This is a genomic window from Ruthenibacterium sp. (genome assembly GCF_017421385.1).
In the GTDB taxonomy this organism is placed as follows: Bacteria; Bacillota; Clostridia; order Oscillospirales; family Ruminococcaceae; genus Ruthenibacterium; species Ruthenibacterium lactatiformans.
Genome location: NZ_JAFOIN010000002.1, coordinates 1 through 45,821, shown reverse-complemented (window position 1 = coordinate 45,821; position 45,821 = coordinate 1). Strand labels below are relative to the sequence as shown.

The 45,821-nt window shown below is 59.7% G+C and carries 41 protein-coding genes and 1 other annotated feature; of the genes, 18 read left to right on the top strand and 23 right to left on the bottom strand.

Annotated features, from left to right (window positions below; translation table 11 throughout):
• Positions 1–51: 51 nt before the first annotated feature.
• A complete protein-coding gene (locus IIY41_RS00330; RefSeq protein WP_050004836.1) occupies positions 52–1,431 on the bottom strand; it encodes a vWA domain-containing protein in 1,380 nt (459 codons plus the stop codon).
• Between the two features lie 321 nt (positions 1,432–1,752).
• Between IIY41_RS00330 and IIY41_RS00325 the strand changes: the two genes are divergently transcribed.
• The 3 genes from IIY41_RS00325 (at position 1,753) to IIY41_RS00315 (ending at position 5,284) form a co-directional block, all read left to right on the top strand.
• Positions 1,753–2,208 (top strand): hypothetical protein, encoded by a 456-nt coding sequence (locus IIY41_RS00325; RefSeq protein ID WP_009322102.1) that lies wholly within the window; start codon positions 1,753–1,755, stop codon positions 2,206–2,208.
• A gap of 146 nt (positions 2,209–2,354) precedes the next feature.
• Positions 2,355–4,661: an AAA family ATPase gene (locus tag IIY41_RS00320; RefSeq protein ID WP_058723617.1), complete on the top strand. Its 2,307-nt coding sequence runs from the start codon at positions 2,355–2,357 to the stop codon at positions 4,659–4,661.
• Positions 4,662–4,807: 146 nt separating this feature from the next.
• Positions 4,808–5,284 carry a GNAT family N-acetyltransferase gene (locus IIY41_RS00315; RefSeq protein ID WP_058723618.1) on the top strand — a complete coding sequence of 159 codons (477 nt, stop codon included), beginning with the start codon at positions 4,808–4,810 and terminating at the stop codon, positions 5,282–5,284.
• A gap of 852 nt (positions 5,285–6,136) precedes the next feature.
• Here IIY41_RS00315 and lysS read toward each other — a convergent pair.
• The 3 genes from lysS to IIY41_RS00300 form a co-directional block, all read right to left on the bottom strand.
• Positions 6,137–7,702 (bottom strand): lysine--tRNA ligase, encoded by a 1,566-nt coding sequence (gene lysS / locus IIY41_RS00310; protein WP_069971815.1) that lies wholly within the window; start codon positions 7,700–7,702, stop codon positions 6,137–6,139.
• A gap of 109 nt (positions 7,703–7,811) precedes the next feature.
• Positions 7,812–8,294, bottom strand: coding sequence for a transcription elongation factor GreA (gene greA / locus IIY41_RS00305; RefSeq protein ID WP_009322098.1), 483 nt, complete (start codon positions 8,292–8,294; stop codon positions 7,812–7,814).
• 361 nt (positions 8,295–8,655) lie between these two features.
• The gene (locus IIY41_RS00300) at positions 8,656–10,734 is read right to left on the bottom strand and encodes an elongation factor G (RefSeq protein WP_287399106.1); all 2,079 of its coding nucleotides are present in this window, start codon (positions 10,732–10,734) and stop codon (positions 8,656–8,658) included.
• Between the two features lie 375 nt (positions 10,735–11,109).
• Here IIY41_RS00300 and IIY41_RS00295 point away from each other — a divergent pair, with 375 nt between their 5' ends.
• Positions 11,110–11,607, top strand: coding sequence for a pyridoxamine 5'-phosphate oxidase family protein (locus IIY41_RS00295; RefSeq protein ID WP_009322096.1), 498 nt, complete (start codon positions 11,110–11,112; stop codon positions 11,605–11,607).
• A 52-nt stretch (positions 11,608–11,659) separates the two neighbouring features.
• Here the strand turns inward: IIY41_RS00295 and ymfI are convergent, their stop codons facing one another.
• The 8 genes from ymfI to IIY41_RS00255 form a co-directional block, all read right to left on the bottom strand.
• A complete protein-coding gene (gene ymfI / locus IIY41_RS00290; RefSeq protein ID WP_009322095.1) occupies positions 11,660–12,394 on the bottom strand; it encodes an elongation factor P 5-aminopentanone reductase in 735 nt (244 codons plus the stop codon).
• Positions 12,373–12,864 (bottom strand): nucleoside deaminase, encoded by a 492-nt coding sequence (locus tag IIY41_RS00285; RefSeq protein ID WP_055079549.1) that lies wholly within the window; start codon positions 12,862–12,864, stop codon positions 12,373–12,375. Before IIY41_RS00285 ends, ymfI begins: the two co-directional genes overlap by 22 nt.
• A gap of 16 nt (positions 12,865–12,880) precedes the next feature.
• Positions 12,881–13,852 carry a CPBP family intramembrane glutamic endopeptidase gene (locus IIY41_RS00280; protein WP_009322093.1) on the bottom strand — a complete coding sequence of 324 codons (972 nt, stop codon included), beginning with the start codon at positions 13,850–13,852 and terminating at the stop codon, positions 12,881–12,883.
• A gap of 186 nt (positions 13,853–14,038) precedes the next feature.
• Entirely contained in the window at positions 14,039–15,316 is a 1,278-nt protein-coding gene (locus IIY41_RS00275) for a hypothetical protein (protein WP_287399103.1), read from the bottom strand.
• Between the two features lie 289 nt (positions 15,317–15,605).
• Complete coding sequence (locus IIY41_RS00270; RefSeq protein WP_119981022.1) at positions 15,606–17,534, bottom strand: bifunctional 4-hydroxy-3-methylbut-2-enyl diphosphate reductase/30S ribosomal protein S1; 1,929 nt, start codon at positions 17,532–17,534, stop codon at positions 15,606–15,608.
• Between the two features lie 56 nt (positions 17,535–17,590).
• Positions 17,591–18,211 carry a lysophospholipid acyltransferase family protein gene (locus IIY41_RS00265; RefSeq protein ID WP_009322090.1) on the bottom strand — a complete coding sequence of 207 codons (621 nt, stop codon included), beginning with the start codon at positions 18,209–18,211 and terminating at the stop codon, positions 17,591–17,593.
• 2 nt (positions 18,212–18,213) lie between these two features.
• Entirely contained in the window at positions 18,214–18,888 is a 675-nt protein-coding gene (cmk, locus tag IIY41_RS00260; protein ID WP_009322089.1) for a (d)CMP kinase, read from the bottom strand.
• A 75-nt stretch (positions 18,889–18,963) separates the two neighbouring features.
• Positions 18,964–20,181 (bottom strand): BaiN/RdsA family NAD(P)/FAD-dependent oxidoreductase, encoded by a 1,218-nt coding sequence (locus IIY41_RS00255; protein ID WP_287399100.1) that lies wholly within the window; start codon positions 20,179–20,181, stop codon positions 18,964–18,966.
• A 603-nt stretch (positions 20,182–20,784) separates the two neighbouring features.
• Between IIY41_RS00255 and IIY41_RS00250 the strand changes: the two genes are divergently transcribed.
• From IIY41_RS00250 to IIY41_RS00240, 3 genes are read left to right on the top strand one after another with little or no spacing between them, the layout of a single operon-like run.
• Complete coding sequence (locus tag IIY41_RS00250) at positions 20,785–22,488, top strand: hypothetical protein (RefSeq protein WP_009322087.1); 1,704 nt, start codon at positions 20,785–20,787, stop codon at positions 22,486–22,488.
• A gap of 18 nt (positions 22,489–22,506) precedes the next feature.
• On the top strand, positions 22,507–23,436 hold the full coding sequence (locus IIY41_RS00245; RefSeq protein ID WP_009322086.1) for a UbiA prenyltransferase family protein: 930 nt from the start codon (positions 22,507–22,509) through the stop codon (positions 23,434–23,436).
• A gap of 12 nt (positions 23,437–23,448) precedes the next feature.
• Positions 23,449–24,009, top strand: a complete 561-nt coding sequence (locus IIY41_RS00240; RefSeq protein ID WP_050004845.1) for a haloacid dehalogenase-like hydrolase — start codon at positions 23,449–23,451, stop codon at positions 24,007–24,009.
• 124 nt (positions 24,010–24,133) lie between these two features.
• Here IIY41_RS00240 and IIY41_RS00235 read toward each other — a convergent pair whose 3' ends face one another.
• Both IIY41_RS00235 and IIY41_RS00230 read right to left on the bottom strand, forming a co-directional pair.
• Entirely contained in the window at positions 24,134–25,648 is a 1,515-nt protein-coding gene (locus IIY41_RS00235) for a D-alanyl-D-alanine carboxypeptidase family protein (RefSeq protein WP_117472781.1), read from the bottom strand.
• 136 nt (positions 25,649–25,784) lie between these two features.
• The gene (locus tag IIY41_RS00230; RefSeq protein WP_287399095.1) at positions 25,785–26,603 is read right to left on the bottom strand and encodes a hypothetical protein; all 819 of its coding nucleotides are present in this window, start codon (positions 26,601–26,603) and stop codon (positions 25,785–25,787) included.
• A gap of 151 nt (positions 26,604–26,754) precedes the next feature.
• Here IIY41_RS00230 and murC point away from each other — a divergent pair, with 151 nt between their 5' ends.
• On the top strand, positions 26,755–28,131 hold the full coding sequence (gene murC / locus IIY41_RS00225) for a UDP-N-acetylmuramate--L-alanine ligase (RefSeq protein WP_205488566.1): 1,377 nt from the start codon (positions 26,755–26,757) through the stop codon (positions 28,129–28,131).
• Between the two features lie 295 nt (positions 28,132–28,426).
• Here murC and IIY41_RS00220 read toward each other — a convergent pair whose 3' ends face one another.
• The 4 genes from IIY41_RS00220 to acpS all read right to left on the bottom strand — a co-directional run bounded on the left by IIY41_RS00220 (position 28,427) and on the right by acpS (position 30,502).
• Positions 28,427–28,786, bottom strand: coding sequence for a type II toxin-antitoxin system PemK/MazF family toxin (locus IIY41_RS00220; protein ID WP_009322080.1), 360 nt, complete (start codon positions 28,784–28,786; stop codon positions 28,427–28,429).
• A gap of 118 nt (positions 28,787–28,904) precedes the next feature.
• Positions 28,905–29,564, bottom strand: a complete 660-nt coding sequence (locus IIY41_RS00215) for an HD domain-containing protein (RefSeq protein WP_009322079.1) — start codon at positions 29,562–29,564, stop codon at positions 28,905–28,907.
• The gene (locus IIY41_RS00210; protein ID WP_502709809.1) at positions 29,561–30,028 is read right to left on the bottom strand and encodes a GrpB family protein; all 468 of its coding nucleotides are present in this window, start codon (positions 30,026–30,028) and stop codon (positions 29,561–29,563) included. The genes IIY41_RS00215 and IIY41_RS00210 overlap by 4 nt, the downstream gene beginning before the upstream one ends.
• A gap of 54 nt (positions 30,029–30,082) precedes the next feature.
• Positions 30,083–30,502: a holo-ACP synthase gene (gene acpS / locus IIY41_RS00205; RefSeq protein WP_205486116.1), complete on the bottom strand. Its 420-nt coding sequence runs from the start codon at positions 30,500–30,502 to the stop codon at positions 30,083–30,085.
• A 321-nt stretch (positions 30,503–30,823) separates the two neighbouring features.
• Positions 30,824–31,075: a binding site (T-box leader), on the top strand.
• 67 nt (positions 31,076–31,142) lie between these two features.
• Between acpS and pheS the strand changes: the two genes are divergently transcribed.
• From pheS to IIY41_RS00185, 4 genes are all read left to right on the top strand, one after another.
• Complete coding sequence (gene pheS / locus IIY41_RS00200; protein WP_009322076.1) at positions 31,143–32,162, top strand: phenylalanine--tRNA ligase subunit alpha; 1,020 nt, start codon at positions 31,143–31,145, stop codon at positions 32,160–32,162.
• Positions 32,163–32,181: 19 nt separating this feature from the next.
• Positions 32,182–34,560 carry a phenylalanine--tRNA ligase subunit beta gene (gene pheT, locus IIY41_RS00195; RefSeq protein WP_287399092.1) on the top strand — a complete coding sequence of 793 codons (2,379 nt, stop codon included), beginning with the start codon at positions 32,182–32,184 and terminating at the stop codon, positions 34,558–34,560.
• Positions 34,561–34,742: 182 nt separating this feature from the next.
• A complete protein-coding gene (locus tag IIY41_RS00190; RefSeq protein ID WP_009322074.1) occupies positions 34,743–34,988 on the top strand; it encodes an IreB family regulatory phosphoprotein in 246 nt (81 codons plus the stop codon).
• Positions 34,989–35,009: 21 nt separating this feature from the next.
• A complete protein-coding gene (locus tag IIY41_RS00185; protein ID WP_009322073.1) occupies positions 35,010–35,315 on the top strand; it encodes a hypothetical protein in 306 nt (101 codons plus the stop codon).
• Between the two features lie 105 nt (positions 35,316–35,420).
• On the opposite strand, the gene IIY41_RS00180 is transcribed toward IIY41_RS00185, so the two are convergent.
• Positions 35,421–36,530, bottom strand: a complete 1,110-nt coding sequence (locus tag IIY41_RS00180; RefSeq protein WP_287399089.1) for an ABC transporter ATP-binding protein — start codon at positions 36,528–36,530, stop codon at positions 35,421–35,423.
• A gap of 135 nt (positions 36,531–36,665) precedes the next feature.
• Between IIY41_RS00180 and IIY41_RS00175 the strand changes: the two genes are divergently transcribed.
• The 3 genes from IIY41_RS00175 to hemW all read left to right on the top strand — a co-directional run bounded on the left by IIY41_RS00175 (position 36,666) and on the right by hemW (position 39,675).
• A complete protein-coding gene (locus tag IIY41_RS00175) occupies positions 36,666–37,469 on the top strand; it encodes a helix-turn-helix transcriptional regulator (RefSeq protein ID WP_055079539.1) in 804 nt (267 codons plus the stop codon).
• Between the two features lie 132 nt (positions 37,470–37,601).
• Positions 37,602–38,339 carry a glucosamine-6-phosphate deaminase gene (nagB, locus tag IIY41_RS00170; protein ID WP_055079538.1) on the top strand — a complete coding sequence of 246 codons (738 nt, stop codon included), beginning with the start codon at positions 37,602–37,604 and terminating at the stop codon, positions 38,337–38,339.
• Between the two features lie 250 nt (positions 38,340–38,589).
• Positions 38,590–39,675, top strand: a complete 1,086-nt coding sequence (hemW, locus tag IIY41_RS00165; RefSeq protein ID WP_287399085.1) for a radical SAM family heme chaperone HemW — start codon at positions 38,590–38,592, stop codon at positions 39,673–39,675.
• 235 nt (positions 39,676–39,910) lie between these two features.
• Here hemW and IIY41_RS00160 read toward each other — a convergent pair whose 3' ends face one another.
• Together IIY41_RS00160 and IIY41_RS00155 are read right to left on the bottom strand one after the other, a co-directional pair.
• Complete coding sequence (locus IIY41_RS00160) at positions 39,911–40,432, bottom strand: cob(I)yrinic acid a,c-diamide adenosyltransferase (protein ID WP_058723377.1); 522 nt, start codon at positions 40,430–40,432, stop codon at positions 39,911–39,913.
• Positions 40,429–41,073 (bottom strand): histidine phosphatase family protein, encoded by a 645-nt coding sequence (locus tag IIY41_RS00155; protein ID WP_009322067.1) that lies wholly within the window; start codon positions 41,071–41,073, stop codon positions 40,429–40,431. The genes IIY41_RS00160 and IIY41_RS00155 overlap by 4 nt, the downstream gene beginning before the upstream one ends.
• Positions 41,074–41,319: 246 nt before the next feature.
• Here IIY41_RS00155 and IIY41_RS00150 point away from each other — a divergent pair, with 246 nt between their 5' ends.
• Entirely contained in the window at positions 41,320–42,012 is a 693-nt protein-coding gene (locus tag IIY41_RS00150) for a helix-turn-helix domain-containing protein (protein ID WP_009322066.1), read from the top strand.
• Positions 42,013–42,146: 134 nt separating this feature from the next.
• Here IIY41_RS00150 and IIY41_RS00145 read toward each other — a convergent pair whose 3' ends face one another.
• Entirely contained in the window at positions 42,147–42,392 is a 246-nt protein-coding gene (locus IIY41_RS00145; RefSeq protein ID WP_009322065.1) for an AbrB/MazE/SpoVT family DNA-binding domain-containing protein, read from the bottom strand.
• A 142-nt stretch (positions 42,393–42,534) separates the two neighbouring features.
• Entirely contained in the window at positions 42,535–43,533 is a 999-nt protein-coding gene (trpS, locus tag IIY41_RS00140; protein WP_134107598.1) for a tryptophan--tRNA ligase, read from the bottom strand.
• A 363-nt stretch (positions 43,534–43,896) separates the two neighbouring features.
• On the opposite strand from trpS, the gene gltX reads away from it, so the two are divergent.
• Together gltX and IIY41_RS00130 are read left to right on the top strand one after the other, a co-directional pair.
• Complete coding sequence (gltX, locus tag IIY41_RS00135) at positions 43,897–45,351, top strand: glutamate--tRNA ligase (protein WP_009322063.1); 1,455 nt, start codon at positions 43,897–43,899, stop codon at positions 45,349–45,351.
• 265 nt (positions 45,352–45,616) lie between these two features.
• The coding region (locus IIY41_RS00130; protein ID WP_287399077.1) for a hypothetical protein at positions 45,617–45,821 on the top strand (205 nt) is incomplete at its 3' end.

Here is a 45,821-nt window from a genome sequence, read left to right as displayed (position 1 = left end):
GGCGCGGCCCGGCAGGGCCGCGCCGCTTCCGCGGAAAAGGGGGAACCGGGCTCACACCTTCCGGCCTACGGGGATGGTGCCGCAGCAGTTCCAGGTGTAGTCCATGGGGTGGGCGATGATACGCACACGGAAGGTGCGCCCTGTGCACATGCCGTTGTTGCAGCCGCATGCGTCCGGGTCTTCCGGCAGAACAAAGGGCACGCACATCACATGTACGTCGCGGCAGCCTGAGCCGGTGTGGGCGGGGATCGTCAGTACCTTGAAGCCGCGGGAAGCCTCGATGCCGTCATCCATCAGCTCTGTTACAATAATGCCGACGGAGGTGCGGCGGTGCGGGCAGATGTCGTGCAGTACGAAGTCCACCTGAAGGATACGGCCCAAATCCGTCATGATGATGTCCCCGGCATCGACGAATATGGAATCCTGACAGGGGTCGGCGTGGACGTCGATGGGTTCCGGACACTCCGGCACGATGATGGAACCGCAGTCTACCGTTACAAAGGGGGACGGGAATTCTACGACAGAGCCCTCATCGTCGGTGAGCTGGATGGAATCGTTCACTTCGATATGCCCGCCTGAGCCGGACATATGGCGCACCGTGAATATCAGCTCCGCAGTCTCCTCTTCACTGTCCGCCAGTTCGGAGATATACCAGTGGATGATCTGCGAACTCTCCAGCTCCGCTTCGCCGATGAGCGGCGGCTCGAAGCCGATGATGGCAAATTCTGTGCTGATGATATCCTCAATGTGAATATTCGTCGCGCCCGGCCCGGCGATGGTATCGGCCAGATCGTGGAATGCACGCTCCAATTCCTCTTCATTTGGGGTGGTAATGACGTGTTCGTCCACAGGTTCGCTGGCCCAGCTGCGCAGTGTTTCCTCGTTCAGGCCTGTGCGGCCCACCAGGCCGATGCAGTAGATCTCCACATCGTCGTCGCGCAGCGCGGCGGCTATCGGCGCCGGGTCCGGCCCGACAGTCGTCTCGCCGTCGGTGAAAATGACCAGCACTTTTTTGCGCATGGTAGCGCCGAACAGTGTTCCCGCCTGAGTGAACGCATCGGCGTGGTTGGTATTACCCTGCGCCTGCAGCGCGTCTACCGCCTGCTTCAGCACTTCCACATCCTCGGTGAGCGGCACGTCTATGCTTGCCGTGCCCGCAAAGCTTACGATGCCGATACGGTTGCCGTTGGCTAGCCTTCCCATGCGTCCGCCAGTGCGTTTCATGACGATGTCGATAAACTCCTTGGCCCCCGCTTTCAAATGCATCATCGGGGTGCCCGTCATGCTGCCGGAACGGTCCAAAACAAGCGCGATATCCACGGGATTGTTGACGACGTCCGGCTGCGCCGTAACGCTGAGCGTTACGTTCAGAATGCCGTCGCAGTCGATCCTCTCTTCGCTGAGGATTTTGTCTACATGTGTGATACCCATACTGATTTCCTTTCATCAGCGGCCGGGCCTGCACCCGCTCGCCGCGTTTTTTCGGGGCGCACCCGGCACGGCTTTTCCACCCGCGCCCCGTGTGCCCCATTGGCTTCTGCGCTATCGTATGCGTCCGATGGGGACGTTGTGCCGCCGGACAGGGATAGCGCATTCGGATGGGTTTCCCATTTTTCCCGCCGCAGTGGATTTTGCGGGCGCAAAACGCGCGCATCGTCGTTTTCCAGACGGGTTTATGATATAATAGACGCAGCAGCAAAAATTTCTGCCTGCTGCTGCGGCGCGCCGGGCAGGGCTTGTGAGGGAATGGGAATGCAGTTAAAAGATATTAAAAAAGAGGGGATTTTTACCACCTTATATTATGAGTTGACCTGGAAGATCGGCTGGGAGCAGCTGCTCTCCATTCTGGATGTTGTGATCCGCACCGATTTTCAAGAAAAGGGATTCCAATCCCTTGCGGTGGGTATGATCGCCGGAACAACTCCACAGGATGTCACCAGGGACGTTCTGGCAAACGGCGGCGACATCAGACGGTCTGCTTTTGCCAAAGGGGAATCCGGTTATGCAGTGTTGACCGGCTATTCGCATCTCATGAAAGTTACAATGCGGATCATCGTCTGGAACCAGAGCGACCGCTTTATACTTCAATTGGCCGACGACCGGGCAATCGACAAGGATGGCAAGCACTCCTATGATAAATATGCCGACAGCATTGAAATTCTGGCGCATATTGATTATGCTAAAAAACAGCCTGCGGCTGTTTTTTAGGACATGCGGGCCGTCCGGATAAGTTTTTGTTGCGGAGCAATAAAAACAGGGATAATGATAACGTCGCAGCCAACGCTTTGGGCGGAACAAGCCGTCAGCTGCTTTGAAAAGCCTGTTTGTGTGCATTGTATGGAAAGGGGAGCATCATGAAAAACGATATCGACGATCTGCTGAACAGCGTGTTCGGTTCGCGCACACTGCGCACCGGCGGGCAGGCGGCAGGCCGGGAGAAGCCGGAAACGCCACGTCTGACGCTGGAGCCTGAACCGAAACAGCCGTCCCCGCGCGGCCGGAGCCCTCAGCGCCGCACCGCGCCGGGACGGCCCGCGGCACCCTCCCGCGGCGCCTCGCGGGAGGACGCGCGCCCCAAGGCGGACGTACCAGTCATTGACTTTGACGCCATCGGAAAGCAGCCCCCCGGGACAGATCTCCACGCCGCGCCGGACTTTGCCGCCATAGAACGCCGGGCTGCAAACGCCGCGCGGGAGCTGCAGGCTCTGGAGCGCGCGGCTCCACGCACGGGTGCGGCGCTGGACGAGGCCATCGCGCGCCAGCGAAAGGAGATCGAGGCCCTGAACCGCAGCGCGCTGGAGGACATCCACCGCATCGGACGTGAGCTGGAGACTCCTGAAGTGCGCGGCCTTGCCGGCGGGTTCGCACAAGAGGCGGCCGCGGCTCCCCTGCCCAACCACGCCGCCCCGCGGGGCAAGGCGGGGCTGGAGGGCTTCGACGGGTTGGCCGAAGCGCTGGGCGGAACCGTACTGGGTCAGCCGGATTATCTTCAAAAGCTGGTCATCGCGCTCAAGCGGCCGTATGTGATGGGCCACGAGGGTGAAAGCGCGCGCAACGCTTTCCTCGTCACCGGTCCGGCGGACACAGGCAAGCACCTGAGTCTGTGTGCCGCCGCAGAGGAACTGGCCCGGCGCGGCGTGTTCGTCAGCGGGGATATCTCCTGGATGGATCTGTCGCTGTACCCAACCGCCGCAGAGGAAAAGCTTTTTTTGCAGGATCTGTATATGGCGCTGGCCGCCAAGGGCGACATCGTAGTGTTCGAACACTACGAGCGTTGCCAGCCTGCGTTCCTGACGGTCCTGTCCAATCTGGTGCAGCGGGGCAAAAGCCCGCTGGCCGGGCGCTACGTATTGCAGAACGGCCGTCTGGTGGACGCGGGCAACGCCCTTGTCACCGACGCCGTGGGCGCGCTCACGCCACGGGGCAAATACCTTGTGCTGCTCAGCGAGGCCCCCGTTGCCAAACTGGCGGACAGCTTCGGCGCGCCGTTTGTTTCGGCGCTGGGAGATATCTGTGAGACGGCCGCCCTCACGCCCGAAAGCTTGTCCGCTGTGGCGAAAGCGGAATTTGACAAGCTGGCTGCCCGCGCGCAAAAGGCGCTGGGCTTCACCGTCACAGCCGGGGATGCGGCACTGCTCCTCGCCGCCGAAAGCAGCGGACGCGCCAAGGGCGCGCAGGGCGTGCTGGCATTCTGGGACCGCGCCTACCGCGCGCTGGCCCAGTACCGGCTGGAACACGACGACGCACCCAAAGCCGCCGCGCTGGGCGCAGCGGACGGCCGCCTGACTGCAGACTTCGGCGCAGGCCCGGCGGATCTGCTCTCCCTGCTTCCTGAAGCTTACCAAGGCGAGGTGGAAGCTGTAAAGGCAGAATTGGACGGCATCGTAGGCCTTGCAGCCGTAAAGGAATACGTACTCAGTTTGGAGGACAATTTTGCCGTGCAGGCGCGGCGCAAAGCCGCCGGTCTCAAGACGGCCAGCGTTTCCATGCATATGATCTTCACCGGGAACCCCGGCACAGGCAAAACGACCATTGCCCGGCTGGTGAGCCGTTACCTGAAGGCCATCGGGGTACTGAGCGGCGGGCAGCTGGTGGAAGTGACACGCGCCGACCTTGTGGGCCGTTATGTGGGCCACACCGCACCGCTTACCACACAGGTGCTCAAATCCGCCGTGGGCGGCGTGCTGTTCATCGACGAAGCATACAGCCTGTACCGCGGAAAAGACGACAGCTTCGGGCTGGAGGCCATTGATACGCTGGTCAAAGGTATGGAGGACCACCGGGACGATCTCATCGTTATCCTGGCCGGCTATTCCAAAGAGATGGCCGAATTTTTGACGGCCAACAGCGGCCTGAAAAGCCGTTTTCCAAACATCATTGAATTCCCCGATTATACCGGCGAAGAGCTGCTGGCCATTGCAAAGCTGCAGGCGGGCGGCAAGGGGTATACGCTGGACGAGCGCTGCGACGCAAATCTGCTGGCCTATTTCAACGCCGTGCAGCTCACCCGCGCGCGGGACGCAGGCAACGGGCGGCTGGCCCGCAACAAAGTGGAGGAGGCCATCCTCAACCAGTCCCGCCGCCTTGTGGCCCAGCCCGAAGCAGACCTGTGCCTGCTGCTGCCCGAGGATTTCCAGTTGGACGATGTGGGCGGAGTATAAACAGCCTTCCGCAGGTCTGCCTGCGTTTTTATAGATATCTGACAAGCAAAGGAGATGTTCACTATGCGAAAATATCAGGCTCTTTTTTTCGCAATAAGACCAGGAGGGTCCTGCAATGCTGACCCTTCGCATCAAGGGAGGCTGTCATGATAAAATTGACGCAGATAGACGAAACAAATTTTCTGGAATGCTTTGCGCTACGGCTGGGCAATGGGCAGGAGCGCTTTGTCTCATCCCCCATCCGCAGTCTGGCACAGGCTTATGTGTACCGGGACCAGTGTATGCCCTTCGGCATTTACGCCGGGGACAAGATGATCGGATACGTCATGGTTATTTACGACCGTGAGGAACAGACCTACAATATCTGGCATTTCATGATCGACGCGGCGCACCAGCGAAAGGGGTACGGCAAAGCTGCTTTGGCGCAGGTGATCCGATATATCAAAACAAAGCCGTTTGGGCCGTCCGGCACGGTGCTGCTCACCTGCAGCCCGGAAAACCAGGCAGCGTACGCCCTGTATACAGATTTTGGCTTTTGCCCAACGGGACGGTGCGACGGAAAGGAACAGGAGCTTTGCCTGAAGCTCGCCCCGGCGCGGCCGAATACGGAGATAAAAGTATAATACGCCAACAGAAAACGCGCCCCGCAGGCCGGATATATTTCGGATGCGGGCGCGTTTTTATTGTAGAGAAACCACCGGTTTTGCATATGCGTGCAAAGCCCTGTATTACCGGCATGCGCGCCCGGTGGCACAAGTACGGTCCGCCAGCCGCAAAAATTTTACTGCCGGCTGCCCGCAAGCGGGCTTATTCCAGCATCGTCAGATGTTTTCCCGCTCTGTTTTCCTCCATCCGGTTTTGATGTGCTCCACGATTTTTACCGCATCCTTTCCTGCGATATTTTGGCGCAGCCGCAATGTGATATTTGCAAATCCAGCTCGTATGCGATAACGCATTTACATCATTCAGCTGAATCGGATAAGCAGAAGCAGGCGCTTTCGCACCGGCTCGCCTGTTATGGCCTGTGCTGCGGTATGAGCCAGCAGCTTGTCTGCAATCGGGTCTGGACTTGTAGCTTTCCTTCCTATTGTGTATCCTCCCTTTTTGCCTTAGACCGTACCAGAAGACTGCTGCAGAAATTAAAAAAGAGCACTTCTCAGATGAACTCTAAGAAGTGCTCTCATAGCATTGCTAAACCTGTAGCTTATTCGTTTGAACTCCGTCATTCTTCATAACGATGCATTATTCTTCAACAATTTGCTGTCAAAATGCTGTCATCCACAGTTTGACAGCACAGAGCTCCGCAGCATATAGGGCAACACCGCACAATTCACGGCTGATGCCTAAGCGTCGTCTCGCTTGCAGATTTTCCTACAACTGTCACAAAAATCTGTCGGCGCGGTTCGACACTTAGAATTGTGCGGTGTTGCCATAGTTGTTTTCCATTGCGAATTCAACTATAGATTATGGTTTTATCAGTCGATGGGTTTCATCGTGGGGAAAAGGATGACCTCGCGGATGGTGCTGGAATTCGTCAGCAGCATCACACAGCGGTCAATGCCCATACCCATGCCGCCCGTCGGGGGCATGCCGTATTCCAGAGCCGTCAGGAAATCCTCGTCCAGCATCTCGGCCTCGTCGTCGCCGCGCTCGCGCTGCTCCGCCTGCTTGACGAAGCGCTCGCGCTGGTCGATGGGGTCGTTCAGCTCGGAATAGGCATTTGCCATCTCACTGTGGCAAATAAACAGCTCGAAGCGTTCCGTCAAACGCTTGTCCTGCGGGCTGCGCTTTGTCAGAGGAGATACCTCCACCGGATACATTGTGATGAATGTGGGCTGAATGAGCTTTTCCTCCACACGCTGGTCAAAGCAGGCGTACAGCGCGTTGCCCCAAGTGGGCTCCGCCGCCTCCGGCAGCTCCACACCGATGGCTTCGGCCGCGGCAACCGCCTGGGCATTGTCGGAGATGGCGCCGAAGTCGATGCCTGCATACTCCTTCACGGCGTCCACCATAGTCAGGCGGCGCCAGCCCGGCGTAAGGTCGATCTTTTCGCCCAGCCACTCCACCTCATAGCCGCCCAGCAGCTCCAGCGCGGCCGAGGAAAGGATCCCCTCGGCAATGTCCATCATCGTATGGAAATCCGCATACGCCTGATACAACTCCACGGTCGTAAATTCCGGGTTATGCTTCGGGTCCATGCCCTCGTTGCGGAAAATACGGCCGATCTCATACACGCGGTCGATGCCTCCTACGATCAGCCGCTTGAGCGGCAGCTCTGTGGCGATACGCATATACATATCAATATCCAGCGTGTTGTGGTGGGTCACGAAAGGACGCGCCGCAGCCCCGCCTGCGATGGTGTTCAGCACCGGCGTTTCCACTTCCATATAGCCGCGCTCATCCAGGTAATTGCGCATATGGCGAATAAATTTGGAGCGCACCTCAAACGTCTTGCGCACCTCCGGGTTGACGATCAGGTCCACATAGCGCTGGCGGTACCGCGCCTCGCGGTCCTTCAGGCCGTGGAATTTTTCGGGCAGAGGCAGCAGGCTCTTGCTCAGCAGTACGATCTCGGTGACATGCACGCTGATCTCGCCCATCTTCGTGCGGAACACAAAGCCTCTGACGCCGATGATATCGCCGATATCAAATTTCTTGAACGCCTGATACTCCTCCACACCCACGTCGTCCCGGCGGACATAAAGCTGGATGTTGCCCGTGGTGTCCCGAAGGTCCGCAAAGCTGGCCTTGCCCATCACGCGCTTGCTCATCATGCGGCCCGCCATGCACACGCTGCGGCCCTGTTCACCCTCGGGCACGTCCACAAAGCTCTCTTTCACCTCGGCGGCAAAATCCGCCTGGGGATAGCTTGTCAGCTCAAAGGGGTCGTTTCCGGCCTCCTGCAAGCCGCGCAGCTTTTCGCGCCGGATGGCGACCAGCTCGTTATACGCCTGCTCACTCACTTCTTCGGCTACGGCCCCGATCTTCTGCTGGGCTGCCTCCAACGCATTGCCCAACTGTTCCAACGTTTCGTTTGCCATGCTTGTCCTCCAACATCTCGCAATTTGTCCCATCCAGTATAGCACAAAATATAACACAAAAACAGGTGCTTTCGCACCTGTTTTTGAAAAAAGCCTGATTTTGTGCGGCTTACAGCTCTGCTCGGCCGATCTCCATCACTTCGTACTGCACAACTGCGCCGCTGGGCAGCGTGATATCCACCTTATCGCCCACGGAATGGCCAATAAGGGCCGCTCCGATGGGAGATTCATCCGAGATCTTTCCGTTCACCGGGTCAGCCTCGGTGGAACCGGTGATATCGTATTCGTCTTCATCCCCGTCCTCATCCTTGATGCGCACATGACTGCCGACGCTGATATGGTCGGTAGAAAGCTCGTCCTCGGTGACGACGCGGGCATGCTTGAGCATTTTTTCCAAAAGTGCAATGCGGCCTTCCACAAGGCCCTGCTCGTTTTTGGCTTCGTCATATTCACTGTTTTCGGAAAGGTCGCCGTAGCCGCGGGCCACTTTAATCTTTTCGGCCACCTCTTTGCGCTTGACGGTTTTCAGCTGTTCAAGCTCGTCCTCCAATGCACGCAAGCCGGCATAGGTCATGACAATTTCTTTTTCCAAGGTCTCCGGTCTCCTTCACAGATATTGGTACCGCGCCGCGCCACAGTACAAAATGTGGGGCACTTGTACAATATGGGTTATTATAGTGTTTTTGCTTTTGGCTGTCAAGCGGAAAACCAAAATTATACAAATTGCACCAGTAAATGGGGATTTCTTTGTATATTACGGCTGAACAGACATTTTTTGCGAGCCTGTTCCGTTCCCTTGTATACAATGGGCGGCGGCAGACGGGCGTACACAAACACCGTCCTGCTGTAAAATCCCCCTGATGCTGCTATTTTATGCATCGTCCGGACAAAAGAGAACCACAGGAGGGAAAATCATCTCCCTCCTGTGGCGGTTTTCCGCTGGTATTGGGACGTTACTCCTCGTCGTCCTTCATATCAATGAACTTCTTCGCTTCCTCGATGACCTTCGGCTCCAAATTGGAGGGCAGCGGCTCATAGCGGGTGAATTCAAATACAAAGCTGCCGCGTCCTTGCGTGAGCTGGCGCAGATAGGTGGTGAAATCATGCATCTCACTGACCGGCACGTCGGCTTCCAGCGTCTGCTGACCATCCTCGGCCGGATGCATGCCCAGCACGCGGCCGCGCCGCTTTGTCACCTCGCCCATGATGTCCCCCAGCACATCGCCCGGAACAGTAGCCATCAGGTTGCCGATGGGCTCCAGCAGCACGGGGCCAGCCTCGGGCAGCGCAGCCTTGTAGGCCAGCTTCGCAGCCATCTTAAACGCCATTTCGGAAGAATCCACCGGGTGGTAGCTGCCGTCCAGCAGCGTGGCCTTCAGGCCCACCACGGGGTAGCCGGCCAGCACGCCGTGGCGCACGGCCTCCTGCAGGCCTTTTTCCACCGCCGGGAAATAGTTCTTGGGCACGCTGCCGCCGAACACGTTCTCGGCAAATACAAACTCTCCCTCGTCCGTCGGCTCGAATTCGATCCATACGTCGCCAAACTGGCCGTGACCGCCCGTCTGCTTCTTATGGCGGCCCTGTGCCTTACATTTCTTACGGATGGATTCACGGTATGCGATACGCGGCTCGGTGAGGCTCACCTCCACGCCGAACTTGCTTTTGAGTTTGGCGCACACCACATCCAGATGCTGCTCTCCCAGACCGGATATCACCTGCTGCACCGTCTCGGTGTTGACGGCGTACCCCAGCGTCGGGTCCTCTTCCATCAGGCGCTGCAACGCGCCGCTGATCTTGCTCTCGTCGCCTTTCTGCTTTACCTTGATGGCCATGGACAGCGTAGGCCGGGGGAACTCGGGGCGCGGCAGGCTCACCACACGGCCCGGCGCACACAGCGTGTCGCCCGTCTGCGCGGCAGGCAGCTTGGTAATGGCACCGATGTCGCCCGCGCCGATCTCCGCCGCATCCGTCTGCTTTTTTCCTTTCACGAACACCAGCTTGCCCATGCGTTCGGGCTCGCCCGTGCGGCTGTTTACCACCGGAGAGTCCGCCTTGAGCGTGCCGCTGACAACCTTGACATAGCTCATCTTACCCACAAACGGGTCTGCTACTGTTTTGAATACATATGCGCACAGCGGGTCTTTCGCCTCGCAGGCGATCTCCACTTCGTTTCCGTCGCGGTCCGCCGCAACGCACCCAGCGCCGCGCGCTGCGCTGGGCAGCAGCTTTTTGATGTAGCGCAGCACCATGTCCGTACCCGCCAGCGCAGTGGAGCAGCCGCAGAGTACCGGCGTGATGGCGCCCGTTTTAACGCCTACGCGCACACCCTCCGTCAACTCCTCCTGCGTGAAGGGCTCACCCTCGAAGAATTTCTCCATCAGCGCGTCATCGGTCTCGGCCACAGCCTCGCGCATGGCCTCGATCAGCCCGTCCTCCCGATGGCCGTATTTGGGCATAGGCACTTCGCGGGCCGTGCCGTTGACGTAGCTGTACGCCTTGGATTCGATCAGGTTCACAAACACGCGGCCGCCGGCCTGCTCGATGGGCACGACCACCGGACAGATGGACGGGCCGAACTCCGCTTTCAGCTCTTCAAATACTTTATAGAAATCGGCATGCTCGGCGTCGATTTTAGAGATGTAGATCATACGGCTCTTGCCGTGTTTCAGCGCCAGCTTGTACGCCTTCTGCGCACCGACGGTGAGGCCGCTGCGGCCGGACACTGTAATGAGCACGCTCTCGGCAGCGCAGATGCCCTCGTGCAGACCCAGCTCAAAATCAAACAGACCCGGCGTGTCGATCAGATTTATTTTTACGCCGTCATACTCGACAGGCGCTACGGCCAGCGACAGGGATGCGCGGCGCTTGGCCTCCTCGGGGTCGTAATCGCATACGGTGTTCCCGTCTTCCACACGGCCCAGGCGGTCGGTGCTCTTGGCGGTAAACAGCAGCGCTTCGGCGAGGCTGGTTTTCCCGGCGCCGCCGTGGCCCGCTATGAGGACGTTTCGGATGTGATCGTTTGCGTAATTCATAAACAACAACCCTCTTTTCCGCCCTGCGCAAAACGCATGGCAGCAACTTATACAAAAATAGTATCACAATCGCGTCGCTTTTTAAAGATAATGTTGTAAAAAAAGAAAGAATCTTACGTACAATCTTCCAGCATAAGATTGTATAGTTTGACAAGAGGTTTTCAACAATGGCTGCCCGGCGCAAACAATAAGCCGTCCTCGTGCCTGCGGCGCAGACAAAATGCAGAAAAACACATACCGCCGCGCTTTCGTCAAAAAAAGCTGGTATGCGGACGATGTGCATGATAAAATGATGCCACAAGGCGGGCCGGCCCCAAAGGCGCCCGCGGAACATCGAGCCGGGCGCGTTCAGCCGTCCGGAGAAAGGGACGCGTTATGACGGCATATGAAAAAAGCCTGGAGGTCCTGCGCGAGCTTTTCGAAAAGGACTGCACCTTCGTATTGGCGACCGCGCGGGAGAACGTTCCTTCGCAGCGGGTGGTGGACGCCTGTTATATGGGCGGCGCATTCTGGGTGGTCACGCACGGCCGTTCCGCCAAAGTGCGGGAGATGAAAGCAAACCCCTGTGTTTCGCTCTGCAGCAGTTTTCACACCTTTAAGTGCAAAGCCCATTTCATGGGACATCCGCTGCTGCCTGCCAACCAGGCGGCGCGCGAAGCGCTGGCGGGGGCGTTCGAGCCGTGGCACTTTGCCTGCAACGATGAAGGCGACTCCAACCTGTGTTATCTGCGCATCGTACCGGAGAGCGGTTTTTTCCACAAGGACGGGACAGGCTACCGGGTGGATTTCATCAACGGGACGGCGGCGGAATTCCCCTTTACAGCTCAGGTCGAAATGGCTTTACAGCCGCGCGCAAATATTCCGGTATTCTGAAAAGGGCGGGAGCACACAAGGCTCCCGCCCTTATATTACATCTATAAAAGCCTCAGACGACAAACCCGCCGTTGGGCGCCAATACCTGCCCCGTGAAAAAAGCGCCCGCGTCCGATGCGAGAAACGCGACGGCAGCGGCCACGTCCTCCGGCGCGCCCAGACGGCACAGCGGCGTTTCCTCTGCAAGCGCCGCCTTATCCTCCGGGGAGAAAACAGCCATCATATCCGTTTCCACTACGCCCGGCGCCACACAATTTACCGTTATTCCGCTTGGGCCTTCCTCCTTGGCCAATGCCTTGGTAAAGCCGATAAGCGCCGCCTTTGCCGCGGAATAGTGCACCTCGCAGGAGGCCCCCACCTGCCCCCACATGGAAGAAATATTGATGATGCGGCCCCACTTTTGGCGTATCATATGCGGCAGCGCGGCCTGGCAGCAGTGGAACGCGCCTTTCACGCATACGCCGAACATGGCGTCCCACTCAGCCGCAGTGATATCTGTGAACAGCTTCTGCTGTGCAACGCCCGCATTATTGACAAGGATGTCCGCCGGCCCCAGCGTCTGCTCTACCTGCGCAAACATCGTGCGCACCGCCGCTTCGTCAGAGACATCTGCACAGAATACTGCCGCCGTGCCGCCCGCAGCGCGGATACGAGCCGCCACGCTTTCGGCACTGTCCCGCCGGGTGCGGCAGCACACGGCCACACGGCACCCCTGCGCGGCCAGCGCCAGCGCTGCGGCTGCGCCGATGCCGCGGGAAGCTCCTGTCACGATTGCGGTTTTTTCCATTTCGGCTTGCTCCCATCTCTGCGCCTGCGGCGCAGCTCTTCAAAAAACGCCGCCAGCAGCGCGGCGCATTCGTCCTCCAGCAGCCCGCCCTCCACCTGGGGGCGGTGATTGAAAGGCAGCGCAAACAGATCCGTTACGCTGCCGCAGCAGCCCGCCTTTGCATCCCGTGCGCCGTACACGACGCGCTTGATACGGCTGTTGACGATGGCCCCTGCGCACATGGGGCACGGCTCCAGCGTCACAAATAACTCGCATTGCCACAGCCGCCAGCCGCCCAAAGCGCGGCATGCCGCGTCTATGGCCAGCAGCTCGGCGTGATGCGTGGCATTCTTGCCGGTCTCCCGCGTGTTGTGTGCCACCGCCACAGGCTCCCCGTCCTTCGCCACTACCGCGCCTACAGGCACCTCGCCCAACGCAGCGGCTTTTTCCGCTTCGGCCAGCGCCAGACGCATCAACGTGATATCATCCATATGAAACCAACTTTCCTTATTTCGCGAACAGCGGCCATGCCGCGCGCAGCGCCATGCACGCCATCACCAGCGGGAACAGCGGCGCAGACGCCAGGCGCTCCAGACGGCTCTGGCGGTTCTTGGGGTCGTATACCCGGGGGATGGGCCTGAAACGGCGCATTACGCCCAGGCGGCGAATGGCCGCAAGACACACCACGGCCCCCACGCAGAACACGGCCACCAGGTATCCCGCAAACGCAAAGGCGGACACGCCGTCCATCTTCTGCGCCGCATATAAAAAAAGAAACGACATTGTATTATAAGCAAAGTGCAGCGCCATTCCCAGCGCCAGAGAGCCGGTACAGTAGGCCGCCAGCCCCATGAGCACCGACAGGATGAACAGAGACGGCATCTGCGCGATATCGCCGTGCAGCAGCGTGAACACCACACTGGATACAACGATGGAAAACCATGTTCCCCAGCGGGAAAGCACTGCCTGCATGGCGCCGCGCACCAGCAGCTCCTCCAGTACGGCGGGTACCACACACATGCCGATGAAATACAAAAACGTGGCAAATCCGCTTTGCGGCAGACGGATGGCCTCCGGCGCGCGGTACCGGGTGAACGCGGCCAGCAGCCGCTGCAAAAGCGTAGTAAGCAAGCTGCATAGAAAGCCCGCCCCTAAAAACACCGGCACGAACAGCCACAGCCGCCCGTCCCGAGGCATCTGCACCGAAATCCGCAGGCGCATGGGCGTAGCGCGCACTCCCACGGCCAGCAGCCAGAACGCTGCCGCCAACCCGGCGGCGGGCAGAAGAACGTTGAATACGCCCAGCACCCACTCAGGCACAGCAATGGGGTTTTCCAGCGTAGCGCTTTTGTTGAACAGGCGCAGCAGCTGCCCTACGGCCAAACGCAGCAGCGCCGTGACGCCCAAATACACCGCCGCCGCCAGCGCCGTCAGGTTCGCCGCATAGCGCAGCGGGTCATTCTGTTGTTTGCGCGCCATCCCGCAGCCACCTCCCTCTGTTTATTCCGCCGGCCCGCGCGGGGCCCGCGCCGATGATATCCAGCTTCTATATTACAATATTCCGGCAAAAAAAACCACTGTGAAATCGCATCGCGTTTTCACAGCGGAAATATTTTTATGAAGGACTCACCGGGAGAAGCGGCGAATCAAAACAACCGCGCCGGTTCAGGCATATGCACGGGAAACGGAAGCGTAAACAGCCTCAGAGGTATCCTCCCCTTCGATCCACCCGGTGTAGGACACGCGGACCGTATCGCCTTTTTTCAGCTCCTCCGGAAAAGACTTTCCCGGCACAGCTTCAAATTTCAGTGTCCGGCCGTCGGCGGCGGCCAGCGTCAGTGCGGTATCGCTCACGGCACGCACCGTACCGAGCACGGCGCTCTTATTGGCATCTTTCCGGGCCGTGACCTCCAGTGACAGAAGCTGTGCGGAACGGGTGGATTCCCCGCTGATGCAACCGGAATAAGTGACGCGCACACCATCTCCCGGCTCCACTCCGCCCTGCTGCCCGGTGAGGGATTTCCCCGTGTAGAAGGCAAGTACACGTCCGTCCGCCGTACATACCCCGATGCTGCCCTGTTTGCTGTTCACGGAACACACCGTGCCCCGCACAGCCTGTGCATCCGCCAGCTTTTCCGCCTGCACACGCAGCAGCATGGCATGGGATGTATCCTCCGGCGCGACGCTGCCCGAATAGCTCAGCACCGCGCGGCTTCCCGCGCGCAGGCCATCCGGCATATCCACCTCGGCGAAGCCCAGCGCGAAGATATAACGTTCCCCTGTATCTGCCAAAAAGGTGATCGTATCCGCCTTTTCATCCACGGCGCGGATACGTCCCGCCAGGGTGAACACATCTCCCTCCGATACGCGCGCTGTCACACGGCTCACCACCGCGCCGTCCGGTGCGCCATCAAAATACACGCGCGCCCACATTCCCTCGCGTGGTTCGCCCTTCAGCGCACGTACGCTCCGGCCCGCCGCAAAGGTGTAGGTTTCACCGCCCGCCGTCCGAAGTGTGATGCTCTCTTCATCGAACGCCGTTACAACGCCGTCGGCCGTGCTCCCCATCGAAAGGGAGTCGGGCTGCGTTTCCTGCGCGGCCTCTATGCGCAGCAGCTTTACATTTCGGGCGTTGGTGTCCGTCAAAACGCCGTCGTACCAGATGCGCACATACTGGCCGGCCTGTACGCCGCCTTCTACCATGTCCTCGGCGCCGTCCATACGGAACACATACTCTCCGCCGCCTGCGGCACGGAGGATGAACTGTCCGTCCGAGGCGTCCAGTACCACGCCTTCTTCTTTTTTAGCTCCCTCGGGAAGCACCGTTCCCGCCTGAGGGTCCTGTATGGGTCGCCCTCCGCCGGACCCGGCGCATGCCTGCAGCCCCAACACCAGCATCAGGCACAGCGCTGCTGTCAGCACCGCTACACATCTTTTCTTCATTGCTCTCAAACCCACATCTGCAACCCTTCCTGCCAAACCTCCACGGTCCGCGGCATACTTTATCATTGTATGCAAAAACGGCACATGATATCCCGCCGCCGCAGTATCGCTGACATTGTCTTTCCATTATAGTAGACGCTCCCGCATCCGGTTTCATTTCAAAAAAAATCTTAAAAATCTATGACAATCTTCCAAGCACACCGGAACGGACCGTCGGAAGCATTTTTGCCGCGGCACAATAAAAAACGGCCATACGGATCGCTCCGCATGGCCGTTTTCCGGTTTTAAATCACTCGGCGTCCTCGCCGTCCGCTTCGCTGCCGGAGAGCAGCGCCTTCATCGAAAGGCTGATGCGCTTTTTCTCGAAGTCCACATCGGTGAGTTTCACTTCCACTTCCTGGCCTACGCTCAGCACATCGGAGACCTTCTCAACACGCTCGTTGGAAATCTCGCTGATATGCACCAGGCCGTCGATGCCCGGCAGGATGCGCACAAATGCGCCGAACTTGGTGATGGACACCACGGGCGCCTTGAACACGCTGCCGATGGGATATTCGGCCTTGAATTTCTCCCAGGGATTGTCCTCGGCTTTCTTATAGCCCAGAGACACTTTTTTGTTCTCGGTGTCGATATCCTTGACGTACACATCGATGGTATCGCCGACGCTCACGACCTCGGACGGATGCTTGATGCGGTTCCAGGACAGTTCGCTGATATGAACCAGGCCGTCCACGCCGCCGATATCCACGAACGCACCGTAGTTGGTCAGGCTCTTGACAACGCCCGTGTACTGCTTGCCGATCTCCACATTGGCCCAGAACTCCTCGCGCTTGGCGTCGTTCTCGGCGGCCAGGACCTCGCGGATGGAACCCACGATGTGGCGGCCTTCGCACTGCTTCATCTTCAGACGGACATTCGTTTTCACCAGGGCGGTATAATCCTCGCCATGGCGCAGCGTGGCCTGGGAGCGCGGCACGAACACGCGCACGTTATTCACCAGCACCACAACGCCGCCGGAGTTGGCCTCGGTGACGAAGCCCTCCAGGATCTCGCCGCTCTCGACAGCAGCGGCAACGGCCTCGCGGCCCTTGTTCTCATCCAGACGCTTTTTGGAAAGATAGACAACGCCTTCCTGGTCGTTTACCTTTGTTACGATGAGGTCGAGCTCGTCACCTTTCTTGACCAGATCCTCCGCTTTGGCGGACGGGTCATTGGTGAGTTCCTCGAGCTTGACGAAACCGGTCTGCTTCGTGCCGATATCCACCTGGATCTCGCTGGGGGAAACGCCGGTGACGATGCCCTTTACGACCTTTCCATTGTATACCGGCTTCAAGGAAGCGTCGATCATTTCCTCAAAGCTCAATTCCTCTTCACGAATTTCCTCGCTCATACTGCTCAGTACCTCCTCAATAATAGACGAGGGCGTGGATGCACCCGCCGTCACTCCCACCGTGCCTGCGCCGCGCCACCACGCGGGGTCCAGCTCCTGTGCTGTCTCCACGGCGGCGGCCTTTGTATGGCGCCCGGCAACGGATACGAGTTTCTGGGTGTTGGAGGACTGCCGCCCGCCGATGACGACCATCAGGTCGCATTGGCGCGCAAGGCACTCCGCCTCATGCTGCCTCGCCCATGTTGCATTACATATTGTATCAAATATGCTCGGATTTGTATATACTTTTTTGAGAAACTCTACGCATTCTTGCCACTTTTTCACCTCAAAAGTGGTTTGAGCTACCACAAAAATTCCATTTTTGGTATTTTCTGGAGTTAAAAGTGCTTTTAACTCCTCCAAATCGGCAAAAACAAATACACTGCCCCGTGTGTGTCCCACGATGCCCTGCACCTCGGGATGGTTTTCGTCGCCTGCGACCAGCAGGGTTTTGCCCTCCTCACCCGCCCTGCGGGCCAGGCGGTGGATTTTGGCCACAAAGGGGCAGGTGGCGTCATGCACCACAAGGCCCCGGGCCCCAAGCGCATCGTACACGCACTGCGGCACGCCGTGGCTGCGCACCACCACCTCGTAGCCGTCGGGCACCTGTTCGGGTGTATCCACGGTAACGGCGCCCCGGGCCGCAAGGTCCGCCACGCATTGAGGATTATGGATGAGCGGCCCCAGCGTAGCCACCCGCACGCCCTGCTCCAGCAGGCCGTAGGTGAGCTTTACCGCACGGTCCACTCCGAAGCAGAAGCCCGCCGTCTTTGCCTTAATGATCTTCATATCACAGCTCCTTGGAAAAAGGGCGCCGCAGGCAGCGCACTTTCTCTTTTACACTTTTATAAGTATTGCCGGTTTTCCTCCAGCAGCTTTTCCAGCTCTTCCGCCAGCAACGCCTTGCATTCGCGCAGGCGGGCGGCGCTGCGCGGCTCGCCCAGCTTCAATTTTTCCGCGGGGATCGGCTTGCCGAACACTACGGTGCAGCGGCCGAACACCCGCATTTTTCCGCCTTTGTAGATGATACGGCAGGGGATCATATCCACGCCCGCTTCGGCCGCAATGACAAATGCTCCGCTCTTCAGCTTACCCAGGTTGCCGTCCTTGGTACGCGTGCCCTCGGGGAAGACCAGCGCCCCGCGGCCCTCACGCACCTCGCGCACAGTGTTTTCCACCACTGTGGCGTCGCCCTTTCCCCGGCGCACACAAACGACGCCCACATGCCGCCAGGCCCAGTTCAGCAGGCGGCTGATCTCGAACAGCTCTTCTTTGGCCATGATGACCATGGGCCTGCCCCAAAACCGGGCAATAACGACGAATACAGGGTCGATGGCGGAGATGTGGTTGGGCGCGATGACGAAGCCCCTGTCATGGATGAGGTTCTCCCTTCCGATGACCCTGATCCGGAACGCGATGTGCCACACCAGCCACGCCAACGGCACGATGATCCAGTAAAACCACATCGTTACCCCTCCTGCCCCAGACGCGCGCGGATGGTGGACAGCAGCAGCGCGAACGCATCGTCGAAGGTAAAGCCCGTGGTGTCCACGGTAACGGCATCCGCAGCGGGGCGCAGCGGCGCGGCGGCACGGTGGGTGTCGTTATAGTCCCGCCGTTCCACATCCGCCAGCACCTGCTCGTAGCTCACCCATTCCCCGCGGGCAATCAATTCATCGTAGCGGCGCCGGGCGCGGTCTCCCGCGCTGGCCGTCAGAAATATCTTCACCTGCGCACCGGGCAGCACCACAGTACCGATGTCGCGCCCATCCATAAGCACATTGTTATCCTTTGCCAATGCACGCTGTTCGTCCAGCAGGAACGCGCGCACCGACGGGTGTGCCGAAACATGGGATGCAGCCATGGACACCTCCTCGGTGCGGATGAGGCCGGAAACGTCCTCCCCGTTCAAAAACATATGCTGCACACCGTCCACATAGCGCATCTCCAGCCGGATGCCCGGCAGGAGCGCCGCCACGGCATCCTCATCCTCGGTGTCTGCGCCGCTGCGCAGCACATGCAGCCCGATGGTACGGTACATGGCGCCGGTATCGACATAAATGTAGCCAAGCTCTGCGGCAAGCCGCCGCGACAGACTGGATTTGCCCGCACCGGACGGGCCGTCGATGGCAATGGAAATCATATTTTTCTCCTCTTCCCCCCAGGACGCTCCGCACTGCGGCATGCGCCCGGTCATGATTGACAGCCGTCCGGCCGATTACAGATGGCTTGCCGCCGCATATGCTGTGGCGAACGCGATTCCCAGGTTGTAGCCGCCCGTGTACGCGTCCACATCCAGCACCTCGCCCGCGAAATACAGCCCCGGACACAGCTTGCTCTGCATTGTTTTGGGGTCCACTTCCTTTACGCTGACGCCGCCGCTGGTAACGACGGCATGGGCAAGGTCGCCCTTTCCGGCCAGCTCGACCGGGAACGCTTTCAGCAGCTCCACCAGGCGCCGGCGCTCCTCCCGGGTGATCTGGTTCACCTTGCGCTGCGGGTCCATGCCCCACACGTCCAGCATCACAGGCTGCATGGAGGCCGGAAGCAGCTTCACAAGGCAGTTCGCAGCCTCCCGGTTCGCAAGAAGCGCAAAGTCCTCGGAGACGCGCTTATAAAGCTTTTCCGGCGGCAGCGCAGGCTTGAGGTCAATACAGACGCGGTAGCCGTATTTTTTCATATCCCGGATGTGTGCGCTGGCGGAAAGCACCAGCGGCCCGGACATGCCGAAATGCGTGAACAGCATCTCACCCTGCTCGCAAAACAGCACCTTTTTTCCTTCGTACAGTGTGAGCGCCACATTTTTAAGGGAAAGACCCATCATACGCCTGCACACCCCTCCGCGCTCCACCAGGGAAACAAGACTCGGTTCCGGCGGCATTACGGTGTGGCCCGCCTGCCGTGCGAAACGGTAGCCGTCGCCCGTGGAGCCCGTCACCGGATAAGACACGCCGCCCGTTGCCACGAGTACGGCCCCGGCACGCAGCGCTTCGCCGCTCTGCAGGCGCACGCCCGTGCAGCGGCCGTTCTCCAACATCAGCTCCCGTGCGCCCTCGTACCGCAGACGCGCACCCTTCGCCCAGCGCAGCAGAGCGTCCAGCACGTCCTGCGCGCGGTCGCTCTGAGGAAATACCCGCCGCCCCCGCTCCGTTTTAAGCGGCACGCCCAGCCCTTTTTCCAGCAGCTCCATCACGAAAGCGGGCGGGCAGGCGTTGAGCGCCGAATACAAAAAACGCGGATTGCGGCGCACATTTTTCAAAAACTCATCCGGACCGCAGTTGTTGGTGACATTGCACCGCCCCTTGCCTGTAATGAGCAGCTTTTTGCCCGGCGCGTCCATATGCTCCAGAACCGTGACGCGTTTGCCCGCGTGCACGGCAGCGCCGGCGGCAAACAGCCCGGCCGCGCCTGCTCCGATGATGATACAATCCTCCATGGCTTATCCTTCCCGCACGACGACAGTCCGCCGCGCGACCTTTTCGGCATCTTTTGCATCAGGGAAGCCGTCCGGGACGGCCTCAGCAAAAACGCGGCGGAGTTTTGTCCCCGAAGCCGCGTTTGAGAAAAGCGCAAGCACGGCAGACCAAAATATCCGCGAAATGTGCAGCCGCCCGGACCGGACCGCGCATCAAACGCCCGCCACGCTTTTGGCTGGCGGGGAACTGCCGCGGTTTTCCGCGATGCAATATTTCAGGCCCATGCACAAAAGCGCATCAGCGCACGAAGTGCGCGCAGCCGCGCAAGCGGCGGGTTTGAGGTTATTATACCATCAATCCCCTTGTGCAACAACCGTTTTCCCTCAGCTCCCGCGGCAGCCGGCCGCCATATGCCAGACATTATTATAACGGCCCGTGCAGAAATACTCAACCTCTCATGCTTATTTCACCCTTCAGCACGCACATGTGCCGCCCGTGTTGCGCACGCAGTACTTATAGTGATATAATAATATACAATTATGGCCATAGCCGTGCGCGGTACATCTGCACGGCTGCCAAGCAAACGGCGCCCGGCCCCGGCGCGCCGCAAAAGGAGACAAGCCATGTCGAAACTGAAAAAGCTGCTGCCGAAGCGGGATCTGCGCGCACGGTGGCTGTGGGTACTGGCGCTGGCCCTCACTGCCGTCAAGCTGGGCCTGTGCAGCTTCCAGCTCATCGTCGCCTCGCCGGATCTTTCCCCCATCGACGACACGCTGATGTTCAACCTTGCCAAGAGCATCTCCGCCGGGAACTGGCTGGGAGAATACGATTGGCTCACGTTGGGCAAGCATTCGTTTTATGCGCTCTGGCTGGCGTTTTTGAACCTGCTGCACGTCAACATCGTCGTAGGCGGTCAGGCGTTGTTCGCGGTGAGCTGCCTGGTGCTGCTGGCGGCGCTGAAGCCCGTGATGCGCACAAACTGGGGACGGCTGTTCGTATTCGCCGTCACGCTGTATACCCCGGCCTCCTGGGCGGAAAATACGCTGCGCGTCTACCGCGACAATATCTATCCCTCCCTGGTGCTGCTGGCGCTGGCAGGACTATTGGGCGCATTCACGCGCTTTCGGGAAAAACCGCTGCGCGCGCTGCCTTATTATGTTGCCGCCGGCCTTTCCCTTGCGGCGGCCTGGCTGTGCCACGAGGACAACGCGCTGCTGCTGCCGTTCGTTCTGTGCGCGGCGGCGGTTTATCTTGCTTATCTGTTTCTGGACAAAAGCATTGCGCACAAAAAGAGCCGCCTGGCGCTGCTGCTGGTACCATTAGCGCTGTGGGGCGGCGGCATCGCGGCCTGGTGCGGCATGAACTACAAGTATTATGGCCGTTTTATCATCAGCGATTTCACTTCCAGCGAATTCAATGACGCCATGGGTGCGCTGTCCCGCGCGTATCCGGATGACCAGAAGCGCTACGAGCTCATCCCTTTGTCCACACGCCTTGCATTGTATGAAGTATCCCCCACCTTCGCCAAACTTCAGGATGTGCTGGAGACGCCCGAGATGTACAACGGCTACGGCGACCCGGAAACAGGCGAGCTGAATTCCGGCGGCATCCATTGGGTGCTGCGCAAGGCTGCCTGGACGGCCGGTTACTACGACACAGCCCAGGACGCAGAAAACTTCTGGCGCGCGGTGGCCGACGAGATAAACGCCGCCTGTGATGCAGGGCTTGTCCCCGCCGGGCGCAGACACAGCGGTGTGTTTTCTCCGATCAAGGCGGAATATGTCGCCCCTACCATCGGTAAATTTTTTGACGAGGTCAAGGTGTTCGTTCTCTTCGAGCAGACCGAACCGACCCAGATACTTTCCATCGCCCGGCCCGACCAAACTGAAGAATGGGAGAGTTATCTGCACTGCCAGAGCACCATCGCCGCACAGGCCAACACCGATCTGCCCTACTTTGCGCCTCTCAATCAAATTGCCTACAAGCTGCTGAATCTTGTAACCTGGGTGCAGCGCATCCTGCTTTGGCCCATGCTGCTGCTCACCGTGCTGTGGCTTGTGCGGTATGCGCCCGCTTGCGTACGCGGACTGAAAAAAAAGCAGCCGCCTGCGGACCTTGCGGGCAGCGTGCTGATGCTGGGCTTCTTCCTCACCGGGCTTCTGCGCATGGCTGCTATTGCCTATCTCATGGCCGTGACGCTTTCATTCGACATCTATCTGATGTACCTCTCGGCAGCCTGTGCGCCCATGCTGGCGTTTCTGGCTTACGGCACGGCCAAATGGTTCGAGGGGCACGCCTTGTCCGCTTCCCCGTACAGCCTTAAATAAGAAAGGACGTTCTTCAACATGAAAGACTATATCAAGATCGCCCGTCCGGACCACTGGATCAAAAACCTGTTCATCTTCCCCGGCACGCTGTTCGCGCTGCTGCTGGTAGGCTGGAAGGGCTCCTACGGCGGCCTGGCCGGTATCGCGCTGGTCAGTTTCTTCTGCACCTGCATGATCGCCTCGGCCAACTATGTCATCAACGAATGGCTGGACGCCAGGTTCGACAAGTACCATCCCACCAAGAAAAAACGCCCCGTGGTGCAGAACACCATGAGCGGAAAAATCGTTGCCGCGGAATATGCGGTGCTGGCCGCGGTTGGGCTTGGCGCTTCGCTGCTGGTGAACATCCCGTTCTTTGTATGCGAGCTGTGGCTGCTGGTGATGGGTGTTCTGTACAATGTCAAGCCCTTCCGCACCAAGGATATCGCGTATCTGGACGTACTGTCGGAGTCCATCAACAATGCCATCCGCCTGCTGCTGGGCTGGTTTTTCGTAACGGCGGACTATCTGCCGCCGGTCACCATCGTGCTGGGCTACTGGCTGGGCGGCGCGTTTCTCATGGCCATCAAGCGCTATGCCGAATACCGTATGATCGGTGACAAAAGCACCGCCGCGCTGTACCGCAAATCCTTCGGCCAGTACACCGAACAGTCTCTCTTGATCTCCGCGTTCTTCTACGCCATGTGCTCGCTGTTTCTGTGCGGTATCTTCATCATCAAATACAAGATCGAGCTGCTGCTGGTGGTCCCCTTCCTGTGCGGGCTGTTCTGTTTTTACTTTCATCTTGCCTTCAAAAAGGATTCCGCCGTGCAGAAGCCGGAGAAGCTTTACCGGGAGAAAGGGCTGCTGATGTACATGATCATACTGGCCGCCGTATTCATTCTGGCGCTGTTCATCAAGATCCCGGCGCTGGAGGTCTTTCTCGACTCCAAGATCATCGGCTTGTAATGGTGCGCCGCCATGAACGTATACGATTTTGACGACACGATCTTTCGCGGCGACAGCACCCGCGCTTTCTGGGCCTACTGCCTGAAGCGCGCGCCGGGGCTGGCACGCTTTCTGCCCCGGCAGTGCGCCGCCGCCGTGCGCTATGCGCTGGGCCGCACGGCTAAGGAAGCGTTCAAGGAAGCGTTTTTTTCCTTTTTGCAGGGCGTGCCGGACGCGGACGCCTGGGCGGAGGATTTCTGGCGCACGCATGAACGCCGGTTCCGCCCGTGGTATCTGGCCCAGAAGCAGCCGGACGACCTGGTCGTTTCTGCCTCACCGGAATTTCTGCTGGCGCCCGCCTGCCGCAGGCTGGGTATCCGCCCGCCCATCGCCTCCCGTGTAGATGCGCGCACCGGGCGTTACACGGGCCTCAACTGCAAGGGAGCGGAAAAGGTGTCGCGTTTCCGGGAGCAATATCCGGATGCGGAGATCGGGCAGTTTTATTCCGATTCCCGCTCAGACGCGCCGTTGGCGCACCTGGCACGCCGCGCCTTTCTGGTCCGGGGAGATTCTTACACCTCATGGGAGGTGTAAGGCTCCGTTCCCGCGCGGCTGCGGCAGATATTTTCAGCACAACAAAAGCGCGCCCTGAGCAGGCCAACAGGCCGATTCAGGGCACGCTTTTTCAATTTGACGTTTCCGCCAGCCGCGCAGCCGGTCAATCTCTGCCGCGGGAAGCGCCCATGGCTGTGCGGCCGGCGGGCACGCCTTCCGCGCGGCCTCCCTGCACTACGCGCAGTGCGGGCGCAGGCTCCCGCGTCATGGCCGGGCCGTGTACGGGCCGCGGCTGCTGCACGCGGGGCATAAGGCCCTGCTGCGCCGCGAGCATGGCAGCACGGCGGCGTGCCAGCCTGCGCTTTTTGCGCTGCGCCTTAACGTACGCCACATAAGCGATGCGCCCGGCCACCAGAGCGGCCAGTAAAAGAAAGATACAGAACAGCACGCCCAGCACCTTGAGCGCGACCTCCCACCAGGCGGGCCTGTCCACAAATTCCTTCGCATTGGCGTCCAAAAGCGCGGACACTGCGCTCTCGTCGATGCCCAACGTATAAACGCCGATCTCGCGGTTCATACAGCTCCCGGCCGAAAGGCCCTCCCTCAGGCTGACCGTCATTGCTGCGGTGAACGGCTCGTCCACCATGTAGCGCTCCGGCGTATCAAACGTGACCTGCACGTCATCCGCAGCCAGCGCACTGTGGAGCAGGAACGTGTAGCCCTCCTCCGAAAGGGCCAGCGGCGCGCTGCCCACCGAGGGCGCTCCTTCGGCGTAATACACCGGCACCTGCGGGGACGTAATATCCGAAGCCGCCAGCGTGACGGGCGTGAAATGATCGAAGCAATAATCCAGCAATGCGATGCTGTCGGAAAACTTGTCATACTTTTTTGCGCTTCCCATCACCACGCAGATCAGACTTCTGCCGCTGCGGGTGACGGTTTCCACCATCGTGTAGCCCGCCTCCTCCGTCCAGCCGCTCTTACCGCCGGTGGTGCCCTCATACTGGTATTTGTTCGTTACCAGCATGCAGTTATCGGTGCCAAACAGACGCTCCTGCTCCTGCTTGTTGGTGGGCTGCATGGTATAGGACGTTGCGCCGAACAACTCGGAAAAGCCCGGCACCGTCATCGCCCACTGTGTCAGGCGGGCCATGTCGTAGGGCGTGGTGTAGTGGTCGGCGCTGTGCAGGCCGTTGGCATTTACAAAATGGGTGCCCGCCAGGCCCAGCTCCGCGGCTTTGGCGTTCATCAACTCCACAAACGCCTCCATGCTGCCGGCGGTGTACTCTGCCAACACATTGGCCGCGTCGTTGGCACTGGCCAGGATCGTGGCATGGAACAGATCGTTGAGAGACACGACCTCTCCCGGCTGCAGCGCGACATGGGACGAGCCCGCCTCCAGCGAATAGACCGCGTCCGGGCTGACCGTGACCTGCTGCGTCATGTCGCCGCCGCATTTTTCCATAGCCAGCGCCAGCGTCATAATCTTCGTGATACTGGCTGGATAATTCCGCTCGGCGCCGCCCTTCTGTACGAGCACCTGCCCCGTCTGTGCATCCATGACAAGGTATGCGTGCGCCGTCACCTCCGGCGGCACGGTGCTGCTTTCGGCGTACACCGGCCAAGCCAGACCCGCCGCCAGCGCCAGCGTCAGGATCATCCCCAGCAGTTTCTTCACTTGCCGCACTCCTCACCTCTGCTTTCAGCGCTTCCACCGAAAACAAGTTAAAGTTATCAATGGTATTATACAATTTGTATATCACAAGTGCAAGCCTTCCGCCGCCTATTTCCAGTGTTTTCACATTTTCGGCGGCTCATGCCTGCCCGGCCAGCGTTTTCGCCAGCGCCAGCAGCGCTTCCGGGAAGTTGATCTGCGGCGCGGCGATGACCGCGTCCAGCAGGCCCCGCAGGACCCATGCCTGCCGTCCGCCCCGAATGTGCGCCGCCGTCAGCTCCGCACTGGTGACGGCGAGCTGGGCGGGAAGATAAGGCTCACGGGAGAGGCGCAGCGCCGCGTACAGTGCGGGCTGGCTGTTCCAGCGCGGGTCCGCCAGAGCCAGCGTGCGCGCGGCAGCGTCATAGTCCAGCGCCTCCGGCAGGCGGCTCAGCACACGCTTCAGCTGCTGCCGGTCCGCGGGCGGTGTTTTGCGGGCAGCAAGCACGTCCAGAGCAGCCATCAGCTCCGGCAGAGCGGCGTCCAGTTCCAGCGCGGCGCACAGCGATGCGTCCCGCACGGCGGATGTCCCGCACCGCCGCAGATACAGCCACCACCGCGCCATAGGCACGGCGGGCGCCTCCGCCAGGCCATGCAGACAGGGCGCGCGCTGCGGCAGCCCGAAAGATGCATACGCCCCTGCGGCGCACAAAACGCCCAGTGCCTCGGGTGCGCCGGAGAGCAAAAGCCGCTGTGCCGCTGCACCCGCCGCGCGCCCGGACAGGCTCCGCACGCCCGGCGCAGCCCCGGCCGCAGCCAGCAGCGTATCCGCCTCCAGCTCCAGTCCCTGCTCCGCTGCCAGCACGAACAGCTCCAGCACCCGCCGCGCATCCGCTGCATAGTAGGCCTCCGGGTCGTCCGCCGTGCAGCGGAGCACACCGTCCCATATCATATGCGCGCCTTCAAACGCTACATCCATCCGTATCCGCGCCCCTTTGCTTCCGGTTTTGTTTTTTCCAGTATACCAGAAAATGCCCTTTCCGGCCAAATTTACGGGAAATTGTTTATTTTACCATCAAATCAATATATAATGTTAAAAGAACAAGGCGTATTTTTACGAGGTGATAGATATGAACGCATTCGACAGCAAACTGCTGGACGGCAAAACCAAGCTGCACTTTGTGGGCATTGGCGGCAGCGGCATGTTCCCGCTGGTGCAGATCCTGCATGAAGTGGGCTATGAGATCACAGGCTCGGACGTGAACGAGGGCGATATCATCGACCGCGAGCGCAAGCTGGGCATCCCGATCTCCATGGGACACAAGGCCGAAAACGTGCACGGAGCCGAGCTGGTGGTGTATACCGCCGCCATCATGAGGGGCAACCCGGAGATCGAAGAGGCCCACCGGCTGGGTATCCCCACCGTGGAGCGCAGCATCCTTCTGGGTTATGTGGCCAACACCTACCCCCATCCCATCTGCATCGCGGGCACACACGGAAAAACCACCACCACGGCTATGACAACGCAGATCATGGTGATGGCTCACGCGGACCCCGCCGCCGTCATCGGCGGCAAGCTGCCGCTCATCGACGCCTACGGCCGCTACGGCACAGGGCGCGAGATCGTGGTGGAGGCATGCGAATACAGCAACACCTTCCTGCATCTGGTGCCCTATATCTCGGTGCTCCTGAACGTGGACGCGGACCATCTGGAATTCTTCAAGACCATGGAGAACCTGGAGGAATCCTTCCGCAAATTCGCACTGCTCACCACGCACACCGTCATTGCCAACCTGGACGACGCCAATACCGTTAAGGTCATACACAATCTGGACCGCCACATCCGCACCATCGGCATCGACACGCCCGCGGATTACCGCGCCGTGCATGTGCGCGAATACCGCCCATCGTTCTTCTGCTTCGACGTGCAGGTACTGGGTGTGCCCGCAGTGCACATTGAACTTTCGGTGCCCGGACGCCACAATGTGTACAATGCGCTGGCCGCTTTCGCATGCGCCACGATGTCCGGCTGCACGGCCGACGAGTGCGCCCGGGGCATCAACGCATTCCGGGGCGCCGGCCGCCGCTTTGAGTTTCTGGGAGAGGTAAACGGCGTGACCATCGCCGACGACTACGCCCATCACCCCACCGAGTTGGAGGCCACGCTGCGCGCCGCCAAGGAAATGGACTACAAACGCGTGTGGGCCGTGTTCCAGCCCTTCACCTACACCCGCACGCAGATGCTGCTGGACGATTTTGCCCGGGTGCTGCAGATCGCGGACAAAGTGGTGATGACGGAGATCATGGGCAGCCGGGAACGCGCGGAGGATTACGCCGTCCGAACGAAGGACCTTGCCGCCAAGGTCCCCGGCAGCGTGTGGTACGACACCTTTGACGAGGTCGTGGACCATGTGATGAAAAACGCCCGGCCGGGCGACCTTGTCATCACGCTGGGCTGCGGCGATATCTATAAAGCCGCAAAAAAGATGGTCGCCTGGGAAGCGTAAGGCGCACCCCGCGAAAAAGCCCGGCCCCCGCAGCGGGGCCGGGCTTTGCAGTTTTGCACACGGAAAAGCGGCGCCCGGCATGCAGCATGCCGGGCGCCGCTTTGTTCTGTCTGAAAGGTCCAGGGCAATACCGCACAATTCTAAGTGCCGAATTGCGCCGGCAGATTTTTTGGCAATTTAAACAAAAAACGCAGCGAATACTTTGTGTATTCACGAGGTTTTTTGTGACAGCTGCCGGAAAATATGCAAGCGGGGCGGCACTTAAGGCGACAGCCATGAATTGTGCGGTGCTGCCCTAGAACGTCTCCAGCCCGAAGCTGATTTCCAGCGCCTCGTCCACACGGCGCTGCACGTCGGGGTCTATCTGCCCCGCCCGCTCCCGCAGACGGCGCTTGTCCAACGTGCGCACCTGTTCCAGCAGGACTACGCTGTCCCGCGTGAGGCCCCCGGTGCCCGCCTTGATGCCAATGTGGGTGGGCAGGTTCGTCTTATCCTGCTTGGACGTGATAGCCGCCGCGATCACCGTGGGGCTGTGGCGGTTGCCCACGTCGTTCTGCACGATAAGTACGGGGCGCACGCCGCCTTGCTCGCTGCCAACGACAGGGCTCAGGTCGGCGTAAAATACCTCGCCGCGCTTTACTTCCTTGTGCTCCAATCAAAAACCTCCCTGCGTGAAAAACTTCCTGCTTGCCGGCAAGAATAGCTTTCCCGCGCCGGGAGGCGCTTAATCACATGCGCCAAAACACGGCACATTGTTCCGTTTTTCGCCGCGCTTACAGCACCGTCTGGCCATTCACCACCAGCCGGAAGGAAAGGCCCAGCTTTTCAGCGGCCTTGCGGCACAGCAGCATGCGCTCGAGGAATATTTCAAAATAGTCGATGACGGGCGACATACCGGTGTCCAGCTGCAGGTCCAGCACTACGGCCTTTCCGGCGGCGTCCAGCGTGGTGCTGGCCTTTTCCACCGCGTAGTTCACACGGTCGTGGATGTCAAAGGTGGCCTTGTCCCGGTTGCGCACGCGGGTGCGGCGCACGTCCGTTTTGTCAGCCAAAATCAGCGCGGCGGCCACAGCGTTCACGGGGAAGGCCGTGCTTTCGTCGTGGTTGCCGATGGCCGAGCACACGGTTGCGATCTCATCCGCGGGCATGCCCAGCTTGTCCAGAATACGGAACGCCATCACCGCGCCGCTCTGGGCGTGGTCGATGCGGTTAATGACGTTGCCGATGTCGTGCATATACCCGGCGATCCACGCCAGCTCCTGCATGCGCCGGGGATAGCCCAGGTCGGCCATGATCTTTTCGGCAAAATGCGCAACGCGCGTCACGTGTGCGTAGCTGTGCTCGGTATAGCCCAGCGCGGCCAGCGCTTCGTCTGCCTTTTCAATGTAAGTGCGGATCTGTTCGTTTTGTTTGATCTCGGTTGGTGTTATCATGCTTTGTTGCTCCCATTTTTCAAATCACAGGCGGCGCGCCATTCCAGCGCGTCGCGCTCCAGCGCCCCAACAAAGGCGTCCTTGCCGTCGCAGTAGCCGTCGATGTCATAAGGGAACCGGGCCGCCAGTTCCAGCTTGAGCGCGCCGTAAGCCGCCGCGCGGGCGGGATGGGCGCGCAGATAATCCCGCACGGCCAAGTGCCGCGCAATGGCGTGCACATCGTCCGAGGCAAAAATATGCATCTGATGCGTCCGTTCATCGCCGCCCTTGCGCAGATACCTGCGTTCCGGAATGCCGAACTCGCCCAAATATTCGTAGCCCAACGCCTCGAAATCCGCGCGGCATTCATCGGTCTCCGTGACGGCCCGCACCACCGGCATAATGTCGATGATGGGCTTTGCAGCCAGCCCGGGCACCGCCGTGCTGCCGATGTGATGGATGGCCGTGAGCCGCTGTCCCAGCACCCCCGCGATGGCCTGCGCCTCCGCTTCATAAAGGCCAGGCTGGGTCGTAAGGCACTACCGTAATGTGCTGCATTCCGGTTCCTCCTTCAGGGAGGCCGATGCCTCGCGCCGCTCCAGCACCACAAAGGCCGCGGCGGCGCCGCCCTCGTGGGTCAGCGAAAGATGCGCCGTCAGGCCGCGCGCCTGCATCAGCGCCGCCGCCCGGCCTGAAAAGGAAAAATACGGCGCGCCGTTTTCATCCCGCAGCGCCTCGGCCTCGCACAGTGCGAACTCCCGCAAAAGCCCTGTGCCAAGTGCCTTGCCAAAGGCTTCCTTTGCGGCAAAATTGGCCGCCGCCGTCTGCGGGCGCATGCCCCGGCCCTCCAGCAAAGCGCGCTCCGCAGGGCCGTATACCTTTTCCAGAAAGCCCGGCCGCTTGATGCTTCGCGCAACGCGCGCCTCGCTTACCATGTCCACGCCGATGCCCATGATCATCCGCCGCTCCCCCTCGTTTCCCTTCCACACTGCGCTCTAGTTTCAGTATATCCCATCCGCGTGCAAAAAGGAAGCGGAGGAATGTAAAATCCGTCGCTGCAAAATGCAAAAAAGGAAAAGAGATGCCCGGGGAAAAGCTATGTAAAGTTCTGTTGCTTTACAGAAAACACAGCCCCGGCAAACGCCTTTTTGCACCGCGCCCTTTCCTTTTATTTTCTTTTATCATATACCATTCCGCCGCTCCGCCATTTCCCCCGCGTCCGGCGTCCTTCTGCCAAAAAAGCCTTGCAATCCGGCGCAAAGGCTTGTATAATAAATGCGTCAAACATGTTGACTGAGAGAGTACGCGCGAGGTTCCGTCCTCCTGCAGAGAGGGGCGCCGCAGGCTGCAAGCGCCCGGGGATGGTTTCGCGCCGAAGTTCACTCACGAGTGGCTTTGCTGAAGGCTGCGGCTGGTAGGCAGAGACGGGTGTTCCCGTTACAGAACAACAGAGTGTTTGCTCTTGTACAATCGTACGGCAAAAACGTGGGTGGTACCGCGGAGTTTACGAACAGGTAAGCTTCGTCCCTGTCAAAGCGCAGGGGCGGGGCTTTTTCTTTTTCCGCTTCGTCCCGCAAAACATACAAAGGAGAGAACGGTATGAAGGAAGCATTGCAAAACATCCGGCAAAGCGCGGACGCGCTGATTGCCCAGGCGGCCGACGCCGCCGCCGTGGACGAACTGCGCGTGCGCTTTCTGGGCAAGAAGGGCGAGCTGACGGCCATTTTAAAGCAGATGGGCCGGCTTTCCGCCGAAGAACGGCCCGTCGTCGGCGCGCTGGCCAACGAGGTGCGCGAGGCCATCACAGCCGATATCGCGCGCCGCACCAAAGAGCTGGAAAGCGCGGCGCTCGCCGCGCGCCTGGCCGCTGAGGAAATCGACGTAACGCTGCCGGGCAAAGCGCCCGCGCAGGGCAAGCGCCACCCTTTCGAGCAGGTGCTGGGCGAGCTGAAGGAAATTTTTCTGGGCATGGGCTTCGACATCGTTTCCGGCCCCGAGGTGGAGCTGGACCACTACAATTTTGAAATGCTCAATATGCCCAAGAGCCACCCGGCCCGGGACACCCAGGATACGTTCTATTTCACCGAAAACGTGCTGCTGCGCACGCAGACCAGCCCCATGCAGATTCGCACGATGGAAAAGCAGAAGCCGCCCATCCGCATCATCTGCCCGGGCCGCGTTTACCGCTCCGACGCGGTGGACGCCACACACAGCCCCATTTTCCACCAGTGCGAAGGCCTTGTGGTGGATAAGGGCGTGACGTTCAGCGATTTGAAAGGCACGCTGGAGCTTTTCATCAAAAAGCTGTACGGCGAAGAAACGCGCGTGCGCTTCCGCCCGCACCACTTCCCCTACACCGAGCCGTCCGCCGAAATGGACATGAGCTGTTTTAAGTGCGGCGGTAAGGGCTGCAGCATGTGCAAGGGCGAGGGCTGGATCGAGATCCTCGGCTGCGGCATGGTGCACCCGCAGGTGCTGGAAAACTGCGGCATCGACCCCGAGGTGTATTCCGGCTTCGCCTTCGGCGTGGGGCTGGAGCGCATCGCCATGATGCGCTACGGCATCGACGATATGCGCCTGCTGTACGAAAACGACCTGCGTTTTCTCAAACAATTCTGAACAAAGGAGTGTATAGACCATGAAAATGCCGATGAACTGGGCGAAAGAGTTCGCCGAATTTGAATGCACTCCCCAGGAATTTGCCGACCGCATGACCATGAGCGGCAGCAAGGTGGAAACCTACGAGTGCGAGGCCGACGGCATAAAAAACGTCGTCGTGGGCAAAATTTTGGAGATCGTCCCCCATCCGGATTCCGACCATATGGTAGTGTGCCAGGTGGACGTGGGCCGCGATGCGCCGGTACAGATCGTCACAGGCGCAAACAACCTGAAGGTGGGCGACCTTGTGCCCGCCGCACTGCACGTGGCAAAGCTGCCCGGCGGCAAGGAGATCCGCAGGGGTAAGCTGCGCGGCGTGGAATCGGGCGGCATGCTGTGCAGCCTGTCCGAGCTGGGCCTTACTACACACGATTTTCCAAACGCCGTCGAGGACGGCATTCTGGTGCTGGACGAGGAATGGCCCGTGGGCACAGACGCTGTGAAGGCGCTTGGTATGGACGACGTGTGCGTGGATTTTGAGATCACGCCCAACCGGCCCGACTGTCTGGCCGTGCGCGGTCTGGCGCGGGAGGCCGCCGCTACCTTCGGCGTGCCCTTTCTGGACCACGAGCCGCAGGTAAAACCCGGCCACGGCGATGTGAACCGCTTTTTGAAGGTAGACATTGAAAACCCCGGACTGTGCTACCGTTATGTGGGCGCAGTGGTGGAAAACGTGCGCGTGAAGCCCAGCCCCCGCTGGATGCGCGAGCGCCTGCGCCTGTGCGGCGTGCGCCCCATCAACAACCTGGTGGACATCACCAACTATGTCATGCTGGAATACGGCCAGCCCATGCACTGCTTCGACTATAAATATGTAAACGGCGGGCACATTACCGTGCGCAACGCGAAGCCCGGCGAGGAAATTGAAACGCTGGACGGCGCAAACCGCACGCTGGGTGAGGAAATGCTCGTCATCGCCGACGAAAAAGGCCCCATCGCCGTGGCGGGTGTCATGGGCGGCGAGTTTTCCGGCGTGTATGACGACACTACCACCATCGTGTTCGAAAGCGCTATGTTCAACGGCCCCTCCGTGCGCACCACGGCCAAAAAGCTGGGCATGCGCACCGAGGCCAGCGGCCGCTATGAAAAAGGGCTGGACCCCAACGGCTGCCGCCGCTGCCTGGACCGTGCGCTGGAGCTGGTGCAGCTTCTGGACGCGGGCGACGTGGTGAACGGCGTGGTGGACGTCTGGGTGCACAAGCGCGAAGAACGCCGCATCCCCTTGCGCGTGGATGCGGTGAACCGCCTGCTGGGCACGCAGCTGGACAAAGCGCAGATGGTAAATATCCTGCTGCCGCTGGGCTTCAGGATGGACGGCGACGATATTATCATCCCTTCCAGCCGCTGGGATATGGAGCGGGACTGCGACGTGGCCGAAGAGGTTGCCCGTTTTGTGGGCTACAACAAAATGCCCAGCACGGCCATCCGGGGCGTGGCCAGCGCCCGCCCCACCGAGCGCCAGACCTTCCATGAAACGCTGATGAACGCGCTGGTGGGCTACGGCATGTACGAGATCGAAACCTTCAGCTTTTACAGCCGAAAGGCCTTCGACGCCGTCAATCTGCCGGAAAACGACCCGCTGCGCAACGCGCTGGTCATCTCGAACCCTCTGGGCGAGGACACCAGCATCATGCGCACCACGGCGCTGCCCAGCATGATGGATGTAATCGCGCGCAACTGCAACGCCCGCGCCGCCGAGTGCGCGCTGTTTGAGGACACCACCACCTATACCCCCAACGCCGACCCGGACCAGCTCCCCACCGAGACGGAAACCCTGATGCTGGGCGCCTACGGCGCGGGCTGGGATTATCTCGGCCTGAAGGGCGTGGTGGAAAAGCTGCTGGAAACGGCCCGCGTTGCAGACGCGCGCTTTGCGCGCAACACGGCGGGCACATCGTATCATCCGGGCCGCTGCGCGGATATCTGGCTGGGCGAAGATAAGCTGGGAACCATTGGCGAGGTACACCCCGCCGTGCTGGCCAACTACGGCGTAAAGCCGCGCGTTGTGGCCGCCGAGCTGCGCATGGACGTTCTGTTCGCTCACCGCGGCGGCACCCCCGCGTTCAAGCAGCTGCCCAAGCACCCGGCCATTACCCGTGACCTTGCGCTGGTGGCGGACGACGCCGTGCCCGCGGCAGACATCGCGTCGCGCATCCGTAAGGCTGCCGGAAAAGCGCTGGAAAGCCTGACGCTGTTCGACGTATACACCGGCGAGCATATGGCTCCGGGCAAAAAGAGTCTGGCGTACAGTCTGGTTCTGCGCGCGGCGGACCGCACGCTCACCGACGAAGAAGCCGAAAACGCCGTGAAAAAGGTACTGGCGAACCTGGCGGAAATCGGCGTGGAGCTGCGCAGCTGAAAATGGGGTTCGAACCGGAATGGGGCTGCCGGTAAGCCCGGCGCCAATGCTTCTCAGGCGCTGCTTTGCCGGCAGCCCCCAATACCGATTGCGGCGTTTTTGCCCCAAATGCTTGCATCGGCGGCTCTTTTAGGCTACAATATAGATTGATACCGAACGCTTTTGTAGGAGGGAATGAGAGTATGAGCGAACCGACCACCATCTTCTCCATTTACGATGATAAGGACCGCGAGATCCGCGCCGTGCTGACGGAGGTTTACCGCGCCCTGAAGGAGAAAGGCTACAACCCCATCAACCAGCTTGTGGGGTACATCCTCTCGGAAGATCCCACCTATATCACTACTTATCAGGGCGCCCGCTCCCTGATCCGCAAGATCGACCGCGACGATCTGCTGCAGGCGCTGCTGAAAAGTTACCTCGGCGAATAATCTTAAAAGGAGACCCGTTTCATGGCTTTTACACCCAAACTCACATATAAGGGCCGTCCGCTGGTGCGCTGCAAAAACGACATCTATTACGGCAGCCTGTCGGACCCGTACGTCATCTTCATGCAGGTGCTCACCAGCAAGGAAGAAAACGGCGTGCAGGTGGCGGACCGCATCCACGTTACGCTGCTGTCCACCGACACCACCAAAAGCCCCATCGAGCGCATGAAGAAGCAGAGCGATAAAAACGGCCTGTGGAGCGCGCTGGAGATCGGCACCATCTGGTTGGAGAAATCCCTGCTGGACGCGAAAAAGGAAGAGAAAAAATAATCGGCGAAGCCGGGCGGGGAAAGACTCCGCTCGGCTTTTTTGTGTACAAAAAAGCCCCGGCGCAAAAGCGCCGGGGCTTTGGTTGCTGTTATTGCTCTGTACTGCTTAGTTCAGGATGGCCAGTTCGGTCTCCGGGTCGAACAGGTGCAGCTTCTTGGTGTTGATGGCGACCTTCACATCGGTGCCATTCTTCGCGCTGCTGCCCGGGTTCACGCGGGCCGTCATCTTGTAATCCTTGTACTCCAGGTACAGGTAGATCTCAGAGCCCATCAGCTCGGAAACTTCCACATGCGCGGTGATGGTGGCGTCCTTGTGCTTCTCCATGAACTCCTCGTCGTCCTTGATGTCCTCCGGACGGATACCGGCCTTGATCGCCTTGCCGACATAAGCATCCAGCGCGAAAGTAACCTTCTCCGGAGCGATGAGCAGCTTGTCGCCGCCCAGGTCAACATAGTAGTTGGAGCCTTCCTTCACCAGAGTAGCGTCCAGGAAGTTCATCTGCGGGCTGCCGATGAAGCCGCCGACGAACATATTGCACGGATAATCGTACAGGTTCTGCGGAGTGTCCACCTGCTGGATCAGGCCGTCCTTCATAACCACGATGCGGTCGCCCATGGTCATAGCCTCGGTCTGGTCATGCGTAACGTAGATGAACGTGGTGCCCAGCTTCTGGTGCAGCTTGATGATCTCGGTGCGCATCGAGGTACGCAGCTTGGCGTCCAAGTTGGAAAGGGGCTCGTCGAGCAGGAACACGGCCGGGTTACGCACCATGGCGCGGCCCAGGGCAACACGCTGGCGCTGGCCGCCGGACAAAGCCTTCGGCTTGCGGTCGAGCAGATGCTCGATGTCTAGCACGCGGGCGGCTTCACGCACGCGCTTGTCGATTTCGTCCTTCGGGGTCTTGCGCAGCTCAAGGCCGAAAGCCATGTTCTTGTAAACCGTCATGTGCGGATACAGAGCATAGTTCTGGAACACCATCGCGATATCGCGGTCCTTCGGGGGAACGTCATTCACCAGGCGGTCACCGATGTACAACTCGCCCTTGGAGATCTCCTCCAGGCCGGCGATCATGCGCAGCGTGGTGGATTTACCGCAGCCGGAAGGGCCGACGAGAATGATAAACTCTTTGTCTTCGATCTCAAGGTTGAAATCGGAAACGGCGGTCACGTCGCCCGGATAAATCTTGTAGATGCCTTTCAAGCTAATGCTTGCCATAAGAATCAGCCTCCGTATTCTTCTATAATTTTGGATTTTGTTGATATCCTTGACGGTTGGTTCCGTCTTTAATATAATAATATCAGCTGGAAACGCTGTTTTAAATAGTAAAATATTGATACGGAGTGGATATTGTTGATATTTGACGAAAGCGCCGTCTGCACGCCGGTGTTCTGCCGGGAGGTCACAGGCGAAACGCCTGTGCTGCTGCCCGCCGCGCCTTTTACGGTGGTGCTGGCCAGCAGCGGGCGCGCGGCCGCTTCCGCGGACAGCGAGCCCGTGCTTCTGGCGGCGGGCGGGCTGTTCCTTGCGGGAGGCGTGGCTGTTGAGGTAACGCCCGTGACCGGCTGCCACGTGTTGGCGGCTGGTTTTTCCGGCACAGCTGCACAGGCCGCAGCCGCGGGCCTGCCCGCCCCGCTTGCCAGCGACTGCAGCGCCTGCCCCATGGCCGCCCAGCTGCTGGGCGAGCTTGCCGCCGCCATGGAACGCGGCGGCGCGGCCGGGCTTTCCGCGCTGTGCTACCATATTCTGTGCGAACTTGCCGCCGCCGACGCGGCCGTTCCCCGGCTTTCGCCGCTGGTGGCGGATGCGGTGCTGGCCATCCGCCAGAATTATGCAGGCCTGTACGGCGTGGAGGAGCTGAGCGCCCAGCTGGGCGTGAGCAAAAGCCATCTGGTGCGGGTGTTTTCGGCTGAAATGGGCGTGGGGCCGGGGCAGTATTTGACGGGTGTCCGGCTGGACGCCGCCAAGGCGCTTTTGGCCCGGCGGGATTACCCGCTGGAAGTAGTGGCCACGCTGTGCGGCTTTTCGGGCGCGAACTACCTGTGCAAGGTGTTCAAAAAGCACACCGGGCAAACGCCCGCCGCTTTCCGCGCGCAGAACGCGGGCGCGGCGCGCGGAGGCGCGGTGAACGAGCTGGAAAGCGCGCTGTACATTTGAGAGGGCCGCATTTTGCAGCGCCGCGCACGTTTGTGCAAAATTAAAGGCTTTTTACGCCTTTTAACCCCACGCAAAAAACGCTATGATTAAAAGTAAAGAAGCCTTTAAAATAAAGAAAAAGGAGCGACTTCCATGAAAGTTATCGTAACGAACAGCTATGACGAGACCTGCGCGGTCATCGCCAATATGATCAAGGAACTTGTAAACGCCAAGCCCGATGCCAAGCTCGGCCTTGCCACGGGCGGTACGCCGGTGCCCATTTACAAAAAGCTCATTGAGATGAATAAGGCCGGCGAGGTGGATTTCTCCCGCGTGCACACCGTGAACCTGGATGAATACTGCGGTATCCCCGGCACGCATGACCAGAGCTACCGCTATTTCATGGACACCAATCTGTTCGACCACATCAACATTGATAAAAAGAACACCTTTGTAGCCAGCGGCATGGGCGATTTCGAGGCCAATGCCCGCGAGCTGGAGGAAAAGGTGCGTGAGGGCGGCGCGGCGGATCTGCAGCTGCTGGGCATCGGCAACAACGGCCACATCGCATTCAACGAGGCCAGCGACCACCTCATCGCCGTGGCCCACACCGAAAAGCTGACCGAGAGCACCATCAACGCCAACGCCCGCTTCTTTGAGAAAAAAGAGGACGTGCCCACCATGGCCATCACCATGGGCATGGGCGATATCCTCGCCGCGAAAAAGGTCGTTCTGGCCGCTACGGGCCTTGCCAAGGTCCCGGCCATCAAGGGGCTGATCATGGACGACGTCATCACCACGCAAAACCCCTCCACGATGCTGAAGATGCACGAGGACGCCGTCGTCGTCATCGACAGGGAGCTGGCCGACGCCGTGGGCTACAGAGCCTGACGCCAACAGCTGAAAAACGCCGTTGCAGCGGCCCGCCGCCGGGAAACCGGAGCGGGCCGCTGTGTTTTTCACAGCAGAAAAACCGCCCTGCCGCCGCTGCGTTCGCCGCGCGAAAACGCGTGGCCTCTTACTCTCTCCGCAAATATCTTGTTCCGCCTCTTTTGAGGCCTGTCGCAAAGGCGCACTCAAGATTGACTTTTATCTCTATTCCGGATAAAGTTAAGGTAATAAACGTCCAATGAGGTGTAATATGTTTGGCCTTTACATCCATATCCCCTATTGCCGTTCCAAATGCCGTTACTGCGACTTCTATTCCACCCCATGCCCGGACGGTGTACCCGAGGCGTACATTGACGCCCTGTGCCGGGAAATGGACCGTTTTTCGCCTTGCGGCTCCACGCCGCTGCGCCCCGACACGCTCTATTTCGGCGGCGGCACGCCCTCGCTGCTGACGCCCGCGCAGGCGGCCCGTCTCATCCGCGCCGCCGGGCCGGTGCCCGGTGCGGAGATCACGCTCGAAGCCAACCCCGAGACCGTCACGCCCGAGCGATTGGCCGCGTTCCGCCGGGCCGGTGTGAACCGCCTTTCGCTGGGCATACAGACGGCGCGGGACGACAGCCTGGCCCGCCTGGGCCGCCGCCATACCGCGGCGCAAAGCCGCCGCGCGCTGGGAATGGCCGTGCAGGCAGGGTTCACCGACATCAGCGGCGACCTGATGCTTGCGCTGCCCGCTTATACCATGGCCGAGCTGGACGAAACCATCGCCCTGCTGGCGGAGAGCGGCTGCACCCACATCAGCGGCTATCTGCTGAAGATCGAGCCGAACACGGTGTTCGGCAAGCGCCCGCCGGAAGCGCTGCCCGGCGACGACGCGGCTGCGGATTTTTATCTTGCCGCCGTGGAAAAGCTGGCGGCGCTGGGCTACGCGCAATACGAAATTTCCAATTTCGCCCGCCCCGGCTTTGAAAGCCGCCACAACCGGATCTATTGGGACTGCGGCGATTATCTTGGCCTTGGCCCCGCGGCGCACAGCTGCATGGGCGGCAAGCGCTTTGCCACGCCGGCGGGCACGGCCGCGTTCCTTGCCGCGCCCGCGGTGTACGAACCCCAGGGCGAATGCACCGCCGAAGATTACATCATGCTCCAGCTCCGTCTTTCCCGCGGGCTTTCATTGAGCGCGCTGCGCGCGCGGTACGGCGTATCCTTCTCCTCCGAAAAGCTCCGGTTCCTGCAAACGCTTGCGGAGCATGGACTGGCTGTTTTCGACGGCAGCGTCCTGCGCCTGACGCCCCGGGGAATGCTGGTTCAGAACAGCATCCTGTGCGAGCTTGTGTAAAGCTTTTTTACTGTCCGGTACACTTTCTTTCCATTTCAAAAAAACACCCGGCGCAGGCTCTGTGCCGGAGTGCCGGGCGTTCTTCTCTCCAGGTGTCCTATGATTTAACTTTTTTATAACTTTGCACAGCAAAGCTATAAAAAGCTCATTTTAATGGCCGCAGGCCGGGGACGGCCCGCATGGCCAAAAAACAGCCTGCGGCTATTTTTTATTTATTGCCGCGCAGAAGGCTTTTTCAATACTCCACGCCCTCCCGGGCCGCGGTGCGCGCGCCGTCGGCAAAGGGATGCTTGCGCGCCTCGATGACGCTCACATAATCCGCCAGGGCAATCAGCTCCTCCGGCGCACCGCGCCCGGTGAGCACCAGCTCCGTGTTCGGCGCTTTCTCCCGCACTGTGCGCAGCACATCCGCCAGAGACAGCATCCCGGCGTTCACCGCGCACAGCACCTCGTCCAGTACCACAAGGTCATACTCCGCCATGTGTGCCGCCGCACGGGCAAGCGTGTCCGCCTGGCGGGCGCGGCATTCCGCTTTTTCCTCTTCTGTCATCGTCCAGGTGAATTTTTCCCGTTCCACCGGGCAGTAAAACTCCACGCCAAGCGCAGCCAGGCTCTTTGCCTCGCCGGTTTTTGCACCCTTTAAAAATTCATAGAACGCGGCTTTTTTACCGTGGCCCGCGGCCCGGGTGCAAAGGCCCACGGCAGCCGTCGTCTTGCCTTTTCCGTCCCCGGTATAGATGTGTACCATGCCCATCATTTTCCCTCCTCTTCATCCAGATATCCAAACGGGATGATATCGCTCACTTCCACGATGCCGTCGCGCATCCACAGCTCCGGGCTGCACTGAAGCAGATAACCGCAGCCGCTGTCCGCCATCCAAAGCTCCGGCGCGCGGCGCGGCATGCCGCGCTGGGCCAGCATGCTCATGATGACGCCGCCGTGGGTGACGCACGCCGCTTCGGAGATATTGCTTTTCATCATAAATTCAAACATGCCCATCAGCACATCCGAACAGCGCTTGTGGAACTCCGCCGCAGGCTCCCCGCCCTCGGGCGTATAGTGCTGCGCCGGGTCCATCCACTGCTTGAAATGCGCATCCTGCACCAGCTCCGTCACCTTACGGCCCTCAAATTCGCCAAAGGCGTTTTCCCGCAGGTCCGCCAGGATGATCTTATCCTTTGCGTCCGGGAACAGCAGCTCCACAGTCTCCACCGCGCGGCGCATAGGGCTTGAAAACACCGTTTCTGCTTTGGGATACGGGAAGCGTGCGGCCAACGCGCGCAGCTGCGCCGCGCCCTGTGCGCACAGGGGCTGGTCCGTCCCGCTGCCCATATAAATGCCGTCCAGGTTGCCCTGCGTGACGCCGTGGCGCACAAGATACAGGCGGTAATTTTTCATAAAAGTTCCTCCTATCGGTCCGCTGCGGGAATTTCAGCGGTTTTAATTATTTTTCAGCCACATTTTTGGCCAAAATCTCCAGCCCGCCCACTATATTTAGGCACATGGGCGGCGTTGGGCCGAAGATATAGCAAACCCTGTCGGACCCGGCCGGGCCGTGGGGTTTTTTCGGAAATTTTTGTATTTACAAAATGTTTTTGCTGTACTATAATTTACAGTACGTAATTGTGTAAGGGGTATGCGGTAATGGTATCGGATTTCAGCAGGATCATCACGCTTCTGCGCAAAGAAAAGGGCGTGACGCAAAAGCAGGCCGCCGAAGATCTGGGCGTTTCCCAGGCGCTGCTGTCGCACTACGAAAAAGGCATCCGCGAATGCGGGCTTGAATTTGTGGTGCGCGTGGCTGATTATTACGGCGTTTCCTGCGATTACCTGCTGGGCCGCAGCGCGGACCGAAGCGGCCTCACCCTTTCGGTGGAGGATATCCCCAGCCCCGAAGGCGCAAAGGACGGCGTGTTCCGCGGCAGCGTACTGCCCACTTTCAACAAAAAGCTCATCTCCAACAGCCTGAATATCCTGTACGACAAGCTGAACGCCTGCCCGGACAAGGGCCTTGTGGGCGAGATCTCCGGTTATCTGATGCTGGCTGTGTATAAAATGTTCCGTCTGGTATATGGCGCGGGACCGAAAAACACCAGCAGCATGTTCGGCGTGAAGAAAAATCTGTACGGCGGCTATTCCGACGCCGCGATGCACATTGCGGAATCCAACGTTAAGGCCATTCTCGCGGGCGAGGACATCGGCCTGGGCGCGCCGCTGAAGGACACCAGCGCCTTTGCCATGACGACAGAAAGCCTTTCGCGGGATTATCCTCTGTATGCCACCAGCCTGCTGAACCTCATCAAGACGAGCGAGGCCCGCATCGAAAAGGAAAAATAAGCTTTTTTATCATAGCATGAATTTTCACAAAAGGAAAGCCGCCACTTTGTGGCGGCTTTTTACGCGCTGCTGGCTACACGGAAAACAGCCGGAATGCGTTGGACGCAGCTCCGGCAGCGGGGACGCCCCGCCTTTTATTTAAGGGCCGCGATCGCCTCACGGCATGCGCCGCAGATGTTCCGGCCCTGATACTGCGCGACGCCTTCGGCGCTGCCGCAGAAGATGCACGCAGGCTGGTACTTTTTGAGCACAATGCTGTCATTGTCCACATATACTTCCAGCGCGGCGTCCTTGTCGATATCCAGTACCCGGCGCAGCTCGATCGGCAGCACAATACGGCCCAGATTATCCACCGGACGTACGATTCCCGTAGATTTCAATTCTCCCACTTCCTTTTTCCGGCGGGTATCCCTCCCGCCGGATATCATTGATATTACTATACAGAATTTTACAGAATCTGTCAATATGTGGAATAAAAAGAATATTTTAACAATTTGTAAACTGATATACGCTAAAATACGGTTAAATTTGCAAAAAACCGACTTTTTTGTAGACTTTTGTCACTGTGCGGTCCGCAATGGCGGCAGCACGCCGCGCGCCCTCGGTGAGCACGCCGTCCAGATAAGCCTTGTCCGCCAGGATGCGTTTGTATTCGGCCTGGATGGGGGCGAAAGCATCCTTCACCACCTCGGCCACGGCCAGCTTGAACTCGCCGTAGCCCCTGCCCGCGAACTCCTTCTCAATGGCGGCATAATCGCGGCCCGTGAACACACTGTAAATGCTCATCAGATTTGTGACGCCGGGCTTGTCCCCGGCGGCGCGCACGCATCCGTCGGAGTCCGTTACGGCGCGCTTGAATTTGCGCACGATGGTATCCGCGTCGTCCAGCATCAGCACAAAGCCGTTGACGTTGGTGTCGCTTTTGCTCATTTTCTTCTCCGGCTCCTGCAGGCTCATGATTTTGGCTCCTGTTTTGGGGATGTAGCCGTCGGGCACCACGAAGGTGTCGCCGTATACGCCGTTGAACCTCTGGGCGACATTGCGCGCCAGCTCCAGATGCTGCTTCTGGTCGATGCCCACGGGTACGAGGTCGGCATTGTAGATGAGGATGTCAGCCGCCATGAGCACAGGATAGGTAAACAGGCCCGCGTTGATATCCTCCGGATGCCTGGCACTCTTTTCCTTAAACTGGTGCATACGCGTCAGCTCGCCGAAGGGCGTGCTGCAGGAGAGCACCCACGACAGCTCCGCATGAGCGGGCACATGGCTCTGTACGAACAGCACGCTCCTGTCCGGGTCGATGCCGCAAGCCAGCAGCAGCGCCGCAGCCTCCCGCGTCTGGCGGCGCAGGTCCGCCGGCGTTTGGCGCACGGTGATGGCGTGCATGTTGGCGATCATATAAATACAGTTATAATCGCTTTGCAGCGCGTCCCAGTTGCGCACCGCGCCCACATAATTGCCCAGCGTAAAAGTGCCGGTGGGCTGGATGCCGCTCAGGATGCGTTTTTTTTGTTCTTCCATTTCGGGTTCCCCCTGCTTTTTTACAATATATAAATTATTGTAGCACACCCTAAGCCTGAAAGCAATCGAGGCCGCCGGCAAAATCGCCAACCTCTGCGGGATGCCAAACGCTTTGTGCTGCGCGGCCGCTTTTTGGGGTCCCTCCGTTCTCCTTTCCGGCGCGCAAAAGGGCAATTTTGCGCTGTAGGGGTGTTTTCCCGGCGCGTGTCCGGGCTGCAAACGTTTTTTTAACAGGCCGGGCAATTGACAAACAGCCTGCTTGCGGCTAAACTTAATAAGGAATAAAAGCGCGGCGGAACGCCGTTTTTTCATGTCCGTCCGGCTGCGCCGGGCAAAATCCAAAAATTGAGGAGTACCAAAGCTATGGCATCGAATATCGTCCGTACCCGTTTCGCCCCCAGCCCCACGGGCTACATGCACGTAGGCAACCTGCGAACCGCCCTCTATGCGTTTTTAAAAGCCAAAAGCGCCGGCGGAACGTTTATTCTGCGCATCGAAGACACCGACCAGGAGCGTTATGTGGAGGGTGCGGTGGACATCATCTACAATACCCTGCGCGAAACGGGCCTCATCTGGGACGAGGGGCCGGACATCGGCGGCCCCGTCGGCCCCTATGTGCAGAGTGAACGCATGGGCATGTTCAAGGGCTATGCCGAGCAGCTTGTGAAAGAAGGCAAGGCTTATTACTGCTTCTGCGACAAGGAGCGTCTGGATGAAATGCGCCTGGTGCAGAAAGCCAGCGGCCAGGCTCCCCACTACGACGGCCACTGCCGCAGCCTTTCGCCCCAGGAGGTGCAGGCAAAGCTGGACGCCGGCCTTCCCTACGTCATCCGCCAGAAAATGCCCAAAACCGGCACCACCAGCTTTGAGGACGTGGTGTACGGCCACATCGAGGTGGACAACGCCACGCTGGATGACCAGATCCTCATCAAGACCGACGGCATGCCCACCTACAACTTCGCCAACGTGGTGGACGACCATCTGATGGGCATCACCCATGTCATCCGAGGCTCGGAATACCTTTCCAGCACGCCCAAATACAATCTGCTGTACAAGGATTTCGGCTGGGATATCCCCACCTATATTCACTGCCCGCCCGTGATGAAGGACGCGCAGAACAAGCTGTCCAAGCGCAACGGAGACGCAAGCTATCAGGACCTCGTCGCCAAAGGCTACCTGAAAGAAGCCGTGCTCAACTACATTCTGCTGCTGGGCTGGAGTCCCAAGGGCGAGCGCGAGATCTTCACGCTGCCAGAGATGATCGAGGTGTTCGACGAGAGCGGCATCGGCAAGGCTCCCGCCATTTTCGACCCCGCGAAGCTGCGCTATATCAATGCCGAATACATCCGCGCCATGAGCGAGGAGGCGTTTTTCGAAAAAGCCGAGCCGTATATCGACAGTGTCGTCAAGACGCCCTGCAACAAGGCCCTGCTGGCCCAGGTGCTGCACCAGAGGTGCGAGCTGATGAGCGATATCCCCGAGCAGATCGACTTTATCGACGAAATGCCCGAGTATGACCTTGCCATGTATACCAACAAGAAAATGAAGACCACCGCCGAGACCGCCAAGGAAGCGCTGGAAGCCATTCTGCCCGTACTGGAGGCCATTCCGGCCGACGGCTTCACCCGGGACGCGGTGCATGCTGCCCTGTTTGCTCTGATTGAGGAAAAAGGCGTGAAAAACGGCTTTATGCTGTGGCCTCTGCGTGTGGCGGTGTCTGGCAAGCAGTTCACCCCCGGCGGCGGCATCGAGCTGGCCGCTGTGCTGGGCAAGGAAAAAGCGGTCGCCCGTGTCAAAGCCGCCATCCAGCGCCTGTAAAGGCTATCTCCCTGTCACATCGGCAAAACGGAGGTAATTGTAAAAAATTACCAAATTTAACAAGTCCCCGGCATGAAGAGACAAAATCTTCTGCCGGGGACTTTTATAATTGTGGGTACCCTGCCATAGATATGCGGCCCGCGCGCGGTTTATGCCTTTCTTCGGGAAAGCGCCCCGCCCGGGCGGGAAAAGAAAGCGGGCAGATCCGGCGCACACCGTCCAACGCCGTGCCGGAAAAGCCCGGAAGGAAAGAATGGTGACCCACATGTCCGTCAAACTCCGTGAAAGGCCCGTGGTGCGAAAGGCGATGCGCACGGGCGTGCCCCAACGCCTTCTGCCTCTTGCGTTCCAGCTTTGCGCCGCATTGCTGGGCTGGCTGGGCGCCGGCGCGCCGCTGCTGGGCGGCCTGCGCCCTCTGGGGCTCTGCTTCGCGGCGGCTGTGCCCACACCCTACGCGGTGTGCGCCGCCG

Bases quoted from the DNA above. Each gene is read 5' to 3' on its own strand.
- IIY41_RS00330 (WP_050004836.1), bottom strand. From the start codon at position 1,431: ATGGGTATCACACATGTAGACAAAATCCTCAGCGAAGAGAGGATCGAC.
- IIY41_RS00325 (WP_009322102.1), top strand. From the start codon at position 1,753: ATGCAGTTAAAAGATATTAAAAAAGAGGGGATTTTTACCACCTTATAT.
- IIY41_RS00320 (WP_058723617.1), top strand. From the start codon at position 2,355: ATGAAAAACGATATCGACGATCTGCTGAACAGCGTGTTCGGTTCGCGC.
- IIY41_RS00315 (WP_058723618.1), top strand. From the start codon at position 4,808: ATGATAAAATTGACGCAGATAGACGAAACAAATTTTCTGGAATGCTTT.
- lysS (WP_069971815.1), bottom strand. From the start codon at position 7,702: ATGGCAAACGAAACGTTGGAACAGTTGGGCAATGCGTTGGAGGCAGCC.
- IIY41_RS00300 (WP_287399106.1), bottom strand. From the start codon at position 10,734: ATGAATTACGCAAACGATCACATCCGAAACGTCCTCATAGCGGGCCAC.
- IIY41_RS00295 (WP_009322096.1), top strand. From the start codon at position 11,110: ATGACGGCATATGAAAAAAGCCTGGAGGTCCTGCGCGAGCTTTTCGAA.
- ymfI (WP_009322095.1), bottom strand. From the start codon at position 12,394: ATGGAAAAAACCGCAATCGTGACAGGAGCTTCCCGCGGCATCGGCGCA.
- IIY41_RS00285 (WP_055079549.1), bottom strand. From the start codon at position 12,864: ATGGATGATATCACGTTGATGCGTCTGGCGCTGGCCGAAGCGGAAAAA.
- IIY41_RS00280 (WP_009322093.1), bottom strand. From the start codon at position 13,852: ATGGCGCGCAAACAACAGAATGACCCGCTGCGCTATGCGGCGAACCTG.
- IIY41_RS00275 (WP_287399103.1), bottom strand. From the start codon at position 15,316: ATGAAGAAAAGATGTGTAGCGGTGCTGACAGCAGCGCTGTGCCTGATG.
- IIY41_RS00270 (WP_119981022.1), bottom strand. From the start codon at position 17,534: ATGAAGATCATTAAGGCAAAGACGGCGGGCTTCTGCTTCGGAGTGGAC.
- IIY41_RS00265 (WP_009322090.1), bottom strand. From the start codon at position 18,211: ATGTGGTTTTACTGGATCATCGTGCCGTTGGCGTGGCTGGTGTGGCAC.
- cmk (WP_009322089.1), bottom strand. From the start codon at position 18,888: ATGATTTCCATTGCCATCGACGGCCCGTCCGGTGCGGGCAAATCCAGT.
- IIY41_RS00255 (WP_287399100.1), bottom strand. From the start codon at position 20,181: ATGGAGGATTGTATCATCATCGGAGCAGGCGCGGCCGGGCTGTTTGCC.
- IIY41_RS00250 (WP_009322087.1), top strand. From the start codon at position 20,785: ATGTCGAAACTGAAAAAGCTGCTGCCGAAGCGGGATCTGCGCGCACGG.
- IIY41_RS00245 (WP_009322086.1), top strand. From the start codon at position 22,507: ATGAAAGACTATATCAAGATCGCCCGTCCGGACCACTGGATCAAAAAC.
- IIY41_RS00240 (WP_050004845.1), top strand. From the start codon at position 23,449: ATGAACGTATACGATTTTGACGACACGATCTTTCGCGGCGACAGCACC.
- IIY41_RS00230 (WP_287399095.1), bottom strand. From the start codon at position 26,603: ATGGATGTAGCGTTTGAAGGCGCGCATATGATATGGGACGGTGTGCTC.
- murC (WP_205488566.1), top strand. From the start codon at position 26,755: ATGAACGCATTCGACAGCAAACTGCTGGACGGCAAAACCAAGCTGCAC.
- IIY41_RS00215 (WP_009322079.1), bottom strand. From the start codon at position 29,564: ATGATAACACCAACCGAGATCAAACAAAACGAACAGATCCGCACTTAC.
- acpS (WP_205486116.1), bottom strand. From the start codon at position 30,502: ATGATCATGGGCATCGGCGTGGACATGGTAAGCGAGGCGCGCGTTGCG.
- pheS (WP_009322076.1), top strand. From the start codon at position 31,143: ATGAAGGAAGCATTGCAAAACATCCGGCAAAGCGCGGACGCGCTGATT.
- pheT (WP_287399092.1), top strand. From the start codon at position 32,182: ATGAAAATGCCGATGAACTGGGCGAAAGAGTTCGCCGAATTTGAATGC.
- IIY41_RS00190 (WP_009322074.1), top strand. From the start codon at position 34,743: ATGAGCGAACCGACCACCATCTTCTCCATTTACGATGATAAGGACCGC.
- IIY41_RS00185 (WP_009322073.1), top strand. From the start codon at position 35,010: ATGGCTTTTACACCCAAACTCACATATAAGGGCCGTCCGCTGGTGCGC.
- IIY41_RS00180 (WP_287399089.1), bottom strand. From the start codon at position 36,530: ATGGCAAGCATTAGCTTGAAAGGCATCTACAAGATTTATCCGGGCGAC.
- nagB (WP_055079538.1), top strand. From the start codon at position 37,602: ATGAAAGTTATCGTAACGAACAGCTATGACGAGACCTGCGCGGTCATC.
- hemW (WP_287399085.1), top strand. From the start codon at position 38,590: ATGTTTGGCCTTTACATCCATATCCCCTATTGCCGTTCCAAATGCCGT.
- IIY41_RS00160 (WP_058723377.1), bottom strand. From the start codon at position 40,432: ATGATGGGCATGGTACACATCTATACCGGGGACGGAAAAGGCAAGACG.
- IIY41_RS00155 (WP_009322067.1), bottom strand. From the start codon at position 41,073: ATGAAAAATTACCGCCTGTATCTTGTGCGCCACGGCGTCACGCAGGGC.
- IIY41_RS00150 (WP_009322066.1), top strand. From the start codon at position 41,320: ATGGTATCGGATTTCAGCAGGATCATCACGCTTCTGCGCAAAGAAAAG.
- trpS (WP_134107598.1), bottom strand. From the start codon at position 43,533: ATGGAAGAACAAAAAAAACGCATCCTGAGCGGCATCCAGCCCACCGGC.
- gltX (WP_009322063.1), top strand. From the start codon at position 43,897: ATGGCATCGAATATCGTCCGTACCCGTTTCGCCCCCAGCCCCACGGGC.